Raw genomic sequence first — 56995 nt, 5'->3', positions numbered from 1 at the left:
GGTGCGCATCGTGTCGAGGTTAATCCAGTACGCGTTGAGCCCACCCTGCTGTTTTGCCGCTGGTGGGGTGCCGAGTGCGGTGAAGACGAACACGGCCTCGCCGGCGCGTGCGCCAGGCTGCGGCGTCTGCGTTGGTCCCGGTACCGCGATGGCGGAAGCGGTCGAGTGCATCCGCGGTCCGATGCAGTTCGAGGACACCGTGGGCCAGGCGAATTGCGTAAACGCCGGGCCGTTTTCCGGCAGCGGCGGGCCGCCGAGTTCGCCTTGGCCTGCGAAGAACGCCAGCGCGGTCCGCAGTGCGTTCGCGGCACCTTCGGGGACAAACGGCTGGCTGGCAAACGCCTCGACACGCGCGATGGTCTCGTCGCTGGGGCGGCCCAGGTGATCGAGCGGGTTTGACGAGGTCGTCGAGCCGACGGTGATCGGTCCGGCGGAGGGCGCGGCGTGGGCGGCGGTCACGGGCGCGAGGCATGCCGCGAGCGCGAGTGCGGCGGCGGCAAAGCGGCCGACGCGCTTGGTCGTGGATGGGGTTCGCACGGCGGGGTCGGTGTCCTTCGTCGGGTTGGGGCTAGAAACTGAGGTGGCACAAAACACCACGCAACTTAAGCCACACTAGTCACTTTTGTCACAGTGTCAAGGCGGATTGTCAGGTTTCTGGGTACTTTGCTGGGCGTATCGAAGGTGCGATCTAGGCGGCACAGGGGTAAGGTTTAATCGTTCTACTCGCCTATATAAAAGGAGCACCGGATAAGTGTCGCATCCTGAATTTCGAAATGTCGCAATCGTCGCCCACGTTGACCATGGCAAGACCACCCTGGTCAACGGCATGCTGGAGCAGTCCGGCGTGTTCGGCGACCACGGCGAACACGGCGACCGAGTGATGGACTCAGGCGAGCTCGAGTCCGAGCGAGGCATCACCATCCTGGCAAAAAACACCGCCGTGCGCCGCAAGGGCAAGGGCAAGGACGGCCGCGACCTGGTGATCAACGTCATTGATACCCCGGGTCACGCCGACTTCGGCGGCGAGGTCGAGCGCGGCCTGTCCATGGTCGACGGCGTCGTGCTGCTCATCGACGCCTCCGAGGGCCCGCTGCCGCAGACCCGCTTCGTGCTGGGCAAGGCACTCGAGGCGAAGAAGCCCGTGATCATCTGCGTGAACAAGACCGACCGTCCGGACGCGCGCATCGACGAGGTCGTCGAGGAGGCCCAGGACCTGCTCCTCGAGCTGGGTGCCGGCCTGGAGGACCCGGAGGCCGCCGAGGCCGCCGAGAACCTGCTCGAGCTGCCCGTGCTCTACACCTCCGGCCGCGAAGGCCGTGCGTCCCTGGAGAACCCGGGCAACGGCAACGTCCCCGACAACGAGGACCTGCAGCCGCTTTTCGACGTCATCTACGACGTCCTCCCAGAGCCCTCCGCCGACATCGACGCACCGCTGCAGGCGCAGGTGACCAACCTGGACTCTTCCTCCTTCCTCGGCCGCATCGCGCTGATCCGTGTATTCAAGGGCACCGTGAAGAAGGGCGACACCGTCGCCTGGGTGCACTACGACAGCGAGGGCGAGCAGCACGTGAAGAACGTGAAGATCGCCGAGCTGCTGGTGACCGAGGGGCTGGATCGCGTCCCGGCGAAGGACGGCGTGGTCGCGGGCGATATCGCCGCGGTCTCCGGTATCGACGAGATCATGATCGGCGACACGCTGTGCGACCCGGAGCACGTCGAGCCGCTGCCGCGCATCAAGATCGACGACCCGGCGATTTCCATGACCATCGGCGTGAACACCTCGCCGATGGCTGGTCGCAATGGCGGCGACAAGCTCACCGCCCGCATGGTCAAGGCCCGTCTGGACCAGGAGCTGATCGGTAACGTCTCGATCAAGGTGCTGCCCACCGAGCGCCCCGACGCGTGGGAGGTTCAGGGCCGCGGCGAGATGGCGTTGACGGTGCTGATTGAGACGATGCGTCGTGAGGGCTTTGAGTTGACCGTCGGCAAGCCGCAGGTCGTGACCAAGGAGATCGACGGCAAGACCTACGAGCCCTACGACCACATGATCATCGACACCCCGGCAGAGCACCAGGGTGCGGTCACCCAGCTGATGGCCAGCCGCAAGGGCCAGATGACCACCATGGGCAACGCCGGCAGCGGCGACTGGGTCCGCATGGAGTTCGACGTGCCTTCGCGCGGCCTCATCGGTTTCCGCACGACCTTCCTCACCGAGACGCGCGGCGCGGGCATCGCCAACTCGTACTCCATCGAGCACCGCCCGTGGGCAGGCGAGATCAAGGGCCGCCCGACCGGCTCGCTCGTCGCTGACCGCTCCGGCCAGGTCACCGCGTACGCGCTGCAGCAGCTCGCGGACCGCGGCGACTTCTTCGTCGAGCCGGGCGCGGAGGCCTACGAGGGCATGGTCGTCGGCGCGAACAGTCGCGACGAGGACATGGATGTGAACATCACCAAGGAGAAGAAGCTGACCAACATGCGCTCCGCCACCGCGGACGCCACGGTCACCCTGGCGAAGGCACGCACCCTGTCCTTGGACGAGGCGATCGAGTTCTGCGACGAGGACGAGTGCGTCGAGGTCGCGCCCGAGGCGATGCGCGTGCGCAAGATCATCCTGAACGCGACCGAACGCGGCCGCGCGCGTTCCCGCGCGAAGGCGAAGAACAAGTAAAGCAGGGCTTCGTGCAGGGCCGATTGACCGCGCTGCTCGCCACCTGTGGCGCGCTGACGCTGCTCGCGGGCTGCGCGGCAAATCCTGGCCCGCCGCCGCTCGTCGACCCGGCGGAGGCCCCCGAGCACGAGCAACACGAGGACGCCGAGCAGGACCAGCCGCGCCAGCGCAACACCAGGGCGCCTGAGCGCTCCCAGGTCACCGTCGGCACGGACGGGCTGCGAGGCGGGCTCAACCCGCACTTGCAGTCGGATGAGTCGGCGATGGTGCGCAGCATCGCCAACCTCGTGCTGCCCAGCGCGTTTTTGGGTGGCGAGCGCAACGACGAGTTACTGAAGGCGGCAACCCGTCTGCCTTCCTCGCGTTACGCCATGACGGTGCGCTACGTCATCGCGCCTGAGGCGCAGTGGTCCGACGGCACCCCGATTACCGGCGCGGACTTCGTCTACCTGTGGCGCGGCATGACGCAGACCGCGGGTACGATCGATTCCGCAGGCTACGACGCGATAGTCGGCGTGCGGGTTACCGGCGCGGGCGGCAAGGTCGTCGACGTGGACTTCGCGCAGCCGGTGCGCACCTGGCAGACTCTGTTTTCCCACCTGTTGCCCTCGCACCTGTTGTCCCCGGACGCAAGCGATTTCCGCGCCGCACTCCGCGACACGATCCCGGCATCCGCAGGCCGCTACATGGTGCGCGAGGTGGACCGCGGCCGCGGCACGGTCACGCTCAATCGCAACGACCGTTTCTGGGGCACGTCCCCGGCGAACATCGACATCGTCACGCTGCAGGCGGTGCGCACCACCACGCAAGTCGCCGACCAGCTGCGCGTCGGCCAGCTCGGCTTCGTGGACAAAGCGCCGGAGGAGACCTCCTCGCGCGTGCTTGACCTCCTGCCAGCCACGCAAACACGCCTGGTCACCAGCCCGCGCACGCTCGGGGTGCACATCTCGGCCACCTCGGGGCTCACGCACGCGATGCGCGAGGAGCTGCGCATGCTTATCGACGTCCCCCTGCTCGCCGCCATCGGCACCGGCCGCTCCACCGACCTCGCGCTCGCGCCTGAAACCCCCGAACTTGCAGGTGAGCCGAAGGCGCTGCCGCAGTATGTGGCGGCGCACCGCCCGCTGCGCATCGGTGCGGATGCCTCTGACCCGGCGGCGTCGGCAGCCGCGCGCTCGCTCGCGGATATCCTGCAGCAGCGCGGAGTGCGCGCCAACGTGGTGACCACGGACACGGACTCGCTGCTTTCGCGCAGCTTGCCGGAGGGCAATATCGACCTGCTCGTGGGCTGGCGGTATGACGCGGGCACCGCAACGCAGCTGGCAGGGAGGCTGACTTGCCCGGCGGATGGGGCGCGCGACGAGAACATCGCCGGGCTGTGTACGCAGGAGAACCAGGCGCTCGCGGGGGCCATCCTCGCCGGCACCGTCGGTTTGGGGGAGGCGCGCCAGCGCGTCGCAGCGATGGAGCAGCGCGAGGTGCTGTGGGTGCCGATCGTGCGCGAGACGCGCATCCTGGCGCTGGGGGCCGCGCTGCAGGGACCGTCGCCGGATCTGCAACGATGGGACGAAGGGATTTCGGGCGCGGCGTCGTGGCGGCTGGTAGGGCCGCACCCCGCGGACCCGGATGTCGCCGAATAGAAGGAGCAACAGTGTCGAGTACAACGAACCGTGATCTGGTGGGCTACCGCGTGATGGCGGTGCATGCGCACCCGGACGATGAGGCGATCACCATGGGCGGGTCGCTGGCCGATCTGGTCGCCCGCGGTGCCGACGTGCTGGTGGTGACCTGCACGCTTGGCGAGGAGGGCGAGGTCATCGGCGAGCCCTACCAACAGCTCACCGTCGACCATGCCGACCAACTAGGCGGCTTCCGCATCCGCGAGCTGGCTGAGTCTTTGGCCGCGATCGGCGCGCGCGGCGCCTTCTTGGGCGGGGCGGGCTGCTACCGCGACAGTGGGATGGCGGGCTCGGCGGCGCATGAGCATCCGCGGGCGTTCGTGCGTGGGGGGCAGGGGAGCGTCGATAAGCTTGCGGAGCTCATGGCTGCGGAGCGGCCGCACCTGGTGCTGACCTACGACCCTGACGGCGGGTACGGGCACCCGGACCACATTCGGGCGCACGAGATCACGCACGCGGCGGCTGAGCGTGTCGGTGTGCCGCGCATTCTGTGGTCGGTGCGCTTGGCGGAGGAGACCGCGGCGCTGTTGCCGGAGGAAGCGCCGGAGGGCTGGCGGCTGCCGGAGGAGGGCGAGCTCGACGGGGTGGCACACTCGGATATCGCGATCCGGCTGTCCGAGCACGCCTACAGCGCCAAGGTCGCGGCGATGCGGGCGCACGCCACGCAACTGTGGATCGCTGACGGGCGCACAAGTGCCACGAACCCGCACGCGGTGATCGCGTCCGGCCCGGTGGTCTACTACGCGCTGTCGAATCTGATCGTGCAGCCGATCCAGCCCTACGAGCACTTCCAGCTCGGCGCTGGCGTGCCCATCGACGACCCGGCAGCCGGGCTGCTCGGAGGGATCACGCGGTGAGCGAGCCGGTGGTGCGCGATACCTTCACGCGCGGCGAGGCAGTAGGGGCGATGGTGTGGCTGAGCTTTGGCGCGCTGATCTCCCTGCTGCTGGAGGTGGTCTACCTCGGCGCCTACGTGGGTAGCGTGCCGATGCCGCTGACCATCCTGCTCGCCTTCGGCTTCAACATGGTGCTGACGAAGACGGCGCGGCTGTGGTCGCGCGGCGTGCTTTGGGTGTCCTGTGTGCCGCTTGCGGTGTGGACGCTGGGGTTTTTCGCGCTCATGTTCGTGCTCCCGCTCGCAGGCCCACACCTTGTGCCAGATAATATTCTGACGTTGCTCCTGCTGCTAGCCGGAATAATGGGTGGCGTTTGGCCGATGTTTCGGGCGAAGTGACATACTGGACGACATGACTTACGTGATTGCTCAACCATGCGTGGACGTGCTGGATCGCAGCTGCGTCGAGGAGTGCCCCGTCGACTGCATCTACGAAGGCAAGCGCATGCTCTACATCCACCCGGACGAGTGCGTCGACTGCGGCGCCTGCGAGCCGGCTTGCCCGGTCGAGGCCATCTTCTACGAGGACGACACCCCGGACGAGTGGGCCGAGTACTACGACGCCAACGTCGGCTTCTTTGACAAGCTGGGCTCCCCGGGCGGCGCGACCAAGACTGGCCCGACCGGCTACGACCACCCGTTTGTCGAGGCCCTGCCGCCGCAGAACCAGGACTAGGATCATGCCGGTGAATCCCAAGCGCCAGCCCCTCGGCTCACGCCTGCCGGAGTTCCCGTGGGACACGATCGCGGATGTGAAGGCAAAGGCGGCCGCGCACCCGGACGGGATCATCGACCTCTCGGTCGGCACGCCTGTCGACGAGGTCGCCCCGTCGATCCAGCTCGCACTCGTCGAGCACGCCGCCGAGCCCGGCTACCCGCAGACCGTGGGCACGCCGGAGCTGCGTGAGGCGATCGTGAGCGCGATGGCGCGTCGCTTTGCGGTCACCGGGCTCGACGAGCGCTCGGTGCTGCCGGTCATCGGCACGAAAGAGGCCATCGCGTGGCTGCCCACGCTTTTGGGGCTAGCCGGCCAAAAAGTGGTCATTCCGGAGCTTGCGTACCCCACCTACGAGGTCGGCGCGCTGCTCGCCGGGGCTGAGCCGGTGCGCTCGGATTCTCCCGTCGACGGGGCGGCGCTGGTATTCATCAACTCGCCGTCGAACCCCTCGGGCAAGGTCCTAAGCGCCGAGGAGATGCGCGCGTGGGTCGAGTTTTCCCGCGACACGGGCGCGATCATCGCCTCCGACGAGTGCTACCTCGGCCTGCCCTGGTCGGCCGAGCCGGTGAGCATCCTCGACCCGCGCGTGTGCGGCGAGGACATGACCAACCTGCTCGCGCTCCACTCGCTGTCGAAGACCTCGAACCTCGCGTCCTACCGCGCGGGCTGGATCGCCGGCGACACGGAGCTGGTCCAGGAGCTGCTGTTCGTGCGCAAGCACTCCGGCCTCATGGTCCCGGGCCCCGTTCAGCACGCCATGCGCGCCGCGCTTGTCGACGACGCCCACGAGAAACTCCAGGCAAGTACCTACGCCGCCCGCCGCGCGAAGCTTTTGAAGGCGCTGGTGGACAGCGGCTTTGCAGTCGACCACTCCGAGGCTGGCCTGTATCTGTGGTCGCGCCGCGAGGGGATGGATGCCCGCGAGACACTGGACTGGCTCGCCGAGCGCGGCATCCTCGCGGCCCCGGGCGACTTCTACGGCCCGGCGGGAGCCGGGCACGTGCGCATCGGGCTGACCGCGACCGACGAACGCATCGACGTCGCTGTCGCACGCCTTTCGGCGTAAAACTCCGTTTTCCTTCCACGGCTGACCGCGTACTAGACTAGGCAGGTTAGTTTTTCCAAGAAGGAGGCGTGCGTGCACGACTCGGATCCAGGCCGCGCGGCGCGGCTGGCCACCGGACTGCGCGAATTTTTCAAGTTCGGCGTGGTTGGCGGCTCCGGCGTGGTGGTCAACCTGCTCGTGTTCTACCTGGCCAAGAAGGCGCTGGAGGCGGGCTGGGACCTCCATGAGGCGGATGCGCTCGTAAGCATCCCCGGCACCCGCTTTAACGTGCGCTGGTACCACGCGCTGTCCACCATCGCGTTCGTGGTGGCCAATATCTGGAACTACCAGCTCAACCGTTCCTGGACGTTCCGCAAACTCGAGCAGCGCAACTGGTTCGCGGGTTTCTTCCCGTTCTTGGCCACTGGCGGCATCGCGTTTGCGGTCTCGCTGACGTTTATGACGCTGTTTATGAACCCGAACTCGCCGATCGCCCTGCCGGATCACCTGCTGGACGACTCGACGGGCCTGCGCACCAAGTCCTATTGGGCGCAGGGGCTTTCCACGCTGATCGCCACGCCGGTGAACTTCATCATCAACAAGGTCTGGGCTTTTAGGAAGCCGAAGGAGATCTCACCTGCGTGACCTGCGGTATTGCACGTGGCGACCGTGCTGACCTGCGAAGGAGTAGCCGTTGCTTTCCGCGACGTGGCGAGAGGCGGAGTTGCCCGGGAGCATTTCGATCTTGAGGGTTTCGGCCCCGCGAGCGAGGGCATGGTCGGTCACAAGGCGCACCGCGCGCGTCATCAATCCGCGCCCGCGTGCCCACGGGGCAGTGTTATACCCGAAGTTCGCTGCGCCATCTGGTTCGAGGCGCAGCTCGATGTTCCCCGCGTAGCGGGCGTTAACCACCAGCGCCCAGCGAAACACGCCATCCGGAACGCTCCCGAGGAAGTCGTCGAGCATTTCCTCAGTGAACGGGGAGGGGACGGTGGTCCACGCAACCATGCGGTCATCGGTAGACGCGGCGAAAAGGTCGTCACGCACACCCGGGATGGTGCGGACAGCAGACCACGGCACAAGGGTAAGGCCGCCGTCGACGAGTACGTCGTCGCGCGGCGGCCACCAGGAAGCGCTAGTTGGCATGCAGGGCTTCGTTGAGCTCGATACCCTTGGCTGCCACGACCTCGATCGCGCCGGAGGTGGAGTTGCGACGGAACTGCAGGCCGTTCGCACCGGAGAGCTCCAGCGCCTTGATCTCGGTGCCTGCTTCCTTGCCGAGCGCCTCGGCGACCTCGGCGGTGAGTACCACCTTGGCACCGGCGGTGACGTAGAGGCCGGCTTCGACCACGCAGTCGTCGCCAAGCGAGATGCCAATGCCCGCGTTCGCGCCGAGCAGGCAGCGCTCGCCCAGGGTGATGGTCTCCTTGCCGCCGCCTGACAGGGTGCCCATGATGGAGGCGCCGCCGCCGATGTCGGTGCCGTCGCCCACAGTCACGCCGGCGGAGATGCGGCCCTCGACCATGGAGGCACCCAGGGTGCCGGCGTTGAAGTTCACGAAGCCCTCGTGCATCACGGTGGTGCCCTCCGCGAGGTGGGCACCGAGACGGATGCGGTCCGCGTCGCCGATGCGCACGCCGGAGGGGACGACGTAGTCGACCATGCGGGGGAACTTGTCCACGGAGTACACGATGACCGGGCCGCGGGCGGCGAGGCGGCCGCGCGTCATCTGGAAGTCGGAGACCTCGCAGGGTCCGTAGTTGGTCCACACGACGTTTGCCAGCAGACCGAAGACGCCGTCCATGTTCGCGCCGTGGGGCTTGATCAGGCGGTGGGAGAGCAGGTGGAGGCGCAGGTAGACGTCGTAGGCGTCGATCGCGGGCTCGGAAATATCAGCGATCGCAGTCTCAACCGGGATACGCGCGACGCCGCGCTCCTCGTCGGGGCCGACGAGGTGGGCGAAGCGGGCGTCGGCCTCTTCCAAGCGGGTCGTGCCGCTTGCAGAGACCGCCTCGCCCAGCTTCGGGGCGGGGTACCAGACATCGAGGACAGTGCCGTCATGAGTAACCGTGGCAATTCCACGTGCAATCGCTGAAGTCATGCCTGCTAGCTTAGATCATCCTGCGCGGTTACTGGTGCCTTGCCCCGAGTGAACAGGGACGCGACAACAAGTGCTGCGGAAACGATGAAAACGGCGAGGATCTGGCCGCGGGCGGAGGCGTCGATAAGCATGAGCCCCACGAGCGCAAGCAGCGCGACGAGGGTGGCCCACGGCACGAACATGCCGCCCTGGACCTCGACGGCCGAGTGGCCCTCGCCGGCGCGCATCTCCGGGCGCAGGCGGATGTAGCTCAGCGTGATCATGATCCAGGTGACGATCAGGCAGCCGCCGACGGCGTTCATGAGGAAGCTGAGCAGCCCTGGCGGGTTCCACCATTGCAGGCCCACGGCGACGAACGCGAAGAACATGGAGACGAGCACGGAGTTGGTCGGCACGCCGTTGGCGTTGGTTTTGGCCAGCCACCTGGGCGCGTCGCCCTCGAGCGCCTGCTGGTAGGCCAGCCGCGAGGTGCCGAAGATCTGCGCGTTGAACGCGGAGAGCAGCGCGAGCACGATGACGACTTCCATGAAGCCGACCACGCCCGGCAGGTTCGCCATTTCGAGCACCTGGGTGAACGGCGAGTCGGCGGCGGAGTCGGCGGCGTCGATCTGCGCGTAGGGGAGCAGGAGGATAATCACGACGACGGAACCGACGTAGAACAGCGCGATGCGCCAGATGATCGAGTTGACCGCGTTCTTCACCGCCTGGGCCGGGTTTTCGGACTCCGCGGCGGCGATCGTGACGACCTCGATGCCGCCGAAAGCGAAGGCAACGGCGAGCAGGCCAGCGGCGATGCCCGGGATGCCGTTGGGGGCGAAGCCGGATTCTTGCACGTGAGTCAGGCCGATGAAGTCGTGGCCGGGCAGCAGCCCCAGGAACAGCGCGGCGCCGATGACCAAAAGCCCATGATCACCACGATCTTGATCATGGCGAACCAGTACTCAAACTCGCCGAAGCCCTTGACCTGCGCGAGGTTGACCACGGCGAAGAAGACGACTGCCGCCAGTGCCGGGATCCACTGCGGGATATCGAACCAGCCGGCCATAATCGCTGCGGCACCAGTGATCTCCGCGCCGCCGACCATGATGAGCAAGAACCAATAGAGCCAGCCTAAAAGGAAGCCCGCCCAGTGGCCGAAGGCCTGGCGGCCGTAGGTGGCGAAGGAGCCGGACGAGGGGCGGGTGGCGGCCATCTCGCCGAGCATGCGCATCACGGCGATGACGATGAGCCCGGCGATGAAGTAGGCCACCAGGATGGCCGGGCCCGCGGCGCGGATGCCTTCGCCCACGCCGAGGAAGAGGCCGGCGCCGACCGCCATGCCCAGCCCCATCAGGGTGAGGTGGCGGGATTTGAGTCCAGTACCGAGCTCTGAGTCTGCGGTGGCAGTGGTCATCGAATGTTCCTTTCTGCGGCTTGCGCGGCGCGAGTACTGAAGGCGTCGGTGCGCGTCCACAGCACACCGGCGATGACCGCGATGCCGACGACGACGGCGACGGCGATGAGCTGCGTGCGACCGTCGGGTGTGGTGAGCATGAGCAGGACGAGCGCCGCGGCAAGCGCGATAGTCGCCCACGGCAGCACGCCGGGTGCCCACATGCGCACGTGGGTGAGCTCGCCGGAAGCAGCCAAGCGCGGGTGCAGGCGGATAAAGGAGAAGCTAATGGCGAACCAGATGACGATCAGGCAGCCGCCCACGGCGTTGAGCAGGAAGGCGAGCAGGCCTGGCGGGTTCCAGTACTGCAGCGCGACGGCGACAAAACCGAAGAAGACCGAGACGATCACGGCGCGCATGGGCACGCCGCGGGAATCGGTTTCGGCAAACGTCTGCGGGGCGTCGGCACGCAGCGCCAGGTTGTGCAGGAAGCGCGAGGAGCCGTAGATCTGCGTATTGCACGCGGACAGAAGTGCCACCACGATGACGGCCTCCATGATGCCGACCGCGCCCGGGATGTTGGCTAGGTGCAGCACGGCGGTAAAGGGGGATTCGGAGGCGTCGTCGGCGCCGCCGATCTGACCAAAGGGCAGCAGCATGACGATGAGCAGCACGGAGCCGATGTAGAAGATGCCGATGCGCCAGATGATCGAGCGGATCGCCGCGTGGACGGCAACCTCAGGATCCTCGGATTCGGCGGCGGCGATGGTGACCAGCTCGATGCCGCCGAAGGCGAAGGCGACGGCAAGCATCGCGGTGGCCACGCCACCCCAGCCATTGGGCATGAAGCCGACCTCGGCGATGTTGCTCATCCCGACGAAGCTCGTACCCGGGAGCAGCCCCAGCCACAGCGCGACGCCGAGCACGAGGAAAGCGATGATGACGGCGACCTTGATCAGCGCGAACCAGAATTCGAACTCGCCGAAGTTCTTCACTGCGGCGAAGTTGATCGCGGTGAAGGCCACGATGGCGATCAGCGCCGGGATCCACGGGGAGATGCTGAACCACGCGGCGATGATGGCGGATGCGCCGGTGATCTCTACCGCCATGATCATGATCATCATGAACCAATAGAGCCAGCCGATGGCAAAGCCCGCCCAGGGGCCGAAGGCCTGCTCGGCGTAGGTGGAGAAGGTGCCGGACGAGGGGCGCGCGGCGACCATCTCGGCGAGCATCTGCATGATGCACACGGTGATCGCGCCCGCAATCAGGTAGGCGATAAGGACGGCGGGGCCTGCGGCGGCAATGCCCACGCCGGTGCCGAGGAAGAGCCCGGCGCCGATCGCGGAGCCGAGCCCCATCATGGTCAGGTGGCGGGTTTTCAGGCCCCGCTTGAGCGAGACGGAGGCCGAAGTTGGCGCGATGACCGGCGCCGCCCCCTGGGAATCCTGTGAAGACATGGTCTTACTCTAAACCGTCGCCTTCCGCCGGGCCTTCATGAGGCCCACGTCACCCCAGCTCGCCGGCTGAATGCTAATCCACTGGTTGCTGCTCGCGCACAACGGGGCAGTTGGAGAAGGCCTCGCGCTTGATCGACAGGTTGCTCTGCCCGGAGATTTCGCGGGCCGGGATCTCGCGGTCAGTCCGCGCGTCGTAGACCACGGACTCGCTTTCCAGCATGACGTTGACGCCGACGGTGCAGTTATCACCCAGATCCACGCCGAAAAGCCCGGAGGAGGGGTGCATCGTGCAGTGCTTACCGACGCGCATCGGCGCCCGATCTCGCTCGCCCGAGTGGGAAGCCATGAGCACCGCCGAGAGCGAAATGTTCGAGCCCTCGCCGACCACCACGGCCGAGGAGAGCCGCCCCTCGATCCTTGCTGGGCCGAGCGTGCCCGCGTTGTAGGAGACGTAGCCTTCGCGCAGCACGGAGGTGCCCGGCGCGAGGTAGGCACCCAGGCGTACGCGCTCGGCCTGGGCGATGGACACGCCGGTGGGGACGACGTAGTCCACCATGCGCGGTAGGCGCTCGATGCCCCAGACGTGGATGGTGCCGCGGGAGCGCAGGTTGGTGCGCACGAACTCGAAGTTGTCGCTTAAGCACGGCCCCTTGTTCGTCCACACCACGGGCACGAGGTGCTCGAGGCAGTGGTCCATGTTGATCTCGAGCGGCTTGACCAGCCGGTGGGAGAGCAGGTGCAGGCGCAGGTAGACGTCGTGGGCGTCGACCGGTGGCTGGGCGAGGTCGGGGATGTAGGTGTGGATGGGCACCTGCTCGACGAGGCGGTCGCGGTCGAGGCCGACGAGGTTTAAGAAGCGGTCGGAGAGCTTGTGCGCGCCGACGCGCTCGCTGCGGGCGGTGGGGGCGGGGTCGTGCGTGGCGACGTCGATAAGCGCGGGGCTCGGGTACCACGTATCCAAGACCGTGCCATCCATGGCAATGTTGGCGATTCCGGTTGCTTCGGCTCCTATGGGCATATCGCCCATCTTAAGGGCTTCATGCCCCCGTAGGATGAACGGTGTGACTACGCTCAACCTTTTCGCAGACCCAGTAGATCTAACCGCCGCGCTCATTGACATCGAGTCGCCCTCGCACCACGAAGGCGAGATCGCCGATGCCGTCGAGGAAGCGCTCAACGCGCTTGAGGGTGTGGAGGTGCAGCGCTTCGGGCACACGGTGGTGGCGCGCACGCACTTTGGGCGTGAGCAGCGCGTGGTGCTCGCCGGGCACATCGACACTGTGCCACTGGCGGATAACACCCCGCACCGCTTCGAGGGTGACACGCTGTTTGGTTGCGGCGCGGTGGATATGAAAAGCGGTATGGCCTGCTACCTCGGCGCTTTCGCGCGCCTGGCCAGCCAGGGCGCAGACGGTCCGGCCGCGTTCGACCTCACGCTGATTGCTTACGAGGGCGAGGAGGTCGCCCAGGAATACAACGGGCTCTACCACCTCGAGCGCGACCACCCGGAGCTCCTCGCCGGCGATATTGCACTGCTCGGGGAGCCCTCCGGCGGCATTATCGAGGCCGGCTGCCAGGGCACCATCCGCGTGTTTGTCGACGCGCACGGCACACGCGCGCACTCCGCGCGCTCCTGGCTGGGGCATAACGCCGCCCACGACCTGGCCGGGGTGCTCTCCCGCGTCGCTGCGTACACGCCGCGGGCAGTGACGATCGCGGGCTGCGAGTACCGGGAGGGCCTCAACGTCGTCGGGCTGGAAGGCTTCGTGGCCACCAACACCATCCCGGATGAGGCGCGGCTGGTGATCAACTTCCGCTACGCCCCGGACCGTTCCGTGGAGGAGGCCAAGGCGCACCTGGAGGAGGCGCTTGCGCTGGAGGAAGGACTCACGCTGACGTACGACGATGTCGCGCCGGGCGCGCTGCCGGGCCTGGATGACCCGGTGGCGGCCAACCTGGTCAAGGCTGTCGGCGGGAACTTCCGCGCAAAGTTCGGATGGACGGATGTGTCCAGGTTCTCTAACCTGGGTGTTCCGGCCGTGAACTTCGGCCCAGGCGACCCCGGGTACGCGCACAAGAAGGACGAGCAGTGCCCGGTAGGCCAGATCCGCGAGGTAGCCGAGCAGCTGATGGACTACCTCGCTGTCGCCGACTAAAGCGTTCCCGTATCCGCAGTACCGAACAAGAAAAAGACATGGCACCGTTGAATTTCCCCCGCCCCGACCGCGACCGTAAACTGCGCGGCCCCATGATGCTGCGTAGCGATGAGAAGCAGCAGGCCTCCACCCACGACCGGCGGCTGCTCGAGTCGCTGGGCTCGACCGACCACGACTGGAAGCACGCCGACCCGTGGAGGGTCATGCGCATCCAGTCCGAGTTCGTCGCCGGTTTCGACGCGCTGAGCGAGCTGCCGAAGGCCGTGACGGTCTTCGGCTCCGCCCGGCTCGGCGAGGGCACCCCGGAGTACCAGCAGTCCTACGACGTGGGCAAAGCGCTGGTGGAGGCCGGTTACGCCGTGATCACCGGCGGCGGGCCCGGCCTGATGGAGGGGCCCAACCGCGGCGCCCACAACGCCGACGGGATCTCGGTGGGCCTGGGCATCGAGCTGCCCTTCGAACAGGGGCTGAACGACTGGGTCGATCTGGGCCTGAACTTCCGCTACTTCTTTGCGCGCAAAACCATGTTCCTGAAGTACTCGCAGGCGTTCATCGCGCTGCCTGGCGGCTTCGGCACGATGGACGAGGTCTTCGAGGTGCTGTGCATGGTGCAGACCAAGAAGGTAACCAACTTCCCGATCGTGCTCATCGGCACCGAGTTCTGGTCCGGCCTGGTGGATTGGATGGTGGATCAGCAGCTTGCGCGCGGGCTCATTTCGCCTGGTGACGAGAAGCTGTTCCTGGTCACCGACTCGGTGGAGGAGGCGGTGGCGCATATTGTCGAAAAGCATAAGGTCATGACCGACGAGCGCCTCGGCACGCAGCAGGACCTCCATGGCGAGAAATAGCGCCACTGGCCTCGCGCAGGTGATGGCGATTGTCAACCGCACGCCCGATTCTTTCTACGACAAGGGCGCGACCTTTGCCATCGAGAAGGCCGCTGAGCGCGCCGATGCCGTGATTGCGGCGGGCGCGAGCATTGTCGACGTCGGCGGGGTCAAGGCTGGCCCCGGCGACGACGTCGACGCGCGCGAGGAGATCGGCCGCGTCGTCCCACTCATCGCCGAGGTGCGGGCCCGGCACCCGGAAGTATCAATCAGCGTGGATACGTGGCGCGCGGGCGTGGCGGAGGCCGCGATCAACGCGGGCGCGGACCTGATCAACGACACGTGGGCTGGCTGGGACCCCGAGCTCGTGGAGGTCGCCGGTGCCCACGGCGTGGGCTACGTCTGCTCGCACACTGGCGGGGTAGTGCCGCGCACCCGCCCGCATCGCGTGCACTTTGACGACGTGGTCGCAGACGTGATCCGGGAGACGACCGAGCTGGCCGAACGCGCCGTGGACTGCGGGGTGCCCGCTGACAAGGTCTTTGTCGACCCGACTCACGACTTTGGCAAGAACACCTTCCACGGGCTGGAAATTCTGCGCCGCATCGACGAACTCGTCGCTACCGGCTGGCCGGTGCTCATGGCGCTGTCGAACAAGGACTTCGTCGGCGAGACCGTCGGGCGCGCCGACCCCGCCGAGCGGGTTGCGGGCACACTCGCTGCGACCGCGTGGGCGGCGGCGCGCGGGGTGGCTGCGTTCCGCGTTCACAACGTTGCGGAAACCGTCGATGTGCTGCGCATGACCGCGGCGATCCAGGGTACGGTGCCGCCGCTAAACACAGTGCGGGGGCTCGCGTGACCGAGTACAAGGTCAGTGTGGTCATCCCGGCGCTCAACGAGGAAGCCACAGTCGGCGACGTCGTGCAGACGTGCCTGCGCAGCGAGTGCGTCGCGCAGGCGGGCGAGGTGCTCGTCATCGACTCGGATTCCACCGACGCCACCGCGGCGCGCGCAGCCGCCGCCGGGGCCCGCGTGGTCAACTGGCGCGACGTCGGCCCCCTGCCGCCCCGCCCGGGCAAGGGCGAGGCCCTGTGGCGCGGGGTGCGCGCCGCCCGCGGCGAAGTCGTGGTCTTTATCGACGCCGACGTCACCTCCATCCAGCCCGCATGGGTCGATGCACTCGCCGCCCCCTTCGCCTCGCCCGACATTCACCTGGTCAAAGCCGCCTACCGACGCGAACTCAACGGCGGACCCGGCGGTGGCCGCGTCACCGAACTGACCGCGAAACCGCTGCTTCACCTCCTTTTCCCGCAGTTCGGCCACATCAGCCAGCCACTCGCCGGCGAGTACGCCATCCGCCGCGACACCGCACTGCGCGTCCCGTTTGTCGCCGGCTACGGCGTCGAAGTGGGCCTGCTTATCGACGTCGCCGCGACCCACGGCCCCGCCGCCATCACCGAAGCCCGTTTAAGTGCCCGCCGACACCGCAACCGCCCGCTGGCAGAGCTTGCGCCGATGGCTGAGGTCGTCGCCGCGACGATCATGCAGCGCGCCGGGGTGGGGGATACGGCGGTGCCACAGCGACCGGCCTGGGTTGAGACGATAGAATAGCGGCCATGCTCTCTTGGATTGTCCTGATTCTCTGCCTGGCCGCCTGCTTTACGCTGGGGATGTGGCTGTCGGCGAAAATTTTCGGCCGCGGCGAGGCCCTGCCCCCGATGCCGGAGACCGACGACGTCAAGGAAGCGAACCGCCGCGCGGTGGAAGACGGCAACTTCGGCGAGATCCAGCTGGAGGTCGTCCACCGTGGCTACCGGATGGATCAGGTCGACGCGCTCATCGCGCAGCTGACCGGCCAGGAGGAGACTGCCACGGGCGCGCGCAATCCGCAGCGGGTTGAGGCGCACTCGCTGACCGAGGGCGTGACCTTAGACGGCTTCGATGGGGAGGCACCAACGACCACCGAGGCGGAAAGTTTTGCCGCCAAACCTGAGGATCGCGCATAGTTACCTGCGGATATACTGCAGGAACACGCTATCGTCGGGCAAAAGCGCGTATCATGTACTTCATACATTGTTGAGTCTGAAGGAGAGAATACGCATGGCAGCAATGAAGCCGCGCACTGGTAGCGGTCCGATGGAAGCTGTAGAAGAGAGCCGCAAGATTGTGATGCGCATTCCATCCGACGGCGGCGGGCGCCTCGTCGTGGAGATGAGCAAGGAAGAGGCAGCCGAGCTCGGTGCCCTTCTCACCGAGGCGGCAGGCGAATAAGCCAGGCTCCACCCTACAACTGCTGGGACGGCCGCCAAGTACGGTAGGATTTCCACATGCTCAAAGACATTGTGGACGTGCTTGCGGACCCGGTAGACCTTTCCCCGTTACGCGGCGAGGACGACTTTGCGCGCCTCGTCTCGGAAACGGGGCATTCTTATGACGTGGCCAAACAGGGCTACGTCACCCTCGCCAGCGGCAAGGGGCTCAACCACGAAGGCGATTCGCTGGAGATGGTCAACTCCCGCGAAGCCTTCCTGGCGCAGGGCCACTTTGCGCCCTTCGTCGAGTCGGTCACCGAGCACGTCCAGGACGTGCTCGAACACAGCGCCCCGCTTGCGGCTGACCCGACCGTCCTCGAGGTCGGCGCGGGCACCGGCTACTACCTGGCGCACACGCTGGACAGCATCGTCGGCGCGCGCGGCGTGGGCCTGGACATTTCGGTCCCGGCCGCGAAGCACCTGGCCAAGTCGCACCCGCGCGTCGGCGCGATCGTCGCGGACGTGTGGGCCGGCCTGCCGGTGCGCGACGAGAGCATCCACGCGATTACCGACGTGTTCGCGCCCCGCAACCCAGCAGAGTTCGCCCGCGTACTCGCCCCGGGTGGGGAAGTGGTGGTGCTGCTGGCGCACGAGGGCCACCTGGACGAGCTGCGCGAGCCGCTCGGCATCCTCGGTGTCGAGGCGGGCAAGCTTGAGCGGATGCTGGAGCAGGCGCAGGGACACCTGGAGCTGGCCGCTGACCCGCAGCTGATCGAGTTCCCGATGCGCTTGGAGCGCGACGCGATCGCCGCACAGGTGGGCATGAGCCCCTCGGCGCGCCACATTGAAGCGGACGTGCTGCAGGAGCGCGTGGCGACGCTGCCTTCGCACCTGGAAGTCTCCGCGCGCGGCCAGTTGGTGCGCCTGCGGAAGGCCTAAACACAGTAGAAAGGGCCAGGCCGGGAAACCCGGTCTGGCCCTTTTACCTTTTATAGCTGCGTCCCTAGCGGGCGCTGGGGAAGCCGCGGCGCCACTCGTTGAAGATCTCCGCGTCACCCGTGACGCGCGAGCGGATGCCGGTGTAGCCGCTTTCGGACCAGATGCGCGAGGAGGTCACCACGCTGCCGCCACCGGCGAAGACCTCGAGGGTCGAGCCGTCGACGATGATGGTGATGTTGTCCTCGTCGTCCTCGTTAACCTTCGCCTCGACCGGGTCGCCATCAAGACGATCCACGGTGAGCGTCTCGCCGTTGTGCGTAATCACCGCGACGGGCTCCTCGTTGCCGTCGAGCACGTCCGCGACCACGGTCGAGCCGACCGGGATGTCGCACAGCGCGGTCCACATGAGTGCGTGGCGCGAGGACTGCACCGCCTCCGGCAGGCCGGGGGCGGGCACCTGGTAGAGCACGCCATGCTGCAGCGTGGCGCGGCGCGGCAGGGTAAGGGCCCGTGCCCAGCCCTCGGAGGACCAGTTCGGCTCCTCGGTGGGGTCGATGTTGCGCCCCGCCTTGGCCATGAACCCGAAGAAGTAGGTGCGTTCGAAGCGGTCCTGAGCGTTGGCAGGCTCCAGCGTGTACGTGGAGTTGCGGGGCCGGGTGAAGTCGTGGCCGTAGTCCAGCGGTGCCGCCGGGCTTGTCACCTTGAACACGTTGCCTTCCAGCTTGCCCACGAGGTAGACGGCGCGATCGCGCTCGGTGCCCTCGACGGTGAGGAAGAGCACGTCGTAGATCTCGTTGTCCACCTCGTCGCGCAGGCGGGTGATGCGCGGAGCGACCAGGCGGCCTGTGGTATCCAGTCCGGACTCGCCCTCAAAGGTCAGCGCGCCTTCGACCTTCCAGGCCTGCCCGTCGGAGGAGGTGAGTACCACCGGCTGCGGCGACTCGGTCGGGCCGGTCACCGCGAGCATGATCCAGCCGACGTGGGTGGCTCCGAGGTCTTTGCTCTCGCGCCAATCGCGCACCACGCACGGCGAACGGAAGCTGGTGAACTCCTCGTCGTCCTGGACCACAGCGCCCAGGCGCTTGACCCCAGCGGCGGGCAGCAGCCTGCCGTCCTCGGCTTCGTCGAGCTCGTCGGAAATTGCTGCCAGGTCATCGGCGTGTGCGCGCTGGATGGTGTTGCCCGCGGCCGTGTTGGAGGTGAAGTAGAGGTCGATCGCCTGGTTGCCATCGTTGTCCACCCCAGAATCCTCCGAGGCGACGACGGAGCCGGCGCGCACGTTGAGTTCGCCGCCGACCGGCACGATCGCGTCGTTGCATTCGAGCCAGCTAAACGGGTCGCCCTCGCTCACCTCGTGGCCCCACGCGCTCGCCGCATCGGGGTCGAGCTTGTACTGGTAGAACATGTGCCACTCGTGGTGCTCGCGGTCGCCGGCGCGGATCACGCCCGCCGGACCTTCGAGGATGCCGCGCTCGGCGGTGACGTGCAGTTCAGGTCTGTAAACGCTCATACTTAGTTCAAGTTCCTCACGGATCTAATCGACGATTTACGTGCTTCGCTACAGCAGCGTTGTGTACACGTCTACGGTTTCCTGCGCGATGGTAGCCCAAGAGAACTTCTCGCGAGCACGCACAAGGCCGGCCGCGCCCATACGCTGGGACAGGGCGGTATCGCCCGCGACCTTGTTCACCGCCTCGGCGAGGTCGCGCTCGAAGGTTGCTGGGTCATCTTCGGCGTAGTCGACCAGCACACCGGTCTCGCCATCAACGACCACCTCCGGGATGCCGCCCACGCGGGAAGCCACCACGGCGGTCTCGCACGCCATCGCCTCCAGGTTCACGATGCCAAGCGGCTCATAGATGGAGGGGCACACAAAGACGTCGGCGGCGGCGTAGACCTCGCGGATCTTCTCCGGCGGCAGCATGTCCTTGACCCAGAACACGCCGTCGCGCTCGGTGCGCAGCTTCTCGACGAGCGCCTCGGTCTCCGCCGCGATCTCCGGGGTGTCCGGCGCACCAGCGCAGAGGATGAGCTGAATGTCCTCGTCGAAAAGCTGGGCGGCCTTGAGCAAGTGGGGCACGCCCTTCTGGCGAGTGATGCGGCCGACGAAGGCGGCGATCGGCTTGTTCGGATCCACCCTGAGCTCTTCTGTGATGGTGGTCTCGCCCGGGTACCAGTTGCCCGGGTCGATGCCGTTGAGCACGACGTGGACCTTCTCCGGCTCGATGCGCGGGTAGGCGCGCAGAATCGCGTCCTTCATGCCCGAAGACACGGCGATGACCGCATCCGCGTACTCCATGGCGTTCTTCTCGCTCCAGGAGGAGACGTTGTAGCCGCCGCCGAGCTGCTCGCGCTTCCACGGGCGGTCCGGCTCGAGCGAGTGCGCGGTGACCACGTGCGGGATCTCGTGCAGCTGGCCGGCGAGGTGACCGCCCAGGCCCGCGTACCAGGTGTGGGAGTGGACGACGTCCAGGCCAGCCGCGGCATTCGCCATGCGCAGACCCGTCGACAACGTCTTGATCGCGCCGTTGGCGTCTTCCAACTCCGGGTCCACCCCGTGGACGAAGACGCCTTCCATGTCGCGGGGCGCACCCATGCAGTGCACGTCAACGTCGACAAGCTTGCGCATAAAGCGCGTCAACTCCGTGACGTGGACGCCGGCACCACCGTAAACCTCCGGTGGATACTCTCTGGTCATCATTCCGACTCTCATAGGCCCCGAGGATAGTGACGAATTCGAATCGCTGCATTGACCGTGCGCCAAGTGCGGGACCACTAGCCCCGAAGTGGTGAAAAAGCCCACACGGCGCGGCGATCCACTGCACGGTTTGGGCATTTTCAATACGCTTAGGAAGTGTGAGAAGCCAGCCAAGAGTTCTAGCCATTGTCCTTGCGGGCGGCGAGGGGAAGCGACTGTTCCCGCTGACTGCCGACCGCGCGAAACCCGCCGTGCCTTTCGGCGGCAACTACCGCCTGATCGATTTTGTCCTGTCCAACCTGGTCAACGCCGGGTACATGCGTATCGCGGTGCTGACACAGTACAAGTCGCACTCGCTCGACCGCCACGTGGCCACCGCGTGGAACGTCTCGGGCCCGACCCCGCAGTACATCGCGTCTGTGCCCGCTCAGCAGCGGCGCGGCAAGCGCTGGTACAACGGTTCGGCGGACGCGATCGTGCAGTCGCTCAACCTGATCTACGACGATAAGCCGGACTACGTCCTCGTCTTCGGTGCGGACCACGTCTACCGCATGGACCCGTCGCAGATGGTGGAAAACCACATCGCCTCCGGCAAGGCCGCCACCGTCGCCGGCATTCGCGTGCCGCGCGCCGAAGCGACCGCGTTCGGCTGCATCCAGTCGGAGCCGGACGGCACGATTACCGAGTTTTTGGAAAAACCGGCAGACCCGCCGGGGACCCCGGATGACCCGGAGATGACGTTCGCCTCCATGGGCAACTACGTCTTTTCCACCGAGGCGCTCGTACAGGCCCTGCTGGAAGATGAACAGAACGAAGACTCCGCGCACGACATGGGCGGCGACATCATCCCGTACTTTGTCAACCAGGGCCAGGCGAACGTCTACGACTTCTCCGAGAACCACGTGCCCGGCGCCACGGAGCGCGACAAGGGCTACTGGCGTGACGTCGGTACCATCGACTCCTTCTACGAGGCGCACATGGACCTGATCTCCTCGCACCCGGTGTTCAACCTCTACAACAGCTCCTGGCCGATCCACTCCACCGAGGACGGCAACCTGCCGCCGGCCAAGTTCGTCATGGGCGGCATCGCGCAGGAATCCATCGTCGCCTCCGGCTCGATCGTCTCCGGCGCGACGGTGCGCAACTCCGTGCTGTCCACCGACGTGCGGATCGAAGAGGGCGCGACCGTGGAAGGCTCCGTCCTCCTGCCGGGCGTGCGCGTGGGCAAGGGTGCGGTCGTGCGCCACTGCATCCTGGACAAGAACGTCTACGTCTCCGACGGCGAGCTGATCGGAGTGGACATGCAGCGCGACCGCGAGCGCTACCGTGTCTCCGACAACGGCGTGGTTGTCGTGGGTAAGAACGAAGTGATCTAGCGCTTCGTCAACAGCGTCAGGCCCCCGTCGAGGGGCAGGCGCGTGACCACGCCGTCGTGCTCGGCGGCGAACTCGCCCACGTAGTCGTCCGCCTCGCGGGCGGCTGCGGTTTCGCGGTCGCGACGCGTGGCGTCGGCAAGCGTGCCGTCGAGCAGCGAGCCGGCCAGCACGAGGGTGCCGCCGGGGGCGAGCAGCGGCCACGCGGCGCGGATGATCGGCTCCAGCTCGACCGGCGAGACATCCGCGTAGATGAGCTGGTAGGCGCTCTTGGCAAGCCTGCCCATCACGTCGAGCGGGCGCGCGGTGAGGAAGCGCACGCGCGAGGCCGAGTACCCGCCCGCGCGGAGTGCCTGCTTCGTGCCGGACTGCAGCGTGGCCTCAGGCTCGATGCAGGTCAGCGTCGCCTTATCCGGCAGGCCGCGCAGCATGCTCAGCCCCACCACACCGGCCGCCGGGGTGACAGCGACCGCGCCGTGCGGGGCACCATCGCGCGAACCCGTCGCGGCAAAGCTGGTGAGCAGGGCGCACACGGTGGCGGAAGGCACCGCCACACCGTTTTCCTCCGCCTCGGTGCGCGCGAGGCGCATGCCTTCGGCGGCTTGCTCCGGGGCGAGCGCGTCCGCCGCGGCGCGCTTGTTTGCGTAGGCGATCATTTGGGAAAAAGCTGTCTCACTCACACCGCACATCATAGCCAGGCCGCCAAGCAAGCGGCAGCGGATACCCGTGAAAATGGTGGAGGTAACCGCTTGCCGGAGAACCGGCGAATCTGTCACAATGGTCGGGTGCCTCCTTCCGACTCCACACGCCAGCCCGAAACCGCCGACCAACAACCGGACGCAACACCGAAGTCCGGAACCGCGGCCTTTGATGCCGGGCAGGCAGGGATGCCGAGCTGGGCAGAACTCGTCGCGGAGCACGCCGACAGCGTCTACCGCCTGGCGTACCGCCTCTCAGGCAACCAGCATGACGCGGAAGACCTCACCCAAGAGACGTTCATGCGCGTCTTCCGCAGCCTGAAGAACTACAAGCCGGGCACCTTCGAAGGCTGGCTGCACCGCATCACCACCAACCTGTTTTTGGACATGGTGCGCCACCGCGCCACCATCCGGATGGAGGCGCTGCCCGAAGACTACGAGCGCGTCCCCGGCACCGACATGACGCCGGAGCAGGCCTACACCGTGTCCAACCTCGACCCGGCCCTGCAGCACGCGCTGGACGAGCTCAGCCCCGACTTCCGCGTCGCGGTGGTGCTCTGTGACGTTGTCGGCATGACCTACGAGGAGATCGCGGACACCCTGGGCGTGAAGATGGGCACGGTGCGCTCGCGCATCCACCGCGGCCGTATCCAGCTGCGGGAATCGCTGGAGCGGCAGGCTGAGCACGACGATTCTGCCCACGAGCTCATCCGGACACGCTAGTTGCCCCTGGCGGCGTGCGGGCGGGCCAGGGCGTAGGCTGGTGCCGTCGAGAAGTGCGAGAGGAGTGTGAGCAAGTGGTGCACAAGCACTTTTCTTCCACCGAGCACCTGAGCCCGGAGGCGATCGCCGCGTACACGGACGGCGAGCTGAGCGAGACCGCCATGCGCAGGGCGCGCCTGCACCTGCTCCAGTGCGCCGAGTGCTGGGCTGAGGTGCTCACGCAGCGTCGCACGGCGCAGCGCGTGCGCTGCTGCAACGACGAGGAGTTGCACGCCCCGCAGTCGCTGGTGGAGCGCCTGACCCAGTTGCGCCACGAGGATCTCGCAGCACACGATGCGCCCGCGGCACCCGGCGGGGTGTTGGATAAGATGGAAATGATGTTTCGCACGTTGCAGCGGCGCGGGGAGAAGGAGTAGGGCAGTGTTTTCCAGCATCGGTTGGGGCGAGATCTTCTTCATCATCCTGCTCGGCCTGATCATCATCGGGCCAGAGCGGCTGCCGGGCGTGCTCGAAGACGTCCGGGCAGCGATCTACGCGGCGCGCAAGGCCATCACCAACGCAAAGGCCGAGCTCAACGGCGAGCTCGGCGAGTTTGAAGAGTTCCGCCAGCCCATGGAGACGGTGTCCAAGTACGCGGCTATGGGCCCGAAGCGCGCGATTACGCAGATGCTTTTCGACGGCGACGAGCACGCCCTCGACGACATCGACCCCCGCACCGCACTCAACGATTCCCCCCAGGCGCGCACCCCGAAACCGCCGGTGAAGCGCAATGCCGACGGCTCACGCCGCCAGGATCCGCCCGCATCCGGCGGCGGGTTCTCCTGGGCGGATATCACCTAGCGGGCTTATTTTACCTGCGGGTTGAGGCTCTTGCCCGCGAGCGAGTCGCGGCGCACCTTGAGTTTTGCCGCCACATCGGCGATGGCGCGCGCGGCGGGGGAGTCCGGCTGGGAGAGGACGACGGGGGTGCCCTCGTCGCCGTTTTCTCGCAGCTTCGGGTCCAGGGGGATGGAGCCGAGCAGCGGCACCTCGTCATCGGTGAGCGCGGTGAGGCGCTCGGCGACGTGTGCACCGCCGCCCTCGCCGAAGATGTGCATGGTAGAGCCGTCCGGCATGACCATGCCCGACATGTTCTCAATCACGCCCGCGATCGGCTGGTTGGTTTGCTGCGAGATGGTGCCAGCGCGCTCGGCGACCTCCGCGGCAGCGGCCTGCGGGGTGGTCACGATGAGCAGCTCCGCGTTGGGCACCAGCTGCGCTACGGTGATCGCCACGTCGCCGGTGCCCGGCGGCAGGTCCATGAACAGTACGTCCAGGTCGCCCCAGTAGACGTCGGCGAGGAATTGCTGGATGGCGCGGGTGAGCATCGGGCCGCGCCACACGATCGGCGCGTTGCCCTCGACGAACTGGCCGACGGAGATGTGGCGCACGTTGTGCGCAATCGGCGGCATGATCATCTCATCCACCACGGTCGGTCCTTGGTCCTGCGAGCCCATGAGTCCGGGGACGGAGTGGCCGTAAATGTCGGCGTCGACAATGCCGACGGACAGCCCCTGCGCGGCGAGCGCGGTGGCGAGGTTGACCGTCATCGAGCTCTTACCGACGCCACCCTTGCCCGAGGCGACCGCGAAGACGCGGGTGCGCGAGTTGGGGTCCGCGAACGGGATCTCCGGGCCGGTTTGCTGGCCGCGCAGCTTCTGGGCGAGCTCGCGGCGCTGCTCATCGCTCATAGTGTGCAGCGTGACGTCGACCTTGCCCACGCCGTCGAGTTTCTCGAGCACGGCGCGCGTGTTGGACTCGATGGTGTCGCGCATGGGGCAGCCGGCGATGGTGAGGTAGACGCCGACGGCGACATCGGCACCGTCGATAGCCACGGACTCGACCATGCCGAGCTCGGTGATCGGTTTGCCAATTTCCGGGTCCTCGACGCGAGCGAGCGCCTCGTACACCGCGGATTCTGTAATGGGAGAAGAAGCAGTCATAACAGCCCCAGTATAGGGTGGTGCGTCGGCCTCAGCCCACCGCGCCCCGCTGTCGGGGCGCGCGAAGTACAATGGTGGTTTTGCAGAGACCCGTAGAAAGTGAGCACCACGCATGGCTACCCCGAACCCCCGCCAGCTGCAGTCCCGCGAGATCCCGACCGGCTGGCCGGTCGGCAGCTTCCGCACCTACGCCGAGGCCCAAGGCGCAGTCGACGCGCTCTCGGACGCGGAATTCCCCGTGGAAAAGCTCACCATCGTCGGCGTCGACCTGATGCAGGTGGAAAAGATCACCGGCAGGCTCACCTGGCCGCGGGTGTTGGGTGGCGGTGCGCTGTCCGGGATGTGGTTCGGCCTGTTTATTGGCTTGCTGGTTGGCGTGTTTTCTCCCGGGGACGCGCTCTGGTCGATCCTGATGATGTCGCTGTTCATCGGTGCGGTCTTCGGCGTGATCTCCGCTGCGGTGGCCTATGGGTTCACCGGCGGCAAGCGCGACTTCTCCTCGGCCACCAACATCGTGGCGGGCCACTACGACGTGCTCGCCGAGCAGGACGTGGCGATGCGGGCGCGTGACATGATCGCGTCGATGAGCCGGCAGAGTGGGCAGCCGCAGGCCCAGCCGGAGCAGGGCGAGCACTAAGCTAGGTACATACACGTGGAAAGGAAGGTGCGCTGCGATGCGTGATGCGCTGCGCCGAACGACGGCGATACTGGTGGCGGCATCGGGCGCGCTGAGCCTGACAGGCTGCACGGGCAGCGAGGCCTTTGCCAACTTCGGCGTGCTCCAAAACGACGGGCAGCAGACCCTGTCGATCGGTGTGAACCCCGAGGACTCGGAGCAACTAGTCGTGGGCGAGATCTACAACCAGGTGCTTGCAGCATACGGGCGCCCGGTCGGGATTGCGGCGAACACCAATTTTGCGCAGCGCAGCGCCATGGACACGCTGCGAGAGGACGACATTGACCTCGTGGTCAGCTGCACCGGTACGCTCCTCTACGACTTCGACCGCGCTACCGCCGAGACCTACATCACGGACGACCAAGAGGCACCGCAGACCCCGAACGCCGAGCGGGCGGACGAGGTCTACGCATCACTGGTGGCCACCTTCCCGCACGACATCCGCACGGTCGACCCTTCACCGGCCCAGGGGTGCGCCGATAGTGAGGCCGCGGCCGCCGGCCTGCCGCAGAACTTCGTCCCGCTGTTCAAAGAAGGCAAGCTGAGCCGGCGGGAGATCAAGCGCTTGAACTTTATTACGCGCGTGATGGCCACCAAGGACATCGAGGAGATGGCCGAGCGCGTCGATAATGGCGAGCTTGTGCGCGACGTCACCAGGGAGTGGCTCATGGAGTACGCCAGCATCAACCCGGATAATCCGCAGACGCAAAGCACGGACGATGCGAAGGTGGAACCGCCCGTCTAAGCAACAGCGAAAAAGGGGACCGGCCCCGGGGAAGATCCCCGGGGCCGGTTGTTTGGCGTGTGCGCGAAGCGCGGGCCTACTTCTTGAAGGCCTCCTCGAGCAGTGCCTTCTCCTCCTGCTGGTGCACCTTCGCCACACCGGTTGCGGTGGTGGACTGGGAGCGGCGGGAGACGCGGACCATTTCCGGCATGTCCGGGATCAGGTTGCGCAGGTGCTCGTTGTAGAACGGCCATGCACCCTGGTTGGCCGGCTCGTCCTGCACCCAGCGGATCTCCTTCGCGTTCGGGTAGTTGGCAAACGCGTCGCGCAGGCGGTTGAACGGGATCGGGTGGAGCATCTCGATGCGGATGATCGCGACGTCGTCGCGGCCGTCCTTCTCGCGCTTCTTCTCCAACTCCCAGTAGATCTTGCCGGAGCAGAGCATGATCGTGGTGACCTTGTCCGTGTCCGCGATCTTCTTGTTGCCGCGCTCGACGAAGTTCGGGTCGTCGATGACGGACTGGAAGCGGTCCACCTCGATGAAGTCGGACGGCTGGGAGACTGCCGCCTTGTTACGCAGCATGGACTTCGGGCTGAAGACCACCAGCGGGCGCTTCATCTCACCGAGCGCCTGGCGGCGCAGGAGGTGGAAGTGGTTAGCCGGGGTCGACGGCTGGGCGATGGTCATGGAGCCCTCGGCGACAAGCTGCAGGTAACGCTCGATGCGTGCCGAGGAGTGGTCCGGGCCCTGGCCCTCGTAGCCGTGGGGGAGCAGCAGCGTCAGCGAGGACAGCTCGCCCCACTTGGTCTCGCCGGAGGAGACGTACTCGTCGATGATGGTCTGCGCACCGTTGGCAAAGTCGCCGAACTGCGCCTCCCAGGCCACCATGGCGTCCTTGTTGCCCAGTGTGTAGCCGTACTCGAAGCCCATGCCCGCGAACTCGGTGAGTGCGGAGTTGTAGACCTCGAAGCGGCCGCCGTTTCCGGCCTCGATCGCGTTGTGATCAAGCGGGTTGAAGGCTTCGCCGTTCTCCGGGTTGTACAGGACCGCGTGGCGCTGGGTGAAAGTACCGCGCTGGGAGTCCTCGCCGGCGAGGCGGACGAACTTGCCCTCCTCGGCTAGGGAACCGAAGGCGAGCAGCTCGCCCCAACCCCAGTCGATGTCGCCGTCGGCAAAGGAGCCGCCGCGCTTCTTCATCACAGACTTCAGACGCTTGTTCGCGGTGAAGTCCTCCGGCAGGTCCACGAAGGCCTCGGCGAGACGCTTGAAGGTGTCCTCACTGATCGAGGTGTCCAAGCCGCGGGTGAGCTCCTGCGAGTCGGTGATACCGGTCTGCTCGCTCGGCTGGCCCTTGTTCTCCTTCACGTCGGTGAACACGGAGTCCAGCTGGTCGTGGAAGTCCTGTGCGGCCTTCTCTGCGTCCTCAGCGGTGATGTCGCCACGGCCGATGAGGTCCTTGGTGTAGCGGGTACGCACCGAGTCGTGGTTGTGGATGCGGTCATACATCACTGGCTGGGTCACCGTCGGGTCGTCGGCCTCGTTGTGGCCGCGCAGGCGGTAGCAGATCAGGTCGATGAAGACGTCCTTGCCAAACTCGCGGCGGTACTCGGTGGCCAGCTGGGCCACCCATGCAGCTGCCTCCGGATCGTCGCCGTTGACGTGGAAGACCGGGCAGTCGAAGCCCTTAGCCAGGTCGGTGGCGTAGAAGGAGGAACGGCCGGAATCCGGGGTGGTGGTGAAGCCGATCTGGTTGTTTACCACGATGTGGACGGTGCCGCCGACGGAGTAGCCCGGCAGGCGAGACAGGTTCAGGGTCTCCTGGACCACGCCGAGGCCCGCAAAGGAGGCGTCGCCGTGCAGCATGATCGGGACAACCGGGTTGTCCTCGCGGATACCGGCTTCCTTGAGCAGGTCGGCCTTGGCGCGCGCCATGCCCACCAGGACCGGGTCGACGGCCTCGAGGTGGGACGGGTTGGCGGCCAGGGAGACCTTGATCTCGCCGTCGCCGAACATCTGAATGTGCTGGCCCTCGAAGCCGAGGTGGTACTTCACGTCGCCGGAGCCGCCCTGCTGGGCTGCACGCATGTTGCCCTCAAACTCGTTGAAGATGGTGGCAACCGGCTTGCCAACGATGTTGAACAGGACGTTCAGGCGGCCGCGGTGCGGCATGCCGATGACGACCTCGTCGAGGCCCTGGCCTGCGGCGGTGTCGATCACGGCGTCCATCAGCGGGATGAGGGTCTCTGCGCCCTCGAGCGAGAAGCGCTTCTGGCCCAGGTACTTGGTCTGCAGGAAGTTCTCGAAGGCCTCGGCGGCGTTGAGCTTCTGCAGGATGTACTTCTGCTCCGCGCTGGTCGGCTTCGGCATGCCGATCTCGAGGCGGTCGCGCAGCCACTCGCGCTCGTCGCGGTCCATCACGTGGGTGAACTCGGCACCGACGTGCAGGGTGTAGGCGGCGCGCAGGCGCGACATGACCTCACGCAGGGTCATGGTCTCCTTGCCGCCGAAGCCGCCGACGTGGAAGGTGCGGTCCAGGTCCCAGATGGTCAGGCCGTGGGACTCGAGCAGCAGGTCGCGCGAGTCCGGCACCGGCAGGCCTGGCTGGTGCCAGCGCAGTGGGTTGGTATCGGCGATGAGGTGGCCGCGGGAGCGGTAGGCCTGGATGAGCTGCATGACGCGGGTGTCCTTGTTGACACCAGAGTTCGGCAGATCCTGTGCCCAGCGCATCGGGGAGTAGGGGATGTTGAGGGCGGTGAAGATCTCGTCCCAGAACTTGTCGTCGATAAGCAGCTGGGAGATGTCGCGCAGGAACTCGCCGGACTCCGCGCCCTGGATGACGCGGTGGTCGTAGGTGGAGGTCAGGGTGACCAGCTTGCCCACGCCGAGCTCCGCGAGACGGTCCTCGGATGCGCCGGCGAACTCGGCCGGGTAGTCCATGGCGCCGACGCCGACGATGGTGCCCTGGCCCTTGGTCAGGCGCGGGATGGAGTGACGGGTACCGATGCCGCCCGGGTTGGTCAGCTGAATGGTCACGCCGGAGAAGTCGTCCATGGTCAGCTTGCCGTCGCGGGCGCGGCGAACAATGTCCTCGTAGGCGTCAATGAACTCGTCGAAGGCGAGCTTCTCGGTTTCCTTGATCGCGGCGACGACCAGCGAGCGGGAGCCGTCCTTGCTCGGCAGGTCGATGGCCAGGCCGAGGTTGATGTGCTCCGGCTGCACTGCGAAGGACTTCTTCTCGTCCTCCTTGTAGTTCTCGTTCATGGCCGGGTGCAGCTTGGTGGCCTGGACAATCGCGTAGCCGATGATGTGGGTAAAGGAGATCTTGCCGCCGCGGGTGCGCTTGAGGTGATCGTTGATCAGCGAGCGGTTCTCAAACATCAGTTTGACCGGCATATCGCGCACGGTCGTGGCGGTGGGAACCTCAAGGGACTCGTTCATGTTCTTGGCAATCGCCTTGAACGCGCCCTTGAGCAGGTGATAGCCCGGCTCCACCTTCACGTCGTTGATGCCATCAAGCGGCGACTTCTTCGGCTTGGGCAGCGCGGAAGTCTGCTTGTTGGAGGTGGCCTTCGCCTTCTTGGCGGCGCTGTCGACCTGGGTCTCGCGGCCATCCTGGCTTGGGGCGCCAGTGGTGGCAGCGACCTTCGCGTCGGTCTTCGGCGCGGAGGCCGTGTTGGCCTTGCCTGCGCCGCGCTTCGCGTTGTTTGCAGAACTGGGGCCGCCCTTGGCTTTAAAGAACTTGCGCCACTCCGCGTCTACGGAATTTGGGTCCTCCTGGTACTGCTGGAACATCTCGTCAACCAGCCAATCATTCTGGCCGAACGTGTTATCGCTGCTCACGGCAGGTCCTCGCCTCTTTCTGTCGGGTACGATCTCGAGTGTTTTCTAGACTGTAATTCTCTTGGTCAGTAGAGCGTTAAAATCTCTACTGCATTCTTCCACGACACCATTGTTGCCTACCCCCGATCTCGGTTAATTGCCCACATTTGGGCGTACTTTCCTGCCGAGTTCACGAGGGCTTCGTGTGTCCCGCTCTCTATGATACGTCCTCCATCAATCACGATGATTCGGTCGGCCCGTTTCGCGGTCAGCAGCCGGTGCGCCACGATAATTGAGGTGCGCCCGGCCGTCGCGCGGTCGGCGGCGTTGAGCACCGCGTGTTCGGTGGCGGGATCGAGGGTGGCGGTGGCTTCGTCGAGAAGCACGACGTCCGGTCGCAGCATTTCCGCGCGCGCGAGTGCGATGATTTGGCGCTGACCCGAGCTTAAGCCCCGGCCGCGCTCGCCTACGGGCGCGTTGAAGCCGCCGGGGATCGCCGCGATGACATCGAGCGCACCGAGCCTGCGCACCGCGTCCTCAATTTCGGCCTCGCGCCCGCGCACTGCGTCGCCGATGTCCCAGCCGTAGGCGATGTTATCGGCAACGGTGCCGGGGAAGAGGTAGGACTCCTGCGGCACCTGGGCGAGCGCCCGCCGCCACGCGGGCAGCGGGAAGTCGCTGATATCGGTGCCGCTTGCGGTGATGCGGCCGTGAGTCGGGTCGTAGAAGCGGGCCAAAAGCTTGACCACGGTGGATTTGCCCGCGCCCGTCGGGCCTACCAGGGCGATCGTCTCGCCGGGCTGGACGCGCAAGCCCATGTCCTCGATGACGAGGCGCGGAGCCCCATGCTTGTCGACGCCCCCGTATCCAAAGTCCACCCCATCCAGCGCCAGCACGCCGCGGGCGGCCTCGGCGGCGGTCGGGTTGGTGCCGTGGTCGGGGACGGTGGTGCGCTCGTCGAGAAGCTGCGTGATCCGCTCGAAGCTCACGGTAGCCTGCTGCCAGGAGTCGAAGATCTGGCCCAGCTGCTGAATCGGCCCGTAAAGCTGGCCGAGGTACATGGTGAAGGCGACGAGCACGCCGACGGAGAGCTCGCCTTCGGCCACGCGCTGCGCGCCGACGCCGACGACGGCGGCCGTCATGATCTGCGAAATCGCCTGCATGCCGGGGAAGTAGGCGGCGAGCAGCGCGACCGAGCGCATGCGCAGCCGCCGGTAGTGCAGAGAGGCGCGGGCAAAGGCGTCCTCCGCGCGGGGCTCGGCGTTGTACATTTGGGTGACGCGGATGCCGCCGATGAGCTCGGCGAACTCGCCGTTGACTGCGGAGATCTGCGTGCGCGCGGCGCGGAAGAAGCGGCGCGAATAGTGGCGGAAGACAAGTGTGGCCGCAACAATCACCGGCACGGCGCTTAGCGCGACGAGTGTGAGCTGTCCGTCGGTGGCCAGAAGCATCGCGGAGACACCCACCAGGCTGCCGACTGCCACGATCGCCTGGGCCAGGCCCGTTTGCAGGAAGCTGGAGAGGGTATCGATGTCGGTAGTCAGGCGTGTGATGATGCGCCCCGACAGGTGCCGCTCGAAGTAGCTTAAGCCCAGCTGCTGCAGGTGCGCGTACGAGCGCAGCCGCAGCCCGTAGAGCAGGCGCTCGCCGCTGCGCGCCGACAGCACCGTCAGCCACACGTTCGCGCCCCACGCCACCAAGACCACGCCGAAAGCGGCCGCGGCGATGGTGAAGAGCGCCTGCGTATTCGCTGGGGCGATGCCTCGATCGATCGCCGCGCGGATCAGCGTCGGGAAGGCCAGGTCCGCCAGCACCCCGATGACCAGCAGTACGACCGTCGCCGCGATCAGCCCGCGCACCGCGCGGAACAGCTGCGAGACCTTGAACTCGTTGCCCGCACCCGTCGGTGTGCGCAGGCGCGCAAGCGTGGCCTCGTCCAGCCCTGGTGTCTCGTTTGCCGGGGGCAGCTTCTCGACGTTCGCGAGCACCTCCCGGTTCGCCACCACCGCATGCGGGCCGGCGTTTGCTGCGACGCGCCTCTCAGGTGCGTCCACGGCCGGCCACAGCTGGGAGTGTGTCGGTTTCGAGGAGGCGCCCGCGTCAGCGCCCGGGGCCATGAAGCGCCGGTAGGACTCGGTGGCGACCACCTCGTAGCGCGGCCCCTCGGCGATCACGGTGCCAGCCTCGAGGACGAGCACCCGGTCGGCGTGGTCGACCGTGGACTGGCGGTGCGCGACGGTCAGCACTGCGACATCGCCGAGTTCCGTGCGGAGGTTGTGCAGGATTTCGGCTTCGGTGGCGGCGTCGATGGCGCTGGTGGCGTCGTCAAGCACGAGCACCTCCGGCCGCGAGATCAGTGCCCGGGCGAGCGCGATGCGCTGGCGCTGCCCGCCGGATAAGGTCAGGCCCCGTTCGCCGACGGTGGTGTCGTAGCCATCTTCAAGCTGCTCGATGAACTCGGTGGCGCAGGCGAGCCGGGCGGCCTCGTGTACCGCGCGAGTGAGCGCGTCGCCGCGAAGGCTGGGCGGCGCGCCGAGCGCGATGTTGTCGAAGACGGAGCTGGAGAACAAAAATGCGTCGTCGAAGACGCAGGTGACTCGCGCGCGGAGTTCGGCGGGGGAGAGGTCGGCGTAGTCGGTGGGGGTGCTGTGGGCCTCGATAAGCAGGCAGCGCCCGGCGTCAGGGTGATAGAAGCCGCCGGCGAGCTGCACGGCCATGGTTTTGCCCGCGCCGGGCGGGCCGACCATCGCGAGCGTTTCGCCGGGGGCGACGCGGAAGCTGACCTCGCGGAGCACGGTGGTGCCGCCGGTTGCGAAGGTGACGCGTTCGAAGGCGAGCCCGACGGGGCCGGCCGGTGCCTGGCCCTGCGCCAGGGTGGTGTGCGGGGCGAGCGCGAGGACCTGGTCGAGGCGGCCGAAGCTGCTCATCCCCATTTGCAGGCGCACGTACTGGTTGGTCAGCATGGACATCGACGAGGTCAGCGACGTCAGATACGCGGTAAACGCGACGAACGTGCCGATGGTGATCCCGCCGCTGATGACGATGAGGCCGGCCGCGATGATCGTGATCACCAGCGCCACATTCGGCAGCTGGGTCAGCAGCGGCTGGAAGCGCGCCGTGAGCTTGGCCGCCCGCATCTTCACTGCGTACAGGTGCCGGCCCAGGGCATCAAGCTTGTCGACGCCCCGTTGCTCCCCACCAAACGCCTTGACCACCCGCACCCCGGAAATGGTCTCTTCGACGTGCTCGGCCAGATCCGCGGTGGCCTGCTGGTTGACCCAGGTCGCCGCGTAGAGCGCTTTGCGGGAGCGGTTCGCCTCCCACAGAATCACAGGCAGCAGGCACAGTGCCATCGCGGTGAGCGAGAGGTTCATGGTGCACATCACCACGAGCGTGCCGGCAAGCTGCATCGCGCGGGTGAAAAACATCGGCGTTTGCCCCAGCACCATCGCGTACTGGTTCAGATCCGAAATCGAGCGGGAGACGATCTGGCCGGTGACAATATCGTCCTGGCCTTCGCCGTCGAGCCGGTGCAGGGTGCGCAGAAGCTCCAGGCGCAGCCAGTGTTGTGAGGTCGCGGCGAGGTGGCCGGAGGCGTAGCGTCGCAAAGCGCCGAGCGCGTAGGTGACAAGCGCGATGCCCACCATCGCCCAGGCCGTGGCGGTGGTCGAGCCCGAAGCATTGCCAGTGGCGATATCCACCGCGCGGCCCGTGAGCGCTGGCAGGAATACCTGCAGTATCGCGGCGAGGGTGGCGGTGGCGAAGGCGAGCGCCGTGGAGGTGCGGTTGGCCGCAAAGGAACGGCGCAGCAGCGCGCCCCCGCGGTGTGCGGCGGGGGCGTCGTGAAGCGAACTCTGCTGCGGCATAGGCGCTAGTTTTTGGTGGCCTCGACCGCGGCGTCGACGTTGGCGCGCTCCTTCTCGTCAGCGTCCTTGCGGTCGAAGAGGTTGCGGATCCAGGCTGCGTAGGACTTCGGGTCGAGGCTCAAACCCGCAGTCTCCTTCTCATCCTTCTCGCGCGGCGGCAGTGGGGTGGCAAAGGTTGCCGGGACCGGGGCGAGCGAGGCCGAGACACGGGAGATGATCGCGTCGGCGAGCTTGCGGTTCGCCGTCGTGCCCGCGATCGCGCCGAGGCCCAGCGGCAGCATCTTGCCGATCCACGCGCGGCGCATCCGCTTGCGCAACGTTTTCATCGCGCTGCGCGCCAGCATGCCGTTCGCCTCGGCCATACCTGGTCCGGCGAAACGGTTGAGCGTGGAGCGCGACGGCAGGCGCGTCGCGTTTTCCCCGACGAAGGTGTCGACGACGGCGAGGCCCTCGGCGTCGGCAAGCACGGTGAGCACCATCGAGCGGCGCTGCTCCGGGTCCTCCGGGTCGTCGCCGCGCAGGTACGCCGAGGCCACCGTGTAGAAAGCGGCCAGGTCCAAGAAGAGGACCGACTCGCCGGCCACCGCGGCCGAACCGGTGATCAGGCCCACCCCGGGCACGGCGGCCGCAGCACCCACGCCGGCACCGTTGGCGGAGACGGTGTTGCGGAAGTGCGCATCCATCCGCTCCTGCACCTGGGCCGGGGTGGCGTCCTCGTCCTGGCGGCGCAGCCAGTCGACGTAGGCGCGGATCGTGCTGGTCTGCAGCTGGACTGCCTTTTCCACCGCGTTGATAAACGCGCGGCCAATCGGGCCGGAAACCTCCTTGAGCTCCGCCAGATTTTCCGGCTTGGCCTGCTCGACGGCCTTCTTGCGGCGCGAGAAGACTCCCATATACCTCTCCTTTACCGTCCTTTAGTGCAGTATGTCTGCTCCATTCTGCTACATCGGGCGGCCGCGGGGCGAAAGCTCGCTAGTCTGGGGGCTATGACAAACGCCGAGGAGCCAATCGCCGTTACCACGGCCGGCCGCGTGCGCGGCGAGGTGGATCCGCGCACCGGCGTGCGCACCTTCCGTGGCGTGCCGTACGGTGCCACCACTGGCGGAAACGGCCGCTTCCGCGCCCCGAAACCCGTCGCGCCATGGTCCGGAATCCGGAATGCCACCGCGTACTCCGCGCCCGCCATGCAGGGCTTCTTCGGCTGGACCGACAACGTGATTGGCACCGAGGACTGCCTCACCCTCGACATTGTGCGCCCCAACAACGACGAGGAACTGCCCGTGGTGGTCTACTTCCACGGCGGCACCTTCGTTACCGGTTCCAGCCACGAAAAGGTGCTCCAAGGCCACTACCTGGCCGACACCACCGACATCGTCTACATTTCCGTCAACTTCCGGCTCGGCGTGTTCGGCTACCTCGACTTTCGCAGCATTGGCGGCGACTGCGTGGCCAACCCCGCCATCTTGGACCAGATCCTTGCGCTGCGGTGGGTCCACGACAACGCCGCCAACTTCGGCGGCGACCCCGGGCGCGTCACGATTATGGGCGAATCCGCAGGCGGCGCCGGGGTCATCCACCTCATGTGCGCGCCCGCCGCCCGCGGCCTGTTCCACCGGGCGATCGCGCAGTCGCCGCCCGTGGCCAGCGTGCACTCGCGTGTCCAGGCGGCCATGTGGGTGCGCAAGCTTCTCGACGGCATGGGGCTGCCACCCACCTCCACTCTCGAAGACCTGCGCGCCGCCGACGCCGAAGCACTCGTGCGCGTCGGTCAGTCCATGCTGCTCAACCGCAAAGAGCTCGTCCTGTTTAATACCAGCTTCATGCCGACTGTCGACGGCCACACGCTGCCTGCGCACCCCATCGACGTGTTCCAACGCGGCGACCAAGCCGCCGTGCCCCTGATCATCGGCACCAACTCGGACGAGGCCAGCTTTGCCAAAGCGCTTTACCAAACCAACAAGTCGCGCCTGAAAGCCGCACGCCGGGCGCTCGGCGTCTACGACCCGGCCAACTCGGACGCGGTGCTGGCCGCCTACGACCACGTGGACGCGCGTCGCAAGTTCGCGGCGCTGATTGCCGACGCCGTGTTCTGGGCACCGTCCGTCATGCTCGCCACCGAACACCGCCGCAAGGCCCCGACGTGGATGTACCGCTTCGACTACGCCTCGACCACGATGCGCCGCCTGGGACTGGGCGCGATGCACACCTCCGAGCTCACCGCCGTCTTCGGAGATGCGAAGGCGACCCGCGCCGCCAAACTCGACCCCTTCCCGAAGCAGGCCGACTTTGACGAGGTCAGCGCCGCCATGCAGTACCACTGGGGCTCCTTCTTTCACAACGCGCACCCGGGGGAGAAGTGGCCGATCTACGGCTTCCGCAGCGACACCGAGCCCGGACGCGCCACCGCGGTCTTTTCGGCCTCCTCCTACGTGGAGTATGACCCGAAGGCGGCGCAGCGGCGCGCCTGGGAGAGCTTTGACATGCGCGAATGGGGGATGCACCGCCAAGATCTCATCGATTCCCTCGCGAAAGAAGCCGACACGGCCGGGCCGGTGTGAGCGGAAGTGCTGACGTGGCGCGGTGTTCCTCGCTAGGCTAGGACGGGCTTGGACTGGAGAGTGGAAGGAAACCGCCGCCATGAGCTTTTTCGAGGACATTGCAACCAGCCTTGACCGTGAGGGAATCGAGTCCCGCGTCCACGACGAGACGATGTTCGTGCCGATCACGTCCGAGGTGGAAATCCAGTTTGTGGAGATCGACCCGCTGCTGCCCGCCGCCAACGTCTACATCGCCGCCGCGGACGTGGACGAGGACGACGAAGAGTTCGAGGCAGCGCTGGTTTCCGTGGTGTTCTCGGTGGAAAGCGCGGTGGCAACCGTCGCCGAGCACATGGCGACCGACCAGGTCATCACCATCCTGCGCGACCTGCTCGAAGGCACCGACGAGCGCATCGAGGACCTCGAGTTCTACCCGGACCGTCTGAACAACCAGCTGGTGCGCGCCGAGGTCGGCGAGAGCGCCGAGCTGCAAGTCCACGTCGAGGTCGTCGACGCGACGGCGACGGCCACCGTGACGTTTATCGCTCTGTCCGACAACTACGACGACCTCATGGACGACGCGATCGGCGAGCTGTGGGAGTCCGACGGTGACGCCGAGCTGACCGAGGAAGACCGCCTGCGCCTGTTCGAGACCATCCACAGTGAGGCCGTCTCCGAGGCGGAGGTGCTCGATCTGGGCACGTTCACCGACGTCGACCGGCTCTTCGACGTCCTCTCGCTCGCCGCAGACCAGGCCGAGGAGTGGGAGGGCCAGCTGTTGCCGCTCGAGGATGAGGACGACGAGCTGGACATCTACGACATCTTCGGCCAGGACGACGAGGAAGTCGACGAAGAAGACGAGGATGACGCCGACGACGCTGACGACGCCGAAGACACCGCCGACGACGAGGACGCTGATTCCGAGGACTAGCTACGCGGCGGTCAGCCCCTCAAACATTGAGGGTGGTGAGGCGACCGGGGCGAAGTCGCCGTCGGTAAGCCACACGTAGTTGGCGGTGCGCGGCGAGGGCAGCTCGTGGATCGCGTCCACCGCGTCGCGGGGGACGAGCGCGCGGACCCAGGCCTCGGCGCGCCGGCGGTCGGTGGGCAGTCCGGACGGGTCCGAGATGCGGACCTCGATGAGGAAGGCGGGCACCCGCGTTTCGCCGAAGCCGCGGATGCGGGCCTGCGCGCGCGGGCCGACCCTGCGGCGGGTGATTGCGATGGTCAGCTCCGTGCCGTGACTGAGCTGTGGGAGCCAGGGGAGCCGCTTTGTCGGCGGACGCCAGCTCGCGCTCTCGCGGGCAAGCGAGCGCGGGTGGTGGATGATCGCGCGCAGCCGGTCGACCACTTCGGGCTCGGTGGCGTGGATGTGCTCGGCAAGTGCTGCGGGTGTGTGGCTGACAGGGGCGGGTGTACTGTGCTTGAAATTCATCATGGTTGGCACTCTAAAAGGCGACCCGAACATAGCCACGGGAAACTCGAACGTCTGTTTTAATCCCCGGTGCAATACCTACGGCAACTGCCCTTTTGCTTGGCGACGGGCTACGCTACTCGCAATGACTACGCCTGCCCCTCGCCTTCAGCCAACCCCCGCGCCGAAGATCCCCCGCACGATCTGGGTGCTGGTGGGTGCTGCGTTCATGATCGCGCTGGGCTACGGCTTCATCGCGCCGATCCTGCCGCAGTTCACGGCGAGTTTTGGCGTGTCCATGGCGGCCGCGGGCGCGGTGGTCTCCGTCTTCGCCGCGGCCCGGCTTCTTGGTGCGCCGGGGGCGGGGTGGCTCGTCGATAAGCTGGGCTCGCGCCCGATCTACATCACGGGCCTGTGCGTGGTGGCGGTTGCGACCTTCTTCGTCGCCTTTGCCACTGCGTACTGGCAGATTTTCGCGCTGCGCTTTATCGCCGGTTTTGGGTCGACGATGTTTACGCTCTCGGCGCAGGCGCTGATTGTGCGGGTGACGCACCCGTCGATACGCGGGCGCGCGAACGCGGTCTACGCTTCGGCGTTTCTGCTCGGCAACATCATCGGGCCCGTCGTCGGTGCGGCGCTGTCCTTCCTCGGCTTCCGCATCCCGTTTGCGGTCTACGGGCTGATGGTGGGGGCGGCCGCGCTGTTTGTGTGGGCGGCGACCCGCGACCCGCAGGGCAAGGCGCAGCTGCCGCCGCCGCTGCCGCCGATGCAGCTCACCAGCGCGTGGCGCATGCCCACCTACCGCGCGCTGCTGTCGTCGGCGTTTACGCACGGGTGGGTCAACTTCGGCACGCGCGTGTCGGTCCTGCCACTGTTCGCCGCCGCCTTCTTTACCAACGGCGGCGCGGCGGCCGGGTTCGCGCTCACCGCCTTCGCGCTGGGCACTGCGGTGACGCTGCAGTTTTCCGGCAGGCTCGCGGACAATCTCGGTCGCAAGCCGCTGATCGTCGCGGGTTTGGCCGCAACGGCGCTGTTTACCGGATCGATGGGACTGGCCACCTCGGTGGTGCCGCTGCTGGTGCTTTCGGTGCTCGCGGGTGTGGGCAGTGGGCTGATCGGCCCGGCGCAGCAGGCGTCGTTGGCGGATATCATCGGCAACGACCGCTCGGGCGGCAAGGTGCTTTCCACATTCCAGATGGCGCAGGACGCGGGCCAGATCTTCGCGCCGATCGTGGTGGGGCTGCTCGCGGAGGCCTTCGGGTTCGGGGTGGCGTTTGTGGCGTGCGCGGGGATTGCGGTGGCGTCGATAGGCATCTGGCTTGCGTTTGGTAAGGAAACGAAAAGGAGCTAACCCATGAGAGTCCTGCTTGATTGCGATCCCGGCATCGACGACACCTTTGCACTGATCTACCTTGCGGCGGCGCACCACGCGGGCGAGCTTGAGCTCGATTGCGTGACCACGACCGCGGGCAACGTGGAGGCGGTGCAGTGTGCGCAGAACGCCGCGTGGATCCTTGCGCAGTGCAACCTGCCCGCCATTCCGCTGGCCGCAGGGGAGGCACAGCCGCTTGAGCTCGCGCTGACCACCACCCCTGAGACTCACGGCGAGGACGGCCTCGGCTACGCACACGCCCCGGAGCGGCACGTCGCGAGCGACTGGGATCTGCTGTGGTGTGACGCGATCGAGCGCGGCACCGACGACCTCCACCTCATCGTCACGGGCCCGCTGACTAATCTCGCCGCTTTCGCGCGCCGTCACCCGCGCCACTTCGCGCGCCTGCGCCACATCACCGTGATGGGCGGGGCCGTCAACTACCCGGGCAACACCACGCCGACCGCCGAATGGAACTTCTGGGTCGACCCGCACGCTGCCGCCGAGGTTTTCGCGCGCACGCCCGTGCCGATCACCCTGTGCTCGCTGGGCGTGACCGAGCAGTTCGTGCTCGACCCGCCGCGGCTCGACGCGCTGGTCAGCGCGCTGGGGGACACGCCCGTCGCCGCCGCGTTGCCTGAGATCACGCGCTTCTACTTCGAGTTCCACGAAGACGTCGGCGAGGGCTACTGCGCGCAACTGCACGACTTGCTCACCGTGCTCATCGCGCTCGGCCGCATCGAGTTTTCCGCCCTTGATGTCACCATCGACGTCGAAGCCACCAGCGAACTCATGCGCGGCACCGTCGCCGCCGACCTGCGCGGCATGTGGGAGCGCGAGCCCAATGCGCGAGTGGTCACCGCCGTTGACATCGACCGCGCCTGGCCGCTTATCGACGCCGCGTGCACCCTCCACGCCCGCTTCACCGCCGGCGACGCAGACCTCAAAGCCGCCTACCACTTAAAGGCCGAGGAGTAGCTGCTACACTTACCGCGCTACAGCTTCGCCGAGGTGACATAGGCAGAAGCGCTCTTGGACCGATTCTTGGGAGCTTTTACCATGTCACAACCGTTTTCCACTTCCGAATGGACACCAGCGCGCCGCATCCTCGTCGCCGCCGGTGCCCTCATCATCGCCGCGACCTGGGTCTACCTCGTACTGGTGCGCCCGACTGACTGGGAGAGCGTCGGCGGCGCGACCGAGGCCACGCTCACCCTCGCCGGCTACGGCATCGGCACGGCCCTGCTGCTGATCGCCACCGTGCCGATGTTGCCGGCGCGCACGCTCGGGCTGATCCCGCTGGCGATCATCATCAACTCCGTCGTCGGCGAGATCGTCGGCTCGATCGGCCTGCCGCTGTACCTGGACTCCATCGGCACTGTGCTGGTCGCGGCCCTCGCCGGGCCGGTGGCGGGCCTGACCACCGGCGCATTGAACAACGTCGTGTGGGGCCTGCTCAACCCGGCCGCACTGCCCTTTGCCGCGGGCGCGGCGCTGATCGGCTACCTCGCCGGCGTGTTCATCCACCGCTTCAACGCGCTGTCGTCCATTATCCGCGTCGTCGGCTTCGGCATTGTCTTGGGCCTCATCGGCGGCATGGTCGCCGCCCCCGTCGCCGCGTTCGTCTACGGCGGCACTGCGGGCGTGGGCACCGGCGCGCTCGTCTCGCTCTTCCGTGAGATGGGCGGCTCACTCATCGCCTCGGTGACCACGCAGGCGTTTATTTCCGACCCGGTAGACAAGGTCATCGTGATGGTCGTGGCCTACCTGACTGTCAAGGCGCTGCCGCAGCGCACCGTGCGCGCCTTCGCCCCGCGGACCGCGGATGCCGCTTAACCCGCTCACCGCGCTCGTGGTCGGCGGGTGCGGGTGGATCCTCGTCTTCGGGCTCAACAGCCCGCTCGCTAGCACCGCGATTGTTCTTGTCGCGTGCACACTCGGCGTGTGGCGCACGCGCAACGCGTCGGTGCCCGCGGCGGTACTCGCGCTCGCCGTGCCGGTGGGACTCTCGATGCTGCTCATCCACGCCCCCTACGGCACGCATCGCATCGCGCCGCTGTTGACCGCCGACGGTCTCGCCGTCGGGGGAGCGCTTGCCCTGCGCTTTTGCGCGTTGATGTCGTGCATGATCGCCGCCGTGGCGTGGGTGCGCATCCCGGACCTGGTCAAGGCGGTGCAGGTGCTGCCCGGCGGCAACAAACTTGCCTACCTGGCGGGTGCGACCTTGCAGCTCGTGCCGCAGGGCCACGCCCAGGTGAAGACGGTCCGCGACGCCCAAGCGCTCAAGCGCACCCCCATCACCGCCCGCAACGCGATCACACACCTTGTCCTGCCGGTGCTCACGGCGCTGCTCACACACGGCTCCGCCCGCGGCACGGCACTCGAAACGGCCGGCTACGACCTACCCGGCGCCCGCACCGTGCTGCGGCCAGTGCCGGATTCAACCCTGCAGCGCGCTGTGCGCTGGACGCTGCCGGTGGTCTGCGTGGGGGTGGCGCTGTGGATCTAACACAGCTCGCCCGCGCGCTGGAAACCCATGACCGCGTCCAGGTCATCGGCCCATCCGGATCCGGCCTGACCCGACTCACCGAACAGATTCACGAGCACTGGCCGCACGCCGGCGTCGTCGGCCAGGATGTGAGCGCGCACGTGACCTATCTGCGCGACACCGTCATCGAGGAGGTCGCGATCGGGCTCGAGCAGCGCGGCATCGCACGCGCCGAGATGCAGGCCCGCTGCGAGCGGATGCTTGACCGCGTCGGCCTGTCGCATCTTGCCGAGCGCAACCCCGCCACGCTCTCCGGCGGGGAGACTCGCCGCCTTGCCATCGCCACGGTCGCCGTCCTCGAGCCCGAACTGTTGGTGCTGGATTTGCCGTTCGCGGGGTTGGATGTGGCGTCGGCAAGCATGCTTGAGGAGCTTTTGACCAGCACGCGCGCGGTGATCACCGGCTATCAGCCGCGCGACATCGACGCCATGCACATCTCGCTTGCCGACGCCCCACCCACCACACTGCCCGCGCCCATCACAGCCGGCGAGCGCATCGAGCTCGGCGACGTCACCGCCGCCCGCCTCGCGCCGCAGCGCAAGTGGTGGCACTTCCGCGAACGGACCGGCGAGGCCTTCCGCGTCGGCCCGGTGCCGCTCGCCCCGCACAGAGGCGGGGTGGTGTGGCTGCGCGGCGCGAACGGGTCGGGCAAGACGACACTGCTGCGCGCGCTCGCGGGCCTCGACGGGCACTCGCCGCGCATTGACGCCTCGCTCGCGCTGCAGCGCGCCGCCGACCAGGTCGTCGAGACCACGGTCGCCGAGTTTGCCGGCGGCGACTCCCAGACCCACCCACTCGACCTGCCGCAGGCCGAACTGCGCCTAGCCCAACTGCGGCAAGTCTTCGGCCAAGGCCGCGAGCTCGTGCTTCTCGACGAGCCCGACACCTCCCTCGATCCCCGCGGCCGCACTCTCGCACACGCGGAGATTGCGGCGGGCCTGCGCGCCGGGCAGGCGGTGATCCTGACCTGCCACGACGAGAGCTTCGTCGACGAGGTGTCGGCGTACGCGGTGGTGGAATCGGTCGTGCTCGACGGGTAGTGCCTAACCCTTATTAGACGCGGGTCAGGTCCGTGAATACGCTTGTGGTGCTGCGTAAACCTGCAGGTTACGGGTGTCGTACCCGCTTCTGCAACGGTTTTATACCCGACTTTGCAATTCCGGGAGATTGGTTTGATTAGCTTCTGTTACCGCTAAGCGGTCAGGGTGCCCAAAGGAATCACGTGCACTCCGCTAGGAAGCGTGTATGCATATTCCGTGGCAGTGATGATGGCTAAATATGCAGGCGACCCGACCTTGTTGGTGTCGACACGCTCGTCACGGAGTTTGATGAGGTTTGCTTCGGCTTGTGGGATCTGCGACGCCCCGAGTTTTACTTCGCAGGCACCCCACTTGCCGTCCTCGGGGTATTCGATGATGGCGTCAACTTCAAGGCCCGTGTTGTCGCGGTAGTGGTAGACGTGCCCGTGCTGGAGGGCGGATGCAGCGCGGAGATCTCGGATGACCATGGACTCGAAGATCTGGCCGAAGAACTCCGGGTCGTTCGCGAGGCGGTCAACGCCGATACCCAAGGCGGCACAGGCCAGGCTGGGGTCAGCGAGGTGGAGCTTCGGCGAGGTGCGCAGTCGTGATTTGGATCGAAGCGCGACGCTCCAAGGCTGCAACTCGTCGAGGATGAAAATCCGGGTAAGGGCCTGGAGGTAAGTGGAGACCGTTTTCGGATCGACTGTTGTGGCATCCGAAGACACGTCTGCAGCGAGTGTTTTCATCGTTGCTTCGCCAGAAATATTCCGAGCGACGGATTCCAAGGTCCGACGAATGTGTAGCTGGTTGTGACGTGTGCCAACGCTTTCTGGTACTTCCACGTCGAAGACATTGTCCAGGTATGAGCGGTTAAACATGACCGCCTGCTGGGTGCTGGCACCGAGTAAGCCTGGCCATCCGCCGCGAACGGCTTGTTCGGCCATGCCCTTATAGGTGAGCTTGGAAGCTCCGTTCACGCCAACTCCCGGTTGCAGTGCTGCCAGGCTTACCTGGTTTGTCGACGCACCAATCTCCGCGAGCGACATTGGCCGCATCCTTAACCTTGCAAAGCGTCCCGCGCCTGAATGGCGCGTGGTGTCATCGGCTGGCGCCGCTGACCCTGAAAGGATGAACTCCCCGCGTCCTTGGCGGTCGTCGATCTCATGGCGGATGGCGTTCCAGAGGGAAGGCGCGAGCTGCCACTCATCAATGAGGCGAGGGGTTGGACCATCGAGTAGGGCTGCGGGGTTCAATTCGGCGAGCGTGATCAGCTCGGGGGATCGGTCGAGGCGTACAGAACTTGCAGCCTTTTGGAGGGCGGTGGAGGTTTTTCCGCATGCACGCGGCCCCTCAAGGAGGACGCCTCCCATGAACTGGAGGGAGTCCTCCAACACCTGATCTGCAAAGCGCGAAAAGTACTGCATATGGGCACTGTACCCGATAATGCAACGATTTTATACCCGCTTGTGCAATAGTTTTATACCCGACTTTGCAACGGTTTTATGCCCGTTTCTGCAATTCGTTAATGATGGGAGACTCCAGCTTTCGGGCTAGCGCCTGTGCATCCTGGCCAAAACAAAACCCGCGCGCCAGCAAACCTGGCGCGCGGGCAAGCATGCCTAAAAGGGCTTAGACGAGCTCAGCTTCCTTCATCACGTTACGCAGGGTCTCTGCGGAGTGGGTGAATTTTTCCAGCTCCTCGTCGTTGAGGTAGAGCTCGATGGCTTCGCGAATGCCGTTGCGGTTCACCACAGCCGGGGTGCCGATGTAGATGTCGGACTGGCCGTACTGGCCGTCGAGCTTGGCGGAGACCGGCAGGACGACGTCCTCGTTCATGAAGATCGCGCGGGTGATGCGGGCGAGGCAGCCGCCGATGCCGAAGTCGGTCGAGCCCTTCGCCTGGATGATCTTGTAGGCGGCGTCGCGGGTGGCGACGAACATCTCGTCGATCTCCTTGTAGACGTCCGGGTTGGTCTCGGCTTCCTTGGCCAGGCGGTTGCGCAAGGCGATGCCGGCGATGGAGCCGGTGGAGATGACGGGCAGCTCGGTGTCGCCGTGCTCGCCGATGATGTAGGAGTGGACCGAGGTGGCGGACACGTTGTACTTCTGGCTCAGGTTGTAGCGCCAGCGAGCGGTGTCCAGCACGGTGCCGGAGCCGAGCACCTGCGAGGCGGGCAGGCCGGTCTGCTTCTGGGTGGCGTAGGTCAACACGTCGACCGGGTTGGTGGCCACCAGGTAGATGCCGTTGAAGCCGTTGGCCATGACCTCTTTGTTGATGGAGTCGAAGATCTTGACGTTGCGGCCGACCAGGTCGAGGCGAGTCTCGCCCTCGCGCTGGGCGACGCCGGCGCAGTTGACGATCAGCGCAGCGTCGCGGCAGTCCTCGTAGGTGCCGACGGTGACCTTGGTGTTGTGGCCGGAGTAGGGGACGGAGTGGTTGAGGTCTTCGACTTCGCCCCAGGTCTTTTCCTCGTTGATGTCGATGATGGCGAGCTGGTCGCAGAGGCCCTGGTTGATCAGTGCGTAGGCGTAGGCCATGCCGACGGAACCGGCGCCGATGAGGACGACCTTGTTGCCCGGGGTGATGTTCTTGTGCGGGGTGGACGGGTTCGTGATGCTCACTAGAATCTCCTCTTACTCCGGCGGGTTCGCCGGTAGAAAATGCTTCCGCCTTCCATCATTGCACAATGTTATGACCATTGCTTGTTTGGTCGGGCAAGTTCGGAAAGAATTCGGGCGGAAGCGGGCGGGATGAGCCGCGTAAGAGGCGCTTACTTGTAGTCGTCCTCGGTGTGCGCCGAGGCCACCGCCTGCGGGCGGCCGGTGGCGAAGTACAGCACGGTCATGATCACCAGGAAGGCCACGCCGACGCCGAGGGCGAGGTGGTACTGCGGCTGCCAGACCATGATGCCGAAGGTGAACAGGATGAACGCCACGGCGAACCACTGCCCGTAGGGCCAAAACGGGACAGGGAAGGTGAGGGCTTTGGCTTCGGTGGTGCTCATGTGGCGTCGAGAAGCGAGGTGGCTGATCAGAATCATCAGCCACACAAACACGGTGGCGAAGGTGGCGAGCGCCGCGATCGTTTCAAACACGTTGGGGAAGTTCGCATTCAGCACCACGCCGACGACCAGGACGATCAAGAGCGTCACGGTGGTCATCACGGGGATGTCGCGGACAGTGCGCGCCATCGCACGCGGCGCGAGCCCCTCACGTGCGAGCCCGGTGAGCACGCGACCGGTGCCGAAGAGGTCGGCGTTGATCGCGGAGAGCGCGGCGGTGATCACCACGAGGTTGAGTAGGCCCGCGGCCCAGTTCACGCCAAGCGTGGAGAAGATCTGCACAAACGGGGATTCTTCGCCGGTGATGCTGCGCCACGGGTTGAGCATGAGGATGACCAGGATGGCCAGCACGTAGAACAGCAGGATGCGCACCGGGACGGTGTTGACGGCCTTGGGGATGGAGCGGTCCGGGTCGTCGGCCTCGGTGCCGGCGACGCCGATGATTTCGGTGCCACCGAAGGCGAAGAGCACGAGGATGAACGCGGCAATCATGCCTTCGGCCCCGTTGGGGAAGAACCCGCCGTCGTTCCACAGATTGGCAATGCCGGTGGCCTCGGGCTGCGACCCGAGCCCGAAGGCGAGGATGGCCGCACCGCCGACGATCATGCCGACCACGGCGACGACCTTGATCAGGGTGAACGCGAACTCGAGCTCACCGAACCAGCGCACACTGGCGAGGTTCGCCCCGCCGATGATCAGCAGCGTGGTGGTGATCCACACCCAGGCCGGGGTGTCTGGGAACCAGAATTTCATGTAGATGCCGATGGCCGTGAGGTCGGCCAGGCACACGATCATCATCTCGAAGGCGAACATCCAGCCGGTGATGTAGCCGCCGAGCCCGCCGAGGTGCTCGCGCGCGTAGACGGCGAACGAGCCGCGGACGGGGTGGCGCACGCTCATCTCGCCGAGCGCGCGGAGCATGAAGTACACCACCGCGCCGCCGAGCAGGTACACCAGCAGCACCGACGGCCCGGCGGCCTGGATCGCGCCGGCGGAGCCGTAGAACAGGCCGGTGCCGATGGCGGAGCCGAGCGCGATGAAGTGGATGTGGCGGTGGCTTAAGCCGCGGGCTTTTCTAGCGACGGGCGTGGACATGGTGCGTGGGCCACCTTCCATGAGAATATTATGCGGTTTGACTGATATTACTACCTATAGCACCACAAAATCTCAGGTTCAGCAAAGAGGGCCTATGCTTTCCGACGCCGCGCCACCGCCGCCGCACCACCCGCCACAGCAAGCAGGACCACGATAGCAAGGATGTACGGGGCGGAGGAGGACTCGCCCGAGTCGCCATCTGCGCTGTCTGCGCTGGCTGTGTCTGCGTTGTCGGTGGCGATGGTGTCGTTGATCCACTCGGCGGCGTCGCCAAGCGGGGCGGCGGAGGCCGCGGCGTTGGTGTCCATCGCGATTTCCTCCGGGTCGTCGGGGTTGACGAAGAGCCCCGCGCTGAGCACGCCGGTGAGCTTGCCGTCGCGGAAGACGGGGCCGCCGGAGTCACCGCCGTGGATGCCGGCGCCTTCGGCGAGGGTGACGGTGAGGGCCTGTTTGCCGTCGAAAAGCGCCATGGGGTTGGGCCCGTCGATGGTGGCCTCGGTCATGGGCAGGCGGGTGGAGCCGCCGGAGCCTTCCGAGGACCAGCCGTAGACGGTGCCGGGGGTGTCGGGCTCGGGGACTTCGGTATCGACGGTGGCGTAGTGCTCAAGGCCCAAGTCTTCAGCGGTGTGCAACAGGGCGATGTCGCCTTCCGGCGCGGTCTTCCAGCTGTCGACGGCAACTGTGCGCTGGTCGTCGCCCTCGCCGACACGGACGGAGCCGCCGGGGGTGGGCAGGTGGTCCATGCAGTGCCGCGCGGTGACGACCCAGTGCGGGGAGATCGCGGTGCCGGTGCACACGCCGTCGGCGGGATCGTCGTTGGCGGTGCGCACCGAGACGACAGACGAGCCCTCTGGGGATCCTTCGGCGAAGTGGGTGGATTCGAGCGCGCCGGCTGGCGTCGCGGTCAGCAACCCGGCGGCGATGGCGGCGGTGGTCAAGCGGAAGGTGTTCATGATTGAAGCTCCTTTGCAGAGTGTCGTTGGGGAAGGTCTTGGCGGGCGGCGGCGTGGGTAAAGTCGCGAAGCAACTGCTCGAGCGGGCCGCGCGGGAAAAACAGCAGCCACACCGACGCGAGCGCTGCCGCGGCGACGATGCTCACTGTGGCCGAGAGCGGGCCGGCGGGAAGCAGCGCGGCGGTGACCACGTGCAGGCAGTACACCGAAAGCGGTGTGCGGCCCATCGCCTGGATGGGATAGGGGCACCAGCGCGAAAACAGCAGTAGGCAGAGCCCAAGGACGGCGAGCGAGCAGCCGATTTCGCTGATCAGCGCGATGAGGCCGCCGGTGTGGCCGTTGGGGTTGAGGAAGGGGTACTGGTGGGCGTCGAGAAGCGGGCGCATCCAGACGCCGAAGACCGCGCAGGCGGCGCCCACGGGGGCGACAAGCGGCAGGCGCGGCAGGAAGCGCGCGGCGATAAGCCCGGCGACCATGAGCGCGGCCCACTCGAACAGCGGGTACGGCGGCGCGGTGACCGACAGCGGCAACTGCAGCGCGGAGACCACGATGAGCCCGGCGCAGAGGAACGCAAGCGTGCGTGTGCGCCAGCGTGGGGCACAGGCGAGCGCGAGGTAGCAGGCGCCGAAAGTGCCCAGCACGACGGTGATCGAGCCCGAAAGCGGGGTGAGCACCACGTGCAGCGCGAGCAGGGCCGCGCCGCGCACCATCGCCTGGTGGCGCTCGCGCGCCAGCGCCGCCCCGCCGGTGGCGCGCATGCTCAGCTGCATCGACACGCCAGCGAGAAACGCGAACAGCGCGGACGGGAAGCCGTAGAGCCACGGCGAGGTCGAATCGGTCAGATGCGCCCACATCATGGCACCGAGCGCGACTGCGCGGGCGGCGTCGACGCCGATGATGCGCGGCGGGAGTCTGGAAGCATTCGTCATGGGTCTCACGCTAGAAACGGCCGTGTTGCGAGAGCGTTAACGCGCGCCTTCGCAGCGCAGGGCGGGTTTAGAATGACCGGCATGTCCAACGTTGTAGTTGTAGAAGACGAGGTCTATCTCGCCGACGCCATCGCCGCAGCGATTACCGCGCACGGGTGCACGACCCGCGTGGCGTACGACGGCGCGCAAGCGCTTACCCTGCTTGAAGACGCCGACGTGGTGGTGCTCGACCGCGACCTGCCGCTCGTCCACGGCGACGAGGTCTGCGCCCGCATCCGCGCCGAGCACCCGCATATCCGCGTGCTCATGCTCACCGCGGCCAGCACTCTCGACGATCGACTCGCCGGTTTCGCGAGCGGGGCGGACGACTATCTCACCAAGCCTTTCGAGGTGCCGGAGCTGCTCGCGCGCGTAGACGCGCTGCTGCGACGCCACACCCCGCCGAAGTCCGAGGTGCTGCGCTGTGCGGATGTGCGCATGGACACCGCGCGCCGCACCGTCACCCGCGCGGGCACACCGATCCCGCTGAGCCCGAAGGAATTCGCCGTCCTTGAGGTGCTGCTCGCGGCCGACGGCGCGGTGCTCTCGGCGGAGGCGCTGCTGGAGGAGGCGTGGGACGCCTTCGCCGACCCCTTTACCAACTCGCCGCGCGTGACCATTTCGCACCTGCGCCGCAAGCTTGGCGACCCCTGGATCATCCACACCCAGCCGGGCGCGGGCTACTATGCCGCCGAGGAGGCCCGCCCATGACGATGCGCCTGCGCCTTACCCTCGTGCTCGTCGCCACCGTCTTCGGCGCCGGCGCGGTGCTCACGGCGCTCGTGTGCGCCTACCTCGCGCTGACTCCGGTGCCGCTGCACGTGTCGTTGCCGGGGCCCGAAGGCGTGCTTATCGACGCCGCCATGCCCATCCCCACCTCCATCATCACCATCGTGCTCGCCACGATGCTCGTCGCGCTCGCTCTGCTGACCGCGCTCGCGGGTTTGGTGGGCTGGTTCGTCGCCGGCTACGCGCTCTCACCCGTGCGCCGCATTGCCGCGGTGGCGCGCGAGGTCTCCGACGGGGACGTTGCCAAACGCATGCACTACGAGGGCCCGGCCGACGACGTTGGCGATCTTGCGCACGCCTTCGACACGATGCTCGACTCGCTTGCGGCCTCGCTGGACGCGCAGCGCCGTTTTGCCGCCAACGCCTCGCACGAGCTGAAGACCCCGATCGCCACGATCCAGACGGTCGCGGATGTCGCACTCATGCAGGCCGGTGACTCGGATGCGCAGCTTGTCGACGCGCTGCGCCGCATCCGCGAGGTCAACGCGCGCGCCGGGCAGACCGTGGAGCGCCTGCTCGCCTTCGCCCGCGCCGAGGCAGCACAGCCCGGCAGCCTCACCGGCCAGCCGGTGGATCTGGTTACGCTTTGCGAGGAGGTCTGCGCGCAGCACGGCGTTCCGCTGCGCGTCCCCGGTTCGCCTGTGGTTGTGAACGGCGATGAGGTGCTGCTGCGCCAGGCGGTGGGCAACCTCGTGGGCAACGCGGTTGAGCATGGCGCGCCCGGCACGGCTGAGGTGGTCGTTGGGGAGGGGCGTGTGGGCGTCGAAAATCAGGGCCCTGTCCTTGACTCAAGCGAGGTGGAGCGGCTCAAGGAGCCCTTTGTGCGCGGCGCGGGGCGGGTGGCAGGCTCGCACGGGCTGGGCCTTTCGCTTGCCGACGCCATCGCGCGCGCCCACGGCGGCACCCTCGACCTCGCACCGCTTGAGGGCGGGGGATTGCGCGTCGAGCTTTCGCTCTAAGCCAGCATGCCGGTCGCGAGTGCGCCGAGCACGAGGACGATGGAGAAGCCCCAGCACAGCGGGAACGCGATGCGGATGTACTTGCCCATGTTGGCGCCGGCCAGGCCGAGGCCGAGCCAGAGCGCGGGGGAGAAGGGGCTGACAAAGGTACCGATGACGTTGCCGACAATCATGGCGGTGGCGGCTCCCAGTCCGGAGACGCCGAAGGCAGCGGCGGTTTCCTGCACGATCGGCAGGACGGAGAAGTAGTACGCGTCGGTGGAGGTGGCCAGGTCGAGCGGCACACCGAGCAGGCCGACGATGACGTGGATAAACCCGCCGACGGACTCGGGCAGCACTGCGATGAGTGAGAGCGCGATCTGCTCGAGCATGCCGGTGCCGTCGAGGATGCCGAGGAACATCGCGGCGGCGAGGATCACGCCGGCCATGGACAAGGCCGTGGGCGCGTGGCGGCGCAGCACGTCGTTCTGGTCTTTCAGAGACTCGAAGTTGACGAAGAGCAGCAGGGCGGTGCCGACCAGGAAGGCAGGGCCCGGCGAGCTGATGCCGGAAACGAGCACACCGATCAGCGCGAGCGTGACGATAACGTTGACGACGGTGACCCACGTCCCGGTGCGTGGGGTGAGGTCGAATTTTGCGCGGTCAGCGGCTTGCGAGTGTTTGAATTCGTCGGCGATGGCGTTGACGTCGACGTTGGCGTCGATAAGCGAGCGCTTGATTAAGCGACGCCTTTCCGACAGGCCGAAGCCCGCGGCGACCAGGAAAACCAGCACGATCGCGAAGCCCTGGGCGGGTAGGAGGTGGACCCAGATCTCATTTGGCGTGGCCTCGATGACGCTGGCGGCGCGTCCGACGGGACCGCCCCACGGGACCATGTTCATCACGGAAGCGGAGAGCGCAACAATGGTCAGCAGTACGTAGCGCGACATGTGCATCGCCTGGTAGAGCGGCAGAAGTGCCGGGATGGTCAGCAGGAAGGTCGTGGAGCCGGAGCCGTCGAGGTGGGCGACGATGGCGATCGCGGCGGTGCCGAGCGTGACCAGCATGACGTTGCCGCGGGTGGCGCGGATGAGCGCGGTGATGACGGGGTCGAAGAGGCCGACGTCGGAAAGAATGCCGAAGAAGATGATGGCGAAGATGAACATCACCACCACGCCCATCACCCGGTCGAGGCCTTCGCCGTAGAAATCGGTGATCTCTTCGACGCCGAAGCCGGTGAGCAGCGCACCGACGATCGGGATGAGCGTCATAGCGATGATGGGGTGCATTTTGCCTTTGAGCAGCACGCCGACGGTCACGAGAATGATTGCCAACCCGATCAGAGTCAGCGCGAGTGGTGAAGTCATGCGGGAAACACTAATGGTCGTACGCGTGACATGTCACATTGCGGTGATGGGGTGAGGTAAGGCCGTTGCGGGTGGGGGAGGGAAGTGTGCCGCGGGAATAGTTTTGTCGCGGTAGGTGGCGTACGCTGGGTTGACAATGAGCACTTCCGAAAACGCGACCGGCAGCGAAAATGGGCCGGATATGAACTTGTCGGAAAATCAGCACACCCCGCAGGATGTCGCAGCCGAAGCAACGGCTGCAGAAGACACCAGGGATGCGGGTATCGCTGAGGACACCGGCGCTTCGCAGGAGACTGTCGAAGCCACCGAGAACACCGAGAACACTGAGAGCACTGAGAGCACTGAGAACGCAGAGAGCACCGTAAGTTCCGAAGAAACCACTGAGCCGGAGAAGCCGGAGAAGCCGGCAAAGCCGGCAAACGGCTTCGAGACCCTCGACCTGCCAGAAAAGGTCGTAGAGGCGGTCAAGAAGGTCGGCTTCGAGCAGCCGTCCGCCATCCAGGCCGAGACCATCCCGATTTTGATGCAGGACCGCGACGTCGTGGGCCTGGCGCAGACCGGTACGGGCAAGACCGCGGCGTTTGCGCTGCCGATCTTGAGCCGCATCGACACCTCGAAGCGTCACCCGCAGGCGCTGATCCTTGCGCCGACGCGCGAGCTGGCGCTGCAGGTGTCCGACTCCTTCCAGTCGTTCGCCGACCACCTTGGCGGCGTGCACATCCTGCCGATCTACGGCGGCCAGGCCTACGGCATTCAGCTGTCCGGGCTGCGCCGCGGCGCGCAGGTCATCGTGGGTACCCCGGGTCGTGTGATCGACCACCTGCAGAAGGGGTCGCTGGACATCTCCAACCTGCGCTTCCTCGTCCTGGACGAGGCGGACGAGATGCTGAACATGGGCTTCCAGGAAGACGTGGAGCGCATCCTGGAGGACACCCCGGACGACAAGCAGGTCGCGCTGTTCTCGGCGACGATGCCGCGCGCGATCCGTAAGATCTCCCGCGACTACCTCAACGACCCGGTCGAGGTGACCGTCAAGTCCGAGACTCGCACGAACACGAACATCACGCAGCGCTACCTGTTCACCGCGCACCGCAACAAGCTCGACGCGATCACCCGCATCCTCGAGGTCACCGAGTTCGAGGCGATGATCGTCTTCGTCCGCACGAAGAACGAGACCGAGGAGATCGCCGAGAAGCTGCGCGCCCGCGGGTTCTCCGCCGCCGCCATTAACGGCGATATCGCCCAGCAGCAGCGTGAGCGCACCGTCGATCAGCTTCGCGACGGCCGCTTGGACATCCTGGTCGCCACCGATGTCGCCGCCCGCGGCCTCGATGTGGAGCGCATCTCGCACGTGCTGAACTACGACATCCCGAACGACACGGAGAGCTACGTCCACCGCATCGGGCGTACCGGCCGCGCGGGGCGTACCGGCGAGGCGATCCTCTTTGTCACTCCGCGTGAGCGTCGCATGCTGCGCTCGATCGAGCGCGTGACGAACGCGACAATCGAGGAGATGGACCTGCCGACTGTCGACGAGGTCAACGAGAGCCGCAAGGTGAAGTTCATGGATTCGATCACCGAATCCCTGGAGGCCTCCGAGCTGCAGCTGTTTAAGTCGATGGTGCGCGAGTACTCGGCCGCGAACAACGTGCCGATGGACGACATCGCCGCGGCCCTGGCCACACAGGCGCTGGCTGGCGACGAGTTCCTCATGAAGGAGCCGCCGAAAGACAAGCGCGACCGTCGGGATCGCCGCGACCGCTGGGACCGCGACGACCGCGGCCGTGGGCGCGGCCGCGATGGGCGCGATGGCCGTGAGGATCGTGGCCGCGGCAAGCGCCGCCACAACGACAGCGAGAACTTCGACACCTATCGCCTTGATGTGGGCAAGCGCCAGCATGTCCGCCCGGGCGCGATCGTCGGTGCGCTGGCGAACGAGGGTGGCCTAAGCTCAAAGGACTTTGGGCGCATCACCATCGGCGGCGATTTCACGCTGGTGGAGCTGCCGAAGAAGCTGGATAAGCAGGTGCTCGACCGGCTTTCGGACACCCGCATCTCGGGTCAGCTGATTAACATTCAGCGCGACCACGGTGCGCCGCCGCGCGATCGCGGTGGGCGCGGGCGTCGTGGTGACTTCGATGACCACCGAGGCCATCGTGGCCGCCGGGACGACCGCCGGGGGCGTCGGGACGATCGCCGCGGCCGCGGCAACCGTAACTGGGACTAGCTGCATGTGAAGAAACGGGCCTTCGGGCCCGTTTTTCCTTTTGTGCAGCTGTGCGCAAGGGCAGTACAGTGAGGTGAGTTTTCGCACACTGGCCGCAAGGAAGGAAGTTATGCAACAACTGCCCTGGACCCTGGCGATGGGGATCGTCGCTACGCTTTTCGCAGTTGTGGCCATGGTTGCGCCTCAAGCGGCGGCCGCGCCGCGGGTGAGCCAGGGGTCGGTGATCGTGACCGACGGCGGCATGTGCACGGTTGGGTTCAGTGATCCTGCTCGCCACCGCAGCCTCGTCGCCGCGCACTGCGGTCGTGAGGGTGGCAGGGTTGCCGTGCTTGATCCGGCCACCGGTGCTGTGAGCAGGCAGGTTGGCACGTTTTACCGTTCCAAGGCCTACGACCAACGCCTGGGCAACGACTGGGCGGCGATCCAGTGGGACCGCGGCGTGGCCGTTGGCGGCAATCCGCACTCCGGGAACCGGTGGGTGCACCCAAACAACATCGCGCTGGGCGAAACCGTGTGCTACCACGGCAATGCCAGCCACGGCGGCCGCGGCTCGACCTGCGGCAAGTTCGCCGGATCTGTGGGCAACACGTTCTTTGTCGACGCCCCACTGACCCGCCCCGGCGACTCTGGCGGGCCGATGTGGGTGCCCGGCCGCGGCTTCGTGGGCGTGATCTCGAGCCAGTGGGCAGCGCGGCAGCTGCCGGTTGTGGGCGGAGCCAACTTTGTCGTCGGCGTGGTGCCGCACGATGGGCCCGCGGTGACTGAGGTGCAGCTGATGGGGCTGTACATGGAGAACCTGGTCGCGCCGGTGTCAGCAGGTGGGTCTGCGGTTGGCCCGGTTGGGGAATCGGTGCGTCGCGTGGTGAGTACCGTGTTTGGAGTCTTGTCGCGCTTTGGGCTCCCGTCCCCCTCTGCGGTGCACTATTCTTAAAGGGGTAATACAGCTTTTTCTCACCGAAGGTGAATAAACGTGAATACTTCCCGCGCGTGTCTCGCCGCCGCCGTTGTTTCCTCTCTTTGCCTGGCTCCGGTTGCGGCGCACGCGGCGCCAGCCCCGATCCCGGAGCAGGGCCTGGCGATTTCCACCAGCATCGGGAACTGCACGCTGGGGTACGTGGACAAAGAGATGCGCATTGGCTACACGGCCGCGCACTGCGGTCGGGAGGGCGACCGGGTGCGCATCATCGACCGCACCACGAACGCGCACAGCCGCGAGATCGGCACCTTCCACCCGTCGACGCGCTACGACGAGCTGTTTTCCAACGACTGGGGCTACATCCAGTGGGACCGCGACGTGCAGTTGGGCGGCAACCCGTACTCGGGCGATACCATCATCGACCCGAACGACGTGAAGCGCGGCGAGGAAGTCTGCTACCACGGCGAGACCTCCCACAAGGGCACCAAGGACATCACGTGCGGGACGTTCTACCGGGCAACGGGGCAGAGCTTTGCCATCCGCGGCGCGTATTGGCGACCGGGGGATTCCGGCGGCCCGGTGTGGATCCCGGGGCGCGGTCTTGTAGGCGTGGCCTCGATCGGCCCTGCCACGCCGGGCAAGGTGGGCACCGCGACGGTCGGTAGGGTCCGCGTCGAGGGCAAGCCGATGGGATGGGGCGCCGCCCCACGCGACGGCCGCCTGATTGGCAATGAGGAGGGCTCCCGCGAGTTCCTCGCTGCGGCGGGCCTGGATTCTGCGGGTGTCTATGATGAGCTGATTGATAGAAGCTCCAAGTCTTCGAAGAGTTCCTCCTCGGAAAAGGAGTCCTCGAGCTCGGAGATGACCCCGGGCGAGATCCTCTCGATTGTCATCCCGATCCTGGTGGTGCTCGTGCCGCTTCTCGCGCAGCTGGCCCAGCTGGCGCAGCAGTTTATGCGCTAAAAAGGTCTTCCGCGGCCGCGGACGGCTGGCAGCGAAGCACTCCCGACAGCGTAGGTCTAAATGGAGCTAGCTCCTTTTGGGAAGTCCGGTGACGTGCGACCTGGTCTTTTGTGTCCGGGGTTGGTCTAAATGGAGCTAGCTCCTTTTGGGAA

General features: G+C 66.6%; 51 protein-coding genes and 1 pseudogene (1 of these 52 running past the window's edge). 32 read left to right on the top strand and 20 right to left on the bottom strand.

Annotated features, from left to right (window positions below):
* On the bottom strand, window positions 1-537 hold the 5' portion of the coding sequence (locus tag HMPREF2990_RS05520) for an Rv1157c family protein (RefSeq protein WP_070763063.1). 171 nt of this gene lie to the left of the window's left edge; the window shows 537 of its 708 coding nt (coding positions 1-537); its start codon is at window positions 535-537; the stop codon falls past the left edge of the window.
* A gap of 214 nt (window positions 538-751) precedes the next feature.
* Here HMPREF2990_RS05520 and typA point away from each other — a divergent pair, with 214 nt between their 5' ends.
* The 7 genes from typA to HMPREF2990_RS05485 all read left to right on the top strand — a co-directional run bounded on the left by typA (window position 752) and on the right by HMPREF2990_RS05485 (window position 7650).
* Entirely contained in the window at window positions 752-2668 is a 1917-nt protein-coding gene (gene typA, locus HMPREF2990_RS05515; RefSeq protein WP_070763061.1) for a translational GTPase TypA, read from the top strand.
* Window positions 2669-2679: 11 nt separating this feature from the next.
* A complete protein-coding gene (locus HMPREF2990_RS05510) occupies window positions 2680-4308 on the top strand; it encodes an ABC transporter family substrate-binding protein (RefSeq protein ID WP_070763059.1) in 1629 nt (542 codons plus the stop codon).
* Between the two features lie 53 nt (window positions 4309-4361).
* Window positions 4362-5204 (top strand): N-acetyl-1-D-myo-inositol-2-amino-2-deoxy-alpha-D-glucopyranoside deacetylase, encoded by an 843-nt coding sequence (mshB, locus tag HMPREF2990_RS05505; RefSeq protein WP_070763162.1) that lies wholly within the window; start codon window positions 4362-4364, stop codon window positions 5202-5204.
* On the top strand, window positions 5201-5581 hold the full coding sequence (locus HMPREF2990_RS05500) for a hypothetical protein (protein ID WP_070763057.1): 381 nt from the start codon (window positions 5201-5203) through the stop codon (window positions 5579-5581). The genes mshB and HMPREF2990_RS05500 overlap by 4 nt, the downstream gene beginning before the upstream one ends.
* A gap of 13 nt (window positions 5582-5594) precedes the next feature.
* Window positions 5595-5918 carry a ferredoxin gene (gene fdxA / locus HMPREF2990_RS05495; protein WP_038589688.1) on the top strand — a complete coding sequence of 108 codons (324 nt, stop codon included), beginning with the start codon at window positions 5595-5597 and terminating at the stop codon, window positions 5916-5918.
* A gap of 4 nt (window positions 5919-5922) precedes the next feature.
* On the top strand, window positions 5923-7026 hold the full coding sequence (gene dapC / locus HMPREF2990_RS05490; protein WP_070763055.1) for a succinyldiaminopimelate transaminase: 1104 nt from the start codon (window positions 5923-5925) through the stop codon (window positions 7024-7026).
* A 72-nt stretch (window positions 7027-7098) separates the two neighbouring features.
* The gene (locus HMPREF2990_RS05485; RefSeq protein ID WP_070763053.1) at window positions 7099-7650 is read left to right on the top strand and encodes a GtrA family protein; all 552 of its coding nucleotides are present in this window, start codon (window positions 7099-7101) and stop codon (window positions 7648-7650) included.
* Here HMPREF2990_RS05485 and HMPREF2990_RS05480 read toward each other — a convergent pair.
* The 5 genes and pseudogenes from HMPREF2990_RS05480 to HMPREF2990_RS05460 form a co-directional block, all read right to left on the bottom strand.
* Complete coding sequence (locus tag HMPREF2990_RS05480) at window positions 7639-8151, bottom strand: GNAT family N-acetyltransferase (protein WP_070763052.1); 513 nt, start codon at window positions 8149-8151, stop codon at window positions 7639-7641. The genes HMPREF2990_RS05485 and HMPREF2990_RS05480 overlap by 12 nt on opposite strands.
* Window positions 8141-9106 carry a 2,3,4,5-tetrahydropyridine-2,6-dicarboxylate N-succinyltransferase gene (gene dapD / locus HMPREF2990_RS05475; RefSeq protein WP_070763050.1) on the bottom strand — a complete coding sequence of 322 codons (966 nt, stop codon included), beginning with the start codon at window positions 9104-9106 and terminating at the stop codon, window positions 8141-8143. The genes HMPREF2990_RS05480 and dapD overlap by 11 nt, the downstream gene beginning before the upstream one ends.
* A 5-nt stretch (window positions 9107-9111) precedes the next feature.
* A pseudogene (locus HMPREF2990_RS05470) lies at window positions 9112-10499 on the bottom strand (amino acid permease).
* Entirely contained in the window at window positions 10496-11938 is a 1443-nt protein-coding gene (locus HMPREF2990_RS05465; RefSeq protein WP_083317025.1) for an amino acid permease, read from the bottom strand. The pseudogene HMPREF2990_RS05470 and the gene HMPREF2990_RS05465 overlap by 4 nt, the downstream one beginning before the upstream one ends.
* 73 nt (window positions 11939-12011) lie before the next feature.
* Entirely contained in the window at window positions 12012-12956 is a 945-nt protein-coding gene (locus tag HMPREF2990_RS05460) for a 2,3,4,5-tetrahydropyridine-2,6-dicarboxylate N-succinyltransferase (RefSeq protein ID WP_141757807.1), read from the bottom strand.
* A gap of 34 nt (window positions 12957-12990) precedes the next feature.
* Here HMPREF2990_RS05460 and dapE point away from each other — a divergent pair, with 34 nt between their 5' ends.
* The 7 genes from dapE to HMPREF2990_RS05425 all read left to right on the top strand — a co-directional run bounded on the left by dapE (window position 12991) and on the right by HMPREF2990_RS05425 (window position 18112).
* Window positions 12991-14094, top strand: coding sequence for a succinyl-diaminopimelate desuccinylase (gene dapE / locus HMPREF2990_RS05455; RefSeq protein ID WP_070763046.1), 1104 nt, complete (start codon window positions 12991-12993; stop codon window positions 14092-14094).
* Window positions 14095-14132: 38 nt separating this feature from the next.
* The gene (locus tag HMPREF2990_RS05450; RefSeq protein WP_070763044.1) at window positions 14133-14942 is read left to right on the top strand and encodes an LOG family protein; all 810 of its coding nucleotides are present in this window, start codon (window positions 14133-14135) and stop codon (window positions 14940-14942) included.
* A complete protein-coding gene (gene folP, locus HMPREF2990_RS05445) occupies window positions 14929-15780 on the top strand; it encodes a dihydropteroate synthase (protein ID WP_246817452.1) in 852 nt (283 codons plus the stop codon). The genes HMPREF2990_RS05450 and folP overlap by 14 nt, the downstream gene beginning before the upstream one ends.
* Window positions 15777-16532 carry a glucosyl-3-phosphoglycerate synthase gene (locus HMPREF2990_RS05440; RefSeq protein ID WP_070763040.1) on the top strand — a complete coding sequence of 252 codons (756 nt, stop codon included), beginning with the start codon at window positions 15777-15779 and terminating at the stop codon, window positions 16530-16532. Before folP ends, HMPREF2990_RS05440 begins: the two co-directional genes overlap by 4 nt.
* A gap of 5 nt (window positions 16533-16537) precedes the next feature.
* Entirely contained in the window at window positions 16538-16927 is a 390-nt protein-coding gene (locus HMPREF2990_RS13110; RefSeq protein ID WP_070763038.1) for a hypothetical protein, read from the top strand.
* Window positions 16928-17021: 94 nt separating this feature from the next.
* Entirely contained in the window at window positions 17022-17192 is a 171-nt protein-coding gene (locus HMPREF2990_RS05430; RefSeq protein WP_070763036.1) for a DUF3117 domain-containing protein, read from the top strand.
* Between the two features lie 56 nt (window positions 17193-17248).
* Window positions 17249-18112 (top strand): methyltransferase domain-containing protein, encoded by an 864-nt coding sequence (locus HMPREF2990_RS05425; RefSeq protein WP_070763034.1) that lies wholly within the window; start codon window positions 17249-17251, stop codon window positions 18110-18112.
* 64 nt (window positions 18113-18176) lie between these two features.
* Here HMPREF2990_RS05425 and HMPREF2990_RS05420 read toward each other — a convergent pair whose 3' ends face one another.
* Window positions 18177-19622, bottom strand: a complete 1446-nt coding sequence (locus HMPREF2990_RS05420; RefSeq protein WP_070763032.1) for a GH32 C-terminal domain-containing protein — start codon at window positions 19620-19622, stop codon at window positions 18177-18179.
* A gap of 48 nt (window positions 19623-19670) precedes the next feature.
* Complete coding sequence (glgA, locus tag HMPREF2990_RS05415; RefSeq protein WP_070763031.1) at window positions 19671-20825, bottom strand: glycogen synthase; 1155 nt, start codon at window positions 20823-20825, stop codon at window positions 19671-19673.
* Window positions 20826-20968: 143 nt separating this feature from the next.
* Here glgA and glgC point away from each other — a divergent pair, with 143 nt between their 5' ends.
* Entirely contained in the window at window positions 20969-22186 is a 1218-nt protein-coding gene (gene glgC / locus HMPREF2990_RS05410) for a glucose-1-phosphate adenylyltransferase (RefSeq protein WP_070763030.1), read from the top strand.
* Here the strand turns inward: glgC and HMPREF2990_RS05405 are convergent.
* On the bottom strand, window positions 22183-22872 hold the full coding sequence (locus HMPREF2990_RS05405) for an O-methyltransferase (protein WP_349018739.1): 690 nt from the start codon (window positions 22870-22872) through the stop codon (window positions 22183-22185). The genes glgC and HMPREF2990_RS05405 overlap by 4 nt on opposite strands.
* Before the next feature lie 96 nt (window positions 22873-22968).
* Between HMPREF2990_RS05405 and sigE the strand changes: the two genes are divergently transcribed.
* The 3 genes from sigE (at window position 22969) to HMPREF2990_RS05390 (ending at window position 24444) form a co-directional block, all read left to right on the top strand.
* Window positions 22969-23604, top strand: a complete 636-nt coding sequence (gene sigE / locus HMPREF2990_RS05400; RefSeq protein WP_083317023.1) for an RNA polymerase sigma factor SigE — start codon at window positions 22969-22971, stop codon at window positions 23602-23604.
* A gap of 77 nt (window positions 23605-23681) precedes the next feature.
* Window positions 23682-24020 (top strand): anti-sigma factor family protein, encoded by a 339-nt coding sequence (locus HMPREF2990_RS13295; protein WP_070763157.1) that lies wholly within the window; start codon window positions 23682-23684, stop codon window positions 24018-24020.
* A gap of 4 nt (window positions 24021-24024) precedes the next feature.
* Window positions 24025-24444: a twin-arginine translocase TatA/TatE family subunit gene (locus tag HMPREF2990_RS05390; RefSeq protein ID WP_038589771.1), complete on the top strand. Its 420-nt coding sequence runs from the start codon at window positions 24025-24027 to the stop codon at window positions 24442-24444.
* A 5-nt stretch (window positions 24445-24449) separates the two neighbouring features.
* On the opposite strand, the gene HMPREF2990_RS05385 is transcribed toward HMPREF2990_RS05390, so the two are convergent.
* Window positions 24450-25586 (bottom strand): Mrp/NBP35 family ATP-binding protein, encoded by a 1137-nt coding sequence (locus HMPREF2990_RS05385; RefSeq protein ID WP_070763028.1) that lies wholly within the window; start codon window positions 25584-25586, stop codon window positions 24450-24452.
* A gap of 112 nt (window positions 25587-25698) precedes the next feature.
* On the opposite strand from HMPREF2990_RS05385, the gene HMPREF2990_RS05380 reads away from it, so the two are divergent.
* Entirely contained in the window at window positions 25699-26223 is a 525-nt protein-coding gene (locus tag HMPREF2990_RS05380; RefSeq protein ID WP_038589778.1) for a YflT domain-containing protein, read from the top strand.
* A gap of 37 nt (window positions 26224-26260) precedes the next feature.
* A complete protein-coding gene (locus HMPREF2990_RS05375) occupies window positions 26261-27007 on the top strand; it encodes a hypothetical protein (protein ID WP_070763027.1) in 747 nt (248 codons plus the stop codon).
* Window positions 27008-27083: 76 nt separating this feature from the next.
* Here the strand turns inward: HMPREF2990_RS05375 and HMPREF2990_RS05370 are convergent, their stop codons facing one another.
* The 3 genes from HMPREF2990_RS05370 to HMPREF2990_RS05360 all read right to left on the bottom strand — a co-directional run bounded on the left by HMPREF2990_RS05370 (window position 27084) and on the right by HMPREF2990_RS05360 (window position 35565).
* Complete coding sequence (locus tag HMPREF2990_RS05370) at window positions 27084-30827, bottom strand: multifunctional oxoglutarate decarboxylase/oxoglutarate dehydrogenase thiamine pyrophosphate-binding subunit/dihydrolipoyllysine-residue succinyltransferase subunit (protein WP_038589784.1); 3744 nt, start codon at window positions 30825-30827, stop codon at window positions 27084-27086.
* 116 nt (window positions 30828-30943) lie between these two features.
* Window positions 30944-34672 (bottom strand): ABC transporter ATP-binding protein, encoded by a 3729-nt coding sequence (locus HMPREF2990_RS05365; protein WP_070763026.1) that lies wholly within the window; start codon window positions 34670-34672, stop codon window positions 30944-30946.
* 5 nt (window positions 34673-34677) lie between these two features.
* Window positions 34678-35565, bottom strand: coding sequence for a hypothetical protein (locus HMPREF2990_RS05360; protein WP_051904798.1), 888 nt, complete (start codon window positions 35563-35565; stop codon window positions 34678-34680).
* A 93-nt stretch (window positions 35566-35658) separates the two neighbouring features.
* On the opposite strand from HMPREF2990_RS05360, the gene HMPREF2990_RS05355 reads away from it, so the two are divergent.
* Window positions 35659-37230 (top strand): carboxylesterase/lipase family protein, encoded by a 1572-nt coding sequence (locus tag HMPREF2990_RS05355; RefSeq protein ID WP_038589789.1) that lies wholly within the window; start codon window positions 35659-35661, stop codon window positions 37228-37230.
* 79 nt (window positions 37231-37309) lie between these two features.
* Complete coding sequence (locus HMPREF2990_RS05350) at window positions 37310-38140, top strand: hypothetical protein (RefSeq protein WP_070763025.1); 831 nt, start codon at window positions 37310-37312, stop codon at window positions 38138-38140.
* Here HMPREF2990_RS05350 and HMPREF2990_RS05345 read toward each other — a convergent pair whose 3' ends face one another.
* Window positions 38141-38647: a hypothetical protein gene (locus HMPREF2990_RS05345; RefSeq protein ID WP_246817451.1), complete on the bottom strand. Its 507-nt coding sequence runs from the start codon at window positions 38645-38647 to the stop codon at window positions 38141-38143.
* Between the two features lie 121 nt (window positions 38648-38768).
* Here HMPREF2990_RS05345 and HMPREF2990_RS05340 point away from each other — a divergent pair, with 121 nt between their 5' ends.
* The 5 genes from HMPREF2990_RS05340 to HMPREF2990_RS05320 all read left to right on the top strand — a co-directional run bounded on the left by HMPREF2990_RS05340 (window position 38769) and on the right by HMPREF2990_RS05320 (window position 43583).
* Complete coding sequence (locus HMPREF2990_RS05340) at window positions 38769-39974, top strand: MFS transporter (protein ID WP_038589794.1); 1206 nt, start codon at window positions 38769-38771, stop codon at window positions 39972-39974.
* A gap of 3 nt (window positions 39975-39977) precedes the next feature.
* Window positions 39978-40973 carry a nucleoside hydrolase gene (locus HMPREF2990_RS05335; protein WP_070763024.1) on the top strand — a complete coding sequence of 332 codons (996 nt, stop codon included), beginning with the start codon at window positions 39978-39980 and terminating at the stop codon, window positions 40971-40973.
* An 81-nt stretch (window positions 40974-41054) separates the two neighbouring features.
* Window positions 41055-41831, top strand: a complete 777-nt coding sequence (locus HMPREF2990_RS05330) for a glycosyl transferase family 9 (protein WP_070763023.1) — start codon at window positions 41055-41057, stop codon at window positions 41829-41831.
* Window positions 41821-42504 (top strand): energy-coupling factor transporter transmembrane component T family protein, encoded by a 684-nt coding sequence (locus HMPREF2990_RS05325; RefSeq protein WP_070763022.1) that lies wholly within the window; start codon window positions 41821-41823, stop codon window positions 42502-42504. Before HMPREF2990_RS05330 ends, HMPREF2990_RS05325 begins: the two co-directional genes overlap by 11 nt.
* Window positions 42495-43583, top strand: coding sequence for an ATP-binding cassette domain-containing protein (locus HMPREF2990_RS05320; protein WP_168167127.1), 1089 nt, complete (start codon window positions 42495-42497; stop codon window positions 43581-43583). The genes HMPREF2990_RS05325 and HMPREF2990_RS05320 overlap by 10 nt, the downstream gene beginning before the upstream one ends.
* Window positions 43584-43735: 152 nt before the next feature.
* Here HMPREF2990_RS05320 and HMPREF2990_RS05315 read toward each other — a convergent pair whose 3' ends face one another.
* The 5 genes from HMPREF2990_RS05315 to HMPREF2990_RS05295 form a co-directional block, all read right to left on the bottom strand.
* Window positions 43736-44989, bottom strand: a complete 1254-nt coding sequence (locus HMPREF2990_RS05315; protein WP_038589806.1) for an ATP-binding protein — start codon at window positions 44987-44989, stop codon at window positions 43736-43738.
* Window positions 44990-45194: 205 nt separating this feature from the next.
* Complete coding sequence (locus tag HMPREF2990_RS05310; RefSeq protein ID WP_256380968.1) at window positions 45195-46187, bottom strand: L-lactate dehydrogenase; 993 nt, start codon at window positions 46185-46187, stop codon at window positions 45195-45197.
* 149 nt (window positions 46188-46336) lie between these two features.
* Complete coding sequence (locus tag HMPREF2990_RS05305) at window positions 46337-47722, bottom strand: amino acid permease (protein ID WP_070763021.1); 1386 nt, start codon at window positions 47720-47722, stop codon at window positions 46337-46339.
* 92 nt (window positions 47723-47814) lie between these two features.
* Window positions 47815-48675 (bottom strand): trypsin-like serine protease, encoded by an 861-nt coding sequence (locus tag HMPREF2990_RS05300; RefSeq protein WP_070763020.1) that lies wholly within the window; start codon window positions 48673-48675, stop codon window positions 47815-47817.
* Window positions 48672-49604 (bottom strand): DUF418 domain-containing protein, encoded by a 933-nt coding sequence (locus tag HMPREF2990_RS05295; RefSeq protein ID WP_070763019.1) that lies wholly within the window; start codon window positions 49602-49604, stop codon window positions 48672-48674. The genes HMPREF2990_RS05300 and HMPREF2990_RS05295 overlap by 4 nt, the downstream gene beginning before the upstream one ends.
* An 81-nt stretch (window positions 49605-49685) precedes the next feature.
* On the opposite strand from HMPREF2990_RS05295, the gene HMPREF2990_RS05290 reads away from it, so the two are divergent.
* Window positions 49686-50354: a response regulator transcription factor gene (locus HMPREF2990_RS05290; protein ID WP_371575300.1), complete on the top strand. Its 669-nt coding sequence runs from the start codon at window positions 49686-49688 to the stop codon at window positions 50352-50354.
* Window positions 50351-51391 (top strand): sensor histidine kinase, encoded by a 1041-nt coding sequence (locus HMPREF2990_RS05285; RefSeq protein ID WP_070763017.1) that lies wholly within the window; start codon window positions 50351-50353, stop codon window positions 51389-51391. Before HMPREF2990_RS05290 ends, HMPREF2990_RS05285 begins: the two co-directional genes overlap by 4 nt.
* On the opposite strand, the gene HMPREF2990_RS05280 is transcribed toward HMPREF2990_RS05285, so the two are convergent.
* On the bottom strand, window positions 51388-52737 hold the full coding sequence (locus HMPREF2990_RS05280) for a CitMHS family transporter (RefSeq protein ID WP_070763016.1): 1350 nt from the start codon (window positions 52735-52737) through the stop codon (window positions 51388-51390). The genes HMPREF2990_RS05285 and HMPREF2990_RS05280 overlap by 4 nt on opposite strands.
* Window positions 52738-52873: 136 nt before the next feature.
* On the opposite strand from HMPREF2990_RS05280, the gene HMPREF2990_RS05275 reads away from it, so the two are divergent.
* The 3 genes from HMPREF2990_RS05275 (at window position 52874) to HMPREF2990_RS05265 (ending at window position 56843) form a co-directional block, all read left to right on the top strand.
* A complete protein-coding gene (locus HMPREF2990_RS05275; RefSeq protein ID WP_070763015.1) occupies window positions 52874-54964 on the top strand; it encodes a DEAD/DEAH box helicase in 2091 nt (696 codons plus the stop codon).
* A gap of 109 nt (window positions 54965-55073) precedes the next feature.
* Window positions 55074-55895, top strand: a complete 822-nt coding sequence (locus HMPREF2990_RS05270) for a chymotrypsin family serine protease (protein WP_070763014.1) — start codon at window positions 55074-55076, stop codon at window positions 55893-55895.
* Window positions 55896-55934: 39 nt separating this feature from the next.
* Window positions 55935-56843: a trypsin-like serine protease gene (locus HMPREF2990_RS05265; protein ID WP_070763013.1), complete on the top strand. Its 909-nt coding sequence runs from the start codon at window positions 55935-55937 to the stop codon at window positions 56841-56843.
* Window positions 56844-56995 lie beyond the last annotated feature (152 nt).

The organism is Corynebacterium sp. HMSC071B10 (assembly GCF_001814825.1).
Lineage (GTDB): Bacteria > Actinomycetota > Actinomycetes > Mycobacteriales > Mycobacteriaceae > Corynebacterium.
The sequence above is the reverse complement of the archived record's forward strand: the minus strand, read 5'-3'. Positions and strand labels throughout refer to the sequence as shown.

Coding starts and splice junctions, on each gene's coding strand:
- HMPREF2990_RS05305 (WP_070763021.1), bottom strand. CDS start 47,722: ATGTCCACGCCCGTCGCTAGAAAAGCCCGCGGCTTAAGCCACCGCCAC.
- HMPREF2990_RS05380 (WP_038589778.1), top strand. CDS start 25,699: ATGGCTACCCCGAACCCCCGCCAGCTGCAGTCCCGCGAGATCCCGACC.
- HMPREF2990_RS05280 (WP_070763016.1), bottom strand. CDS start 52,737: ATGACTTCACCACTCGCGCTGACTCTGATCGGGTTGGCAATCATTCTC.
- dapE (WP_070763046.1), top strand. CDS start 12,991: ATGAACGGTGTGACTACGCTCAACCTTTTCGCAGACCCAGTAGATCTA.
- HMPREF2990_RS05385 (WP_070763028.1), bottom strand. CDS start 25,586: ATGACTGCTTCTTCTCCCATTACAGAATCCGCGGTGTACGAGGCGCTC.
- HMPREF2990_RS05270 (WP_070763014.1), top strand. CDS start 55,074: ATGCAACAACTGCCCTGGACCCTGGCGATGGGGATCGTCGCTACGCTT.
- HMPREF2990_RS05360 (WP_051904798.1), bottom strand. CDS start 35,565: ATGGGAGTCTTCTCGCGCCGCAAGAAGGCCGTCGAGCAGGCCAAGCCG.
- HMPREF2990_RS05285 (WP_070763017.1), top strand. CDS start 50,351: ATGACGATGCGCCTGCGCCTTACCCTCGTGCTCGTCGCCACCGTCTTC.
- mshB (WP_070763162.1), top strand. CDS start 4,362: ATGGCGGTGCATGCGCACCCGGACGATGAGGCGATCACCATGGGCGGG.
- HMPREF2990_RS05340 (WP_038589794.1), top strand. CDS start 38,769: ATGACTACGCCTGCCCCTCGCCTTCAGCCAACCCCCGCGCCGAAGATC.
- HMPREF2990_RS05275 (WP_070763015.1), top strand. CDS start 52,874: ATGAGCACTTCCGAAAACGCGACCGGCAGCGAAAATGGGCCGGATATG.
- HMPREF2990_RS05330 (WP_070763023.1), top strand. CDS start 41,055: ATGTCACAACCGTTTTCCACTTCCGAATGGACACCAGCGCGCCGCATC.
- HMPREF2990_RS05420 (WP_070763032.1), bottom strand. CDS start 19,622: ATGAGCGTTTACAGACCTGAACTGCACGTCACCGCCGAGCGCGGCATC.
- HMPREF2990_RS05345 (WP_246817451.1), bottom strand. CDS start 38,647: ATGATGAATTTCAAGCACAGTACACCCGCCCCTGTCAGCCACACACCC.
- HMPREF2990_RS05295 (WP_070763019.1), bottom strand. CDS start 49,604: ATGACGAATGCTTCCAGACTCCCGCCGCGCATCATCGGCGTCGACGCC.
- HMPREF2990_RS05290 (WP_371575300.1), top strand. CDS start 49,686: ATGTCCAACGTTGTAGTTGTAGAAGACGAGGTCTATCTCGCCGACGCC.
- HMPREF2990_RS05350 (WP_070763025.1), top strand. CDS start 37,310: ATGAGCTTTTTCGAGGACATTGCAACCAGCCTTGACCGTGAGGGAATC.
- HMPREF2990_RS05325 (WP_070763022.1), top strand. CDS start 41,821: ATGCCGCTTAACCCGCTCACCGCGCTCGTGGTCGGCGGGTGCGGGTGG.
- glgA (WP_070763031.1), bottom strand. CDS start 20,825: ATGAGAGTCGGAATGATGACCAGAGAGTATCCACCGGAGGTTTACGGT.
- HMPREF2990_RS05335 (WP_070763024.1), top strand. CDS start 39,978: ATGAGAGTCCTGCTTGATTGCGATCCCGGCATCGACGACACCTTTGCA.
- HMPREF2990_RS05300 (WP_070763020.1), bottom strand. CDS start 48,675: ATGAACACCTTCCGCTTGACCACCGCCGCCATCGCCGCCGGGTTGCTG.
- HMPREF2990_RS05365 (WP_070763026.1), bottom strand. CDS start 34,672: ATGCCGCAGCAGAGTTCGCTTCACGACGCCCCCGCCGCACACCGCGGG.
- HMPREF2990_RS05355 (WP_038589789.1), top strand. CDS start 35,659: ATGACAAACGCCGAGGAGCCAATCGCCGTTACCACGGCCGGCCGCGTG.
- HMPREF2990_RS05430 (WP_070763036.1), top strand. CDS start 17,022: ATGGCAGCAATGAAGCCGCGCACTGGTAGCGGTCCGATGGAAGCTGTA.
- dapD (WP_070763050.1), bottom strand. CDS start 9,106: ATGACTTCAGCGATTGCACGTGGAATTGCCACGGTTACTCATGACGGC.
- HMPREF2990_RS05480 (WP_070763052.1), bottom strand. CDS start 8,151: ATGCCAACTAGCGCTTCCTGGTGGCCGCCGCGCGACGACGTACTCGTC.
- HMPREF2990_RS05465 (WP_083317025.1), bottom strand. CDS start 11,938: ATGTCTTCACAGGATTCCCAGGGGGCGGCGCCGGTCATCGCGCCAACT.
- HMPREF2990_RS05460 (WP_141757807.1), bottom strand. CDS start 12,956: ATGCCCATAGGAGCCGAAGCAACCGGAATCGCCAACATTGCCATGGAT.
- HMPREF2990_RS05405 (WP_349018739.1), bottom strand. CDS start 22,872: ATGTGCGGTGTGAGTGAGACAGCTTTTTCCCAAATGATCGCCTACGCA.
- HMPREF2990_RS05375 (WP_070763027.1), top strand. CDS start 26,261: ATGCGTGATGCGCTGCGCCGAACGACGGCGATACTGGTGGCGGCATCG.
- HMPREF2990_RS05315 (WP_038589806.1), bottom strand. CDS start 44,989: ATGCAGTACTTTTCGCGCTTTGCAGATCAGGTGTTGGAGGACTCCCTC.
- folP (WP_246817452.1), top strand. CDS start 14,929: ATGGCGAGAAATAGCGCCACTGGCCTCGCGCAGGTGATGGCGATTGTC.
- HMPREF2990_RS05425 (WP_070763034.1), top strand. CDS start 17,249: ATGCTCAAAGACATTGTGGACGTGCTTGCGGACCCGGTAGACCTTTCC.
- HMPREF2990_RS05450 (WP_070763044.1), top strand. CDS start 14,133: ATGGCACCGTTGAATTTCCCCCGCCCCGACCGCGACCGTAAACTGCGC.
- dapC (WP_070763055.1), top strand. CDS start 5,923: ATGCCGGTGAATCCCAAGCGCCAGCCCCTCGGCTCACGCCTGCCGGAG.
- HMPREF2990_RS13110 (WP_070763038.1), top strand. CDS start 16,538: ATGCTCTCTTGGATTGTCCTGATTCTCTGCCTGGCCGCCTGCTTTACG.
- fdxA (WP_038589688.1), top strand. CDS start 5,595: ATGACTTACGTGATTGCTCAACCATGCGTGGACGTGCTGGATCGCAGC.